40 protein-coding genes and 1 tRNA gene (1 of these 41 running past the window's edge) are annotated in these 43,541 nt (G+C 66.7%); 15 read left to right on the forward strand and 26 right to left on the reverse strand.

The window, feature by feature from the left end; all coding sequences use genetic code 11:
- Window positions 1–548, forward strand: the final stretch of a protein-coding gene (locus ABZ552_RS19065) for an FHA domain-containing protein (protein ID WP_357438646.1). It extends 1,906 nt beyond the left edge of the window; the window shows 548 of its 2,454 coding nt (coding positions 1,907–2,454); its start codon lies off the left edge, out of view; its stop codon occupies window positions 546–548.
- A gap of 62 nt (window positions 549–610) precedes the next feature.
- Here the strand turns inward: ABZ552_RS19065 and ABZ552_RS19070 are convergent, their stop codons facing one another.
- On the reverse strand, window positions 611–3,349 hold the full coding sequence (locus ABZ552_RS19070; RefSeq protein ID WP_281876954.1) for a LuxR family transcriptional regulator: 2,739 nt from the start codon (window positions 3,347–3,349) through the stop codon (window positions 611–613).
- A gap of 121 nt (window positions 3,350–3,470) precedes the next feature.
- On the opposite strand from ABZ552_RS19070, the gene ABZ552_RS19075 reads away from it, so the two are divergent.
- The 3 genes from ABZ552_RS19075 to ABZ552_RS19085 all read left to right on the forward strand — a co-directional run bounded on the left by ABZ552_RS19075 (window position 3,471) and on the right by ABZ552_RS19085 (window position 6,118).
- A complete protein-coding gene (locus tag ABZ552_RS19075) occupies window positions 3,471–4,403 on the forward strand; it encodes an alpha/beta hydrolase (RefSeq protein WP_281876953.1) in 933 nt (310 codons plus the stop codon).
- A gap of 74 nt (window positions 4,404–4,477) precedes the next feature.
- Window positions 4,478–5,254 (forward strand): alpha/beta hydrolase, encoded by a 777-nt coding sequence (locus ABZ552_RS19080; RefSeq protein WP_281876952.1) that lies wholly within the window; start codon window positions 4,478–4,480, stop codon window positions 5,252–5,254.
- Between the two features lie 12 nt (window positions 5,255–5,266).
- The gene (locus ABZ552_RS19085) at window positions 5,267–6,118 is read left to right on the forward strand and encodes an alpha/beta hydrolase (RefSeq protein WP_281876951.1); all 852 of its coding nucleotides are present in this window, start codon (window positions 5,267–5,269) and stop codon (window positions 6,116–6,118) included.
- A gap of 13 nt (window positions 6,119–6,131) precedes the next feature.
- On the opposite strand, the gene ABZ552_RS19090 is transcribed toward ABZ552_RS19085, so the two are convergent.
- Window positions 6,132–6,626 carry a heme-binding protein gene (locus ABZ552_RS19090; RefSeq protein WP_357438651.1) on the reverse strand — a complete coding sequence of 165 codons (495 nt, stop codon included), beginning with the start codon at window positions 6,624–6,626 and terminating at the stop codon, window positions 6,132–6,134.
- 38 nt (window positions 6,627–6,664) lie between these two features.
- On the opposite strand from ABZ552_RS19090, the gene ABZ552_RS19095 reads away from it, so the two are divergent.
- Window positions 6,665–7,096 (forward strand): MarR family transcriptional regulator, encoded by a 432-nt coding sequence (locus tag ABZ552_RS19095; RefSeq protein ID WP_281876949.1) that lies wholly within the window; start codon window positions 6,665–6,667, stop codon window positions 7,094–7,096.
- A gap of 50 nt (window positions 7,097–7,146) precedes the next feature.
- Here ABZ552_RS19095 and ABZ552_RS19100 read toward each other — a convergent pair whose 3' ends face one another.
- Complete coding sequence (locus ABZ552_RS19100) at window positions 7,147–7,719, reverse strand: TetR/AcrR family transcriptional regulator (RefSeq protein ID WP_281876948.1); 573 nt, start codon at window positions 7,717–7,719, stop codon at window positions 7,147–7,149.
- Between the two features lie 250 nt (window positions 7,720–7,969).
- On the opposite strand from ABZ552_RS19100, the gene ABZ552_RS19105 reads away from it, so the two are divergent.
- From ABZ552_RS19105 to ABZ552_RS19115, 3 genes are all read left to right on the forward strand, one after another.
- Window positions 7,970–8,446 (forward strand): DUF1772 domain-containing protein, encoded by a 477-nt coding sequence (locus ABZ552_RS19105; protein ID WP_357438655.1) that lies wholly within the window; start codon window positions 7,970–7,972, stop codon window positions 8,444–8,446.
- A gap of 104 nt (window positions 8,447–8,550) precedes the next feature.
- Window positions 8,551–8,952 carry a PPOX class F420-dependent oxidoreductase gene (locus tag ABZ552_RS19110; RefSeq protein WP_357438658.1) on the forward strand — a complete coding sequence of 134 codons (402 nt, stop codon included), beginning with the start codon at window positions 8,551–8,553 and terminating at the stop codon, window positions 8,950–8,952.
- 1,213 nt (window positions 8,953–10,165) lie between these two features.
- Entirely contained in the window at window positions 10,166–10,960 is a 795-nt protein-coding gene (locus tag ABZ552_RS19115; protein WP_357438661.1) for a hypothetical protein, read from the forward strand.
- 131 nt (window positions 10,961–11,091) lie between these two features.
- On the opposite strand, the gene ABZ552_RS19120 is transcribed toward ABZ552_RS19115, so the two are convergent.
- The 3 genes from ABZ552_RS19120 to ABZ552_RS19130 all read right to left on the reverse strand — a co-directional run bounded on the left by ABZ552_RS19120 (window position 11,092) and on the right by ABZ552_RS19130 (window position 13,064).
- Window positions 11,092–12,189 (reverse strand): hypothetical protein, encoded by a 1,098-nt coding sequence (locus tag ABZ552_RS19120; protein ID WP_357438664.1) that lies wholly within the window; start codon window positions 12,187–12,189, stop codon window positions 11,092–11,094.
- A 66-nt stretch (window positions 12,190–12,255) separates the two neighbouring features.
- A complete protein-coding gene (locus tag ABZ552_RS19125) occupies window positions 12,256–12,783 on the reverse strand; it encodes a hypothetical protein (RefSeq protein ID WP_357438667.1) in 528 nt (175 codons plus the stop codon).
- 71 nt (window positions 12,784–12,854) lie between these two features.
- On the reverse strand, window positions 12,855–13,064 hold the full coding sequence (locus ABZ552_RS19130) for a hypothetical protein (protein ID WP_280294631.1): 210 nt from the start codon (window positions 13,062–13,064) through the stop codon (window positions 12,855–12,857).
- A 922-nt stretch (window positions 13,065–13,986) separates the two neighbouring features.
- On the opposite strand from ABZ552_RS19130, the gene ABZ552_RS19135 reads away from it, so the two are divergent.
- Together ABZ552_RS19135 and ABZ552_RS19140 are read left to right on the forward strand one after the other, a co-directional pair.
- The gene (locus ABZ552_RS19135) at window positions 13,987–15,258 is read left to right on the forward strand and encodes a helix-turn-helix transcriptional regulator (protein ID WP_357438670.1); all 1,272 of its coding nucleotides are present in this window, start codon (window positions 13,987–13,989) and stop codon (window positions 15,256–15,258) included.
- A gap of 11 nt (window positions 15,259–15,269) precedes the next feature.
- A complete protein-coding gene (locus ABZ552_RS19140) occupies window positions 15,270–15,740 on the forward strand; it encodes an SAM-dependent methyltransferase (protein WP_357438672.1) in 471 nt (156 codons plus the stop codon).
- Window positions 15,741–15,892: 152 nt separating this feature from the next.
- Here the strand turns inward: ABZ552_RS19140 and ABZ552_RS19145 are convergent, their stop codons facing one another.
- The 3 genes from ABZ552_RS19145 to ABZ552_RS19155 form a co-directional block, all read right to left on the reverse strand.
- The gene (locus ABZ552_RS19145) at window positions 15,893–17,167 is read right to left on the reverse strand and encodes a hypothetical protein (RefSeq protein WP_357438675.1); all 1,275 of its coding nucleotides are present in this window, start codon (window positions 17,165–17,167) and stop codon (window positions 15,893–15,895) included.
- Window positions 17,164–17,925 (reverse strand): bifunctional DNA primase/polymerase, encoded by a 762-nt coding sequence (locus ABZ552_RS19150; RefSeq protein WP_357438678.1) that lies wholly within the window; start codon window positions 17,923–17,925, stop codon window positions 17,164–17,166. The genes ABZ552_RS19145 and ABZ552_RS19150 overlap by 4 nt, the downstream gene beginning before the upstream one ends.
- Window positions 17,926–18,007: 82 nt before the next feature.
- Window positions 18,008–18,232, reverse strand: coding sequence for a helix-turn-helix domain-containing protein (locus ABZ552_RS19155; protein WP_357438681.1), 225 nt, complete (start codon window positions 18,230–18,232; stop codon window positions 18,008–18,010).
- A 151-nt stretch (window positions 18,233–18,383) separates the two neighbouring features.
- On the opposite strand from ABZ552_RS19155, the gene ABZ552_RS19160 reads away from it, so the two are divergent.
- Together ABZ552_RS19160 and ABZ552_RS19165 are read left to right on the forward strand one after the other, a co-directional pair.
- A complete protein-coding gene (locus ABZ552_RS19160; protein ID WP_357438684.1) occupies window positions 18,384–19,199 on the forward strand; it encodes a helix-turn-helix transcriptional regulator in 816 nt (271 codons plus the stop codon).
- 31 nt (window positions 19,200–19,230) lie between these two features.
- Window positions 19,231–20,457, forward strand: a complete 1,227-nt coding sequence (locus ABZ552_RS19165; RefSeq protein ID WP_357438687.1) for a site-specific integrase — start codon at window positions 19,231–19,233, stop codon at window positions 20,455–20,457.
- Between the two features lie 66 nt (window positions 20,458–20,523).
- Here ABZ552_RS19165 and ABZ552_RS19170 read toward each other — a convergent pair.
- The 5 genes from ABZ552_RS19170 to ABZ552_RS19190 all read right to left on the reverse strand — a co-directional run bounded on the left by ABZ552_RS19170 (window position 20,524) and on the right by ABZ552_RS19190 (window position 26,157).
- Window positions 20,524–20,599: transfer RNA gene (locus ABZ552_RS19170), tRNA-Thr, on the reverse strand.
- Window positions 20,600–20,661: 62 nt separating this feature from the next.
- Window positions 20,662–21,867 carry a DNA polymerase III subunit delta' gene (locus ABZ552_RS19175; protein ID WP_281876922.1) on the reverse strand — a complete coding sequence of 402 codons (1,206 nt, stop codon included), beginning with the start codon at window positions 21,865–21,867 and terminating at the stop codon, window positions 20,662–20,664.
- A gap of 320 nt (window positions 21,868–22,187) precedes the next feature.
- The gene (locus tag ABZ552_RS19180; protein WP_357438689.1) at window positions 22,188–22,694 is read right to left on the reverse strand and encodes a DUF664 domain-containing protein; all 507 of its coding nucleotides are present in this window, start codon (window positions 22,692–22,694) and stop codon (window positions 22,188–22,190) included.
- Between the two features lie 36 nt (window positions 22,695–22,730).
- Window positions 22,731–25,577 carry a type I DNA topoisomerase gene (gene topA, locus ABZ552_RS19185; protein ID WP_357438726.1) on the reverse strand — a complete coding sequence of 949 codons (2,847 nt, stop codon included), beginning with the start codon at window positions 25,575–25,577 and terminating at the stop codon, window positions 22,731–22,733.
- Between the two features lie 373 nt (window positions 25,578–25,950).
- On the reverse strand, window positions 25,951–26,157 hold the full coding sequence (locus ABZ552_RS19190; RefSeq protein WP_011206895.1) for a cold-shock protein: 207 nt from the start codon (window positions 26,155–26,157) through the stop codon (window positions 25,951–25,953).
- 499 nt (window positions 26,158–26,656) lie between these two features.
- On the opposite strand from ABZ552_RS19190, the gene ABZ552_RS19195 reads away from it, so the two are divergent.
- Window positions 26,657–28,978, forward strand: a complete 2,322-nt coding sequence (locus tag ABZ552_RS19195) for a DEAD/DEAH box helicase (protein ID WP_357438692.1) — start codon at window positions 26,657–26,659, stop codon at window positions 28,976–28,978.
- Window positions 28,979–29,267: 289 nt separating this feature from the next.
- On the opposite strand, the gene ABZ552_RS19200 is transcribed toward ABZ552_RS19195, so the two are convergent.
- The 7 genes from ABZ552_RS19200 to ssd all read right to left on the reverse strand — a co-directional run bounded on the left by ABZ552_RS19200 (window position 29,268) and on the right by ssd (window position 34,608).
- Complete coding sequence (locus tag ABZ552_RS19200) at window positions 29,268–29,729, reverse strand: Rv3654c family TadE-like protein (RefSeq protein WP_357438695.1); 462 nt, start codon at window positions 29,727–29,729, stop codon at window positions 29,268–29,270.
- Between the two features lie 125 nt (window positions 29,730–29,854).
- Window positions 29,855–30,169: a TadE family type IV pilus minor pilin gene (locus ABZ552_RS19205; protein ID WP_281876919.1), complete on the reverse strand. Its 315-nt coding sequence runs from the start codon at window positions 30,167–30,169 to the stop codon at window positions 29,855–29,857.
- 59 nt (window positions 30,170–30,228) lie between these two features.
- A complete protein-coding gene (locus tag ABZ552_RS19210; protein ID WP_281876918.1) occupies window positions 30,229–30,429 on the reverse strand; it encodes a DUF4244 domain-containing protein in 201 nt (66 codons plus the stop codon).
- Between the two features lie 294 nt (window positions 30,430–30,723).
- Window positions 30,724–31,347, reverse strand: coding sequence for a type II secretion system F family protein (locus ABZ552_RS19215; RefSeq protein WP_281919410.1), 624 nt, complete (start codon window positions 31,345–31,347; stop codon window positions 30,724–30,726).
- A gap of 165 nt (window positions 31,348–31,512) precedes the next feature.
- Window positions 31,513–32,307 carry a type II secretion system F family protein gene (locus ABZ552_RS19220; protein ID WP_357438698.1) on the reverse strand — a complete coding sequence of 265 codons (795 nt, stop codon included), beginning with the start codon at window positions 32,305–32,307 and terminating at the stop codon, window positions 31,513–31,515.
- The gene (locus ABZ552_RS19225) at window positions 32,304–33,488 is read right to left on the reverse strand and encodes a TadA family conjugal transfer-associated ATPase (protein ID WP_357438701.1); all 1,185 of its coding nucleotides are present in this window, start codon (window positions 33,486–33,488) and stop codon (window positions 32,304–32,306) included. Before ABZ552_RS19225 ends, ABZ552_RS19220 begins: the two co-directional genes overlap by 4 nt.
- 10 nt (window positions 33,489–33,498) lie before the next feature.
- Window positions 33,499–34,608 (reverse strand): septum site-determining protein Ssd, encoded by a 1,110-nt coding sequence (ssd, locus tag ABZ552_RS19230; RefSeq protein WP_281876915.1) that lies wholly within the window; start codon window positions 34,606–34,608, stop codon window positions 33,499–33,501.
- Window positions 34,609–35,044: 436 nt separating this feature from the next.
- On the opposite strand from ssd, the gene ABZ552_RS19235 reads away from it, so the two are divergent.
- Window positions 35,045–35,929, forward strand: a complete 885-nt coding sequence (locus tag ABZ552_RS19235; RefSeq protein WP_281881277.1) for an HAD-IB family hydrolase — start codon at window positions 35,045–35,047, stop codon at window positions 35,927–35,929.
- A 488-nt stretch (window positions 35,930–36,417) separates the two neighbouring features.
- On the opposite strand, the gene ABZ552_RS19240 is transcribed toward ABZ552_RS19235, so the two are convergent.
- The 5 genes from ABZ552_RS19240 to ABZ552_RS19260 are packed head-to-tail and all read right to left on the reverse strand — an operon-like array spanning window position 36,418 to window position 42,407.
- Complete coding sequence (locus ABZ552_RS19240) at window positions 36,418–37,164, reverse strand: oxidoreductase (RefSeq protein ID WP_281876913.1); 747 nt, start codon at window positions 37,162–37,164, stop codon at window positions 36,418–36,420.
- A gap of 39 nt (window positions 37,165–37,203) precedes the next feature.
- Window positions 37,204–38,895 (reverse strand): ABC transporter ATP-binding protein, encoded by a 1,692-nt coding sequence (locus ABZ552_RS19245; RefSeq protein WP_357438705.1) that lies wholly within the window; start codon window positions 38,893–38,895, stop codon window positions 37,204–37,206.
- Complete coding sequence (locus tag ABZ552_RS19250) at window positions 38,892–39,845, reverse strand: ABC transporter permease (protein ID WP_281919186.1); 954 nt, start codon at window positions 39,843–39,845, stop codon at window positions 38,892–38,894. Before ABZ552_RS19250 ends, ABZ552_RS19245 begins: the two co-directional genes overlap by 4 nt.
- Window positions 39,838–40,764: an ABC transporter permease gene (locus tag ABZ552_RS19255; protein WP_357438709.1), complete on the reverse strand. Its 927-nt coding sequence runs from the start codon at window positions 40,762–40,764 to the stop codon at window positions 39,838–39,840. The genes ABZ552_RS19250 and ABZ552_RS19255 overlap by 8 nt, the downstream gene beginning before the upstream one ends.
- 53 nt (window positions 40,765–40,817) lie before the next feature.
- A complete protein-coding gene (locus tag ABZ552_RS19260) occupies window positions 40,818–42,407 on the reverse strand; it encodes an ABC transporter substrate-binding protein (RefSeq protein WP_357438730.1) in 1,590 nt (529 codons plus the stop codon).
- 401 nt (window positions 42,408–42,808) lie between these two features.
- Here ABZ552_RS19260 and ABZ552_RS19265 point away from each other — a divergent pair.
- On the forward strand, window positions 42,809–43,541 hold a 733-nt coding region (locus ABZ552_RS19265; protein WP_357438712.1), incomplete at its 3' end, for an AMP-binding protein.

Below are 43,541 nucleotides of genomic sequence, written 5' to 3' on the forward strand. Positions count from 1 at the left end.
CGAGCGGCGTCTATCTGATGTCGAAATTCCTGGTCCTCGGCGTGATCACCACCTTGCAGGCGGCAGTGTTGTTCGTGATCGGCACCATCGGTGTGAGCATGCCCGCGAAAGGTCTGTTCACCTCGGCCGAACTGGAGCTGATCCTTGCGATGGCGATGCTCGGCATCGCATCGCTGGCGCTGGGCTTGCTGGTGTCGGTGATGGTGAACACGTCGGAGAAGACGCTGCCGTTGCTGATCGTGTTGTCGATGGCGCAACTGGTGCTCACCGGTGGTCTTGTGCGGCTACCCGGCACACCCGTTCTGGAGCAACTGTCCTACCTGTCGCCGTCACGGTGGGGCTTCGGCGCGGGAGCCGCCACCGTCGACCTGGACACCCTCTCCCCGCACGAGGGCGCCCCCGACCCCCTGTGGAAACACACCCTCGGCACGTGGCTATTGGATATGGGAGTAGTCGCCGGGCTGGGCGCCATCTTCCTCGCGCTGGCCTGGTACCGCCTCTACCAGCTGCGTCCCCGGCGCCGCGGCGCCCGCCGTCCAGGACTTTGACGCCCGGCGTGCAGGCGGTGCGGAAGGCATCGACTGGCCGACGGCCTGAGGTGGCGCTCCGTTCAAAGCTGGTGCCGCAGTTCCCGCCGTGAGGTGACGCCGAGCTTGCGGAAGATTTTGCGCAGGTGGTACTCGACGGTGGCGGTGCTGAGGAACAACTCGGCGGCGATCTGCTGGTTGGTGATGCCGGACGCGGCGAGATTGGCTACCTGCAGTTCGCGAGCGGTCAAATCGTAGAGGGTCGAGGGGTTGCGTCGGCGGGGTTCTTCGCCGGTCGCGGACAGTTCGGCTCGGGCGCGTTCGGCGAACGCGGTGGCGCCCATGTCGAGGAATGTCTCGTGGGCGGCGCGGAGTTGGTCGCGGGCGGCGCGGCGGCGGCGCCGACGCCGTAGCCATTCGCCGTAGAGCAAGCGGGTACGCGCCAGTTCAGGGATCAGCGGCGTCGATTCCAGCAGGGACAGCGCCTCGAGGTACAGCGCTTCGGCTGCCGGGCCATCGGCGCACAGGGCCTGGCTGCGCGTCAGAACCGCTCTGGCCCAGGGCGTTCCGCTGGCGGTGGCGCGCTCGGTCAATCGTCGCAGCGCCTGCCCGGCCACGCGCGTATCGTTGGCGCGGCAGGCCGCCTCGATCAGATCAGGCAGCACGATGTTGCCGAAATGCGGTGGGTCTTCGTCGAATATCACTGACGCCGCCTCCTGCGCTTCGGGATACCGGCATTGGCCCAGCCGCAGGATCACCAGTGCGGTGCGCGCGATCTGCACCTGAAGCCCGCCCGGCCGCTCGGCGTCGGGACCGGCCTGCACGCGCACTGCGGCCAGGGTGCGGATCTCGTCACCGCGCCAACCGTGCAGCAGCGCGTCACTGCTCTCGGCATAGCGCAGATCCGCGCGGATCGCGGTGGCGACATCCATGAATTCGGCGTAGTACGCCGCTGCCACGGCCAGTCGTCCGCACAGCACCGCATGGGTCGCGAGGCCGTGTGTCGCGACTTGCAGCGCGCGTAGTGCGCCACGCCCGCGGGCGGCCACGGCGTAGCGCCGGGCGGCTATACCGAGGACATCGACATCCCACAGTTCGATGGCGAGCAGCGCGCCGAGCAGGAACCAGCGTGCGGCCTCTCCGTTCTCCGCGCCTTCGGCGAGCATTGCCGTCTGCGCCTGGCGCAGCCGCGGCACCGCCGAGACGTAGTCGCGGCCGACCAGTTCGGCGTGCGCCTCGAGCAGCAGATCGGCGAGGGTGGGCGTCTCGGAAGCCCGCGGTGTCTCGAGCGCGGTCTCGGCGATGCGTCGTGCGCTCATGCCGGAGCCGATCCGGGCGACGACGATGACCGCGTCGAATGCCTCGAGCAGCGTGTCGCGCGCGGCACGGACATCGAAGTCGCGGAAACCCAACGCGGCTTCGAAGAGGAGGGGGACCGCACCGGTGCGGCCGAGCATCACGTTCAAGAAGCCCCGCAACCGCATGGTGTAGGCGTCGAGGATCGCGACGCCGAGGTCCGGTGTCTGCTTATTGAGCAGTTGTTCGGCCAGGTGGGGAGCACCCGCGGTGAGAGCGGCGCCGGCCGCGGTGAGCAAGCGCGCATTGCGTTCGGGACCCGTGGGTGTCAGTTCGGCGGCGCGGCGCAGGAAGGCCGCCTGCGCCAGGTGTCCGCCGCGTTCCCCGGCGCGCGCGGCCGCGGCTTCCAATTCGGCCGCGACCTCGGCGTCGGCGTTCTCGACGGCTCCGGCCCGGTGCCAGGCGCGGCGATCCGCATCGCGGATCGGGTCCGCGGCCTCGGCCAGTGCGGCGTGGATCTGCCTGCGGCTCATCCCGGGGGCGCCACCGTAGACGGCCGACCGGATCAAGGGGTGGCGGAAGCGTAGTGCACCGGATCCCGTTTCCTGGACCAGCAGTTCGGCTCGGCCGGCTTGCTCCAGCGCGATGTCGAAGGCCGTGGAGCTCAATGTGGTGAACGCACGCCGGATCAGGTCCGGATCGTCCTCGGCGGCCGCGGCCACCACCAGCAACAAAATCTGGGTCGCCGTGTCCAGGGCTCGGGTACTGCGCAGGAAGCGCTCCTCCAGTCGGCGGTCCAAGGGGAGGTGACCGCGCAGGCCGGGCTGGATCGGACTGCCCTCGCCGAGTGCGCGCGCCAGTTCGAGAATCGCCAAGGGATTGCCATCGGTCTCGGAAAGCAATCGCATCGCGATCACATGGTCGACCTCGGCGACGCCCGCGGTCTCCAGCAGTCGCGCGGCCTCCGGGTCGGACAGTCCCGCCAGCGGCATTTCCGGCAGCCCGGCCAATCCCGGATCCGGGTCGTCGTCACGGACACCGAGCAACAGCACGATCGCCTCGGCGTCCAATCGCCGGGCGACGAACGCCAGCACCTGCGAAGATTCGCGGTCCAGCCAATGCGCGTCATCACACACCGCCAGCAAGGGGCGCTCGGCGGCAGCCTCGGCGAGCAGGGTCAAGGCGGCCAGGCCGACCAGGAACTGGTCCGGCGGGGCCGGGGCCGCCAGCATGCCGAATGCCGTCTCCAGCGCGTCGCGCTGCGGTCCGGGCAGGCGACCGCGCTCCCCCAGCAGCGGCAGCAGCAACCGATGCAGCCCCGCGAAACCCAACTCCTGTTCGACCTCGACCCCTGACACGCGCATGACCCGTATCCCGGAGGCGTTCGCGATCACCTGCTCCAATAGCGCCGTTTTGCCGATACCCGCAGGTCCCCGAATCACCCGCACCGCACTGAGCCCGGACTCCGCGTTGTGCACCAGACCCGCGAGTTCGGCGGCCTCCGCTTTCCGGCCATGGAGAAACATGCGAACAAGTTAACTAACGGCAATTCACACCGCTCGGCACTAGGGGGTTCCAAGGATTCGGACCGCGGTGAGAGCAGGCACTGTGCGGGGTGTCCCTACTCGATTTCGTGCAGGAGAGCACATGAGCAAACCCGTCCTGGAGCCGGCGGCGCAGGCCTTCGTGGAGGCCACCGCCAATCCTCCCTTTCTGTTCGATCTGGGCCCGATCGAGGGTCGCAAAGCCGTCGACGAGGTCCAGTCCCCCGAGATCGAGGTACCGGGCACCGACCGCGAGGTGCTGTCCGATCCGGATCTGACCGTATTCCGGCCATCCGCAGTGACCGGCCCCCTGCCGGTGATCCTGTACATCCATGGCGCGGGCTGGGTTTTCGGTAACGACCACACCCATGGCCGGCTGGCCCGTGAATTGGCCGCGGGTGTGGGCGCTGCGGTGGTGTTCGTCAACTACAGCCTCTCGCCGGAGGCGCGCTACCCCACCGCCCTCGAGCAGGCATTCGACGCGCTGCGGTGGATCGCGGACGAAGGGGCCGGCCATGGGCTCGATCCCGCGCGGATCGCGGTGGCCGGGGATTCGGTCGGCGGGAACATGAGCGCGGCGCTGACCCTGCTGACCAAAGAGCGCGGCGGACCGACGTTGGCCGGGCAGGTGCTGTTCTATCCGGTGACCGATGCCTCGTTCGACACCGGCTCCTACCGGCAGTTCGCGACCGGCTACTTCCTGCGGCGCGACGCCATGGAGTGGTTCTGGGACCAATACATCAGCGATCCGGCCCAGCGCAGCGAGATCACGGCCGCGCCGCTGCGCGCGGGCAGCGAACACCTAGCCGGACTGCCGGAGGCATTGGTCATAACCGCCGAGGCCGACGTACTGCGCGACGAGGGCGAAGCCTACGCCGACAAGCTGCGCGAGGCGGGCGTTGCGGTGACCGCGGTCCGCTACCAGGGCATCATCCACGATTTCGTCATGCTCAACGCGCTGCGTGGCACCCATGCCGCCGAAGCCGCCATCACCCAGGCCATCGCATTCCTCCGTCGAGTCCTGGCACAACCATGACCACTTCGCCCGAACCCAACGAAAACCGGCGCGACCATAGACCACGCCGGTCCGCGTACCGGAAGGCCGCACCCATGAGACGTGCAGTGAACAAGACCTTGCTGGCGATGGTGAGCGTGGCGGCGGTGGCCGGTGCGACCGCCCCGGCCGCCGCTTCATCCGCCCCGCCGACCATCGTGCTGGTGCACGGCGCGTTCGCCGATACGACCAGCTGGGACGGGGTCGCCACAAGGCTGCGCGCGGACGGCTACCGCGTTGTGACGCCCGACAATCCGCTGCGTGGACCCGTCGGCGACGCGGCGGCCGTCGAGCGGACTCTGTCGAGTATCGACGGACCCATCGTGCTCGTCGGGCACTCCTACGGCGGTGCGGTCATCACCAACGTCGATGATCCCGACGTGCAGGCGGTGGTCTACATCGCCGCGTTCGCCCCCAGGGAGGGCGAACCGATCGCGATCGCGCTGGACCCGATCCGGTTTCCGGGCAGTCGGCTGCAGCCACCAGCCCTGGCGCTGAAACCGGTGGACACCGGCCTCGACGGCTACGTCGAACCTGCCTACTTCCACGAGGTATTCGCCCAGGACGTCGACGCCGCCACCACCGCCACCATGATCGCCCATCAGCGCTCCATCGCCGCCACCACCAATATCGAGCCGTCGGGTCCAGCGTCCTGGTCCACAACGCCGAGCTGGTACCTGGTCTCCGCCGAGGACCGGGTGATCCCGCCCGCGGCACAACGTTTCATGGCGGAACGAATGGGCGCGCACACCAGCGAGGTCACCGCCTCGCATGCCGTCCTGGTCTCTCAGCCCGCGGCAGTCGCCGCGATCATCGAACAAGCCGCCCGATAAGGGGAAAACCGCATGAGCATCACATCTTCCATCGACCAGACCACCCGCGAACAGATCGAAAAAGCCAACGCCACCGGACATACTCCGGTGGTGTTCATCCACGGCCTGTGGCTGCTGGCCAGTAGCTGGGACCGGTGGACGGAGCTGTTCGCGGCGGCCGGCTACGCGCCGGTCGCCGCCAACTGGCCTGACGACCCGCAAACCGTCGCAGCGGCGCACGAGCATCCGGAGGCATTCGCGGGCAAAACGGTCGGCCAGGTGGCCGATCACGTCGCCACGGTCATCGGCGAATTGCAGCGCAAGCCTGCCGTCGTCGGGCACTCCTTCGGCGGCCTCCTGGCCCAGATCGTCGCGGGCCGTGGGCTGTCGGTGGCGACCGTGGCCATCGATCCGGCCCCGTTCCGCGGTGTACTGCCACTGCCGCTCAGCTCACTCCGGGCGGCCGCGCCGGTTCTCACCAACCCGGCGAACCGGCACCGCGCCGTCCCGCTGACCTTCGAGCAGTTCCGCTACAGCTTCGCCAACGCCGTGAGCGAGGACGAAGCCAAGCAACTGTTCGAGACCTTCGCCGTCGCCGCACCCGGCGCGCCGCTGTTCCAGGCCGCTGCCGCCAATCTGAATCCGTGGTCGCAGACCAAGGTCGACACCGACAATCCCGAGCGCGGACCGCTGCTGATCGTGTCCGGCGAGAAGGACAACACCGTGCCCCGCGCCATCACCGAAGCGGAGTATCGCAAGCAGCAGAAGAACCCCGGCATCACCGAATTCCGCGAGATCCCAGGCCGCGGGCATGCGCTCACCATCGACAGCGGATGGCGAGAAGTGGCCGAGATCGCGCTGGAATTCGTCCAGAGATTCGCTTGAGACATTCCGTCTTCTACTTCGCCTGGGACGACGTCGTCGGTGCGGCTGAAAGCCAAGCTATCCCGGCCTCCGCGCACTGGTCGTCGTGTTCGGGCAAGCTGCCACTGACTGCGAGCGCACCGATGACGGCATCGTCGCGCCGTATCAACCGTGCACCCGCGCCTGCGATGACGGGTGTCCCTGCCACCTGATCCATTTGTGCGAACAGTGCGGGCCACGCTTGTTGCAGACGCGCCAACTCGCTGCCGTCGCGGTGAAACAGCGCCACGCTGGTCGCTTTCGCCGGGGCAACGCGAGCCGACAGCGGTGGGGCACCATCCATGCGATCGACAACCAGCAGGTGCCCACCGCCGTCGGCGATCGCAACCGAGACCCGCACGCCGAGTTCGGCGGCGTGCTCGCGCACACGGGCACTCGCAGCCCGCGCTTCCTCCGAAGTGAGTGACATCGCTACACCTTCCATATTCCTTGGGTCATCCAAGCTTGGGTGTACCAAGGATAATGGCATTCGTGGGACAGTCCAAGGAATTGACTAAGCTTCCGCCCATGGAGCTGGAGGAAGCACCCACCCGCCTGCGCGGCAAACCGAGCTGGCTGATCAGCAAGGCCGCGGCACGCGCGCACCGGCTCATCGCCGAGGCGACGGCCACGGCCGGCGGGCGCGCCTACCATTTCGCGATCCTCGCCGCGCTCGACGAGTTCGGTCCGGACAGTCAGGTACGGATCGGCCAACGGTGCGGAATCGACCAGAGCGACATGCACACGATGCTCGCGGAACTGAAAGAGCAGGGTCACGTCACACGTACCTCGGATCCCCGCGACCGACGCCGCAACCTGATCACCCTGACCCCGGCAGGGCATCAGCGGCTCGAAGAACTGGACTCGGCTCTCTCAGCGGTTCAGGAGGACCTGCTCAACGCCTTGTCACCCACCGAGCGGAATCACCTCGCCGCACTTCTCACCCGGGTGCTCGACTGAACTTCGGTCCGTGTGCGCCGTACGCGAGCCTCGCCTTCGACTTGTGCGATCTACCGGGTCCACTGGTCGACCAGCACCGCCAGGCGGGCGTCCCGTTGAGCCGGCCGCAGACGTCCGCCGCGCTCCAGGGTCGCCAGGCCGTGCAGGGCGCTCCAGCCGACCTCGGTGAAGGTCTCCGGATCGTGGTCGCCCGCGAAGGGTGAGAAGGCGGCGAACATGACGGCGAACGCGTCCCGCAGCGGCTGCGAGGCATTCTCGCCGAACGTGAGGTTCACTTTCATCAGGAACATCGCGTCGTAGAGCGCGGGCCGCGCGGTAGCGAAGTCGAGGTAGGACCGCGCCACCGCCGCCAACGCAGCGCGCGGCTCGCCGCCCGCGGACTCCAGTGCCGCGCGGCTCCACGCGGCCATCTCCGCGATGCCCTCCTCGGCGACCGCCGTGACGATCTCGTCCTTGCCCGCGAAGTGCGAATACAGCACAGGCTGGCTGTATTCGATCCGTTCCGCCAGCCTGCGCACAGTCACCGCGTCCCAGCCCTGCGACTCCGCCAACTCCCGAGCGGTGTCGATGATCAGCCGGTGCCGTTCGGCGCGTTCCCGCTCTCGTCGCGTCTGGATCCCCATAGGCTGACTATAGCACCGCTTGACAATCTAGTGCCACTAGATTGAATGGCGCCCCAAGGGGCAGACACCCTCGTTCGCCGCTCGGGCGGACAGCGTCCGCCCAGCCAGAACGGGCATGTTCCACTGGCCGATCCGAGCGCGATCCGGCAGCGGCGGTCTGGAATCTAGCAAGGCTAGACAAAATAGCGCGAGCAATGTTACCGTTGCTCCAGTTCCTAACGACGATAGAATTTCGAAAGGGAAGCCGAGAATGCTCATCATCGCCGGCCAGACCATCGCCGCCGCCGCCGTTCTCTCCAACGCCATCGTCTATGGCACCGATGTCTCCGTGGCTGTGATCACCCGGTCCGTGTACCGCAAGCTCGATGACGCGACCGTCACCATGAGTGCGGGATGGGGTCACTATTACGGCGACAAGCGCATGCCGGTTGTCGGTGTGGTCGGTATGGTCACCGCGGTGCTCACGCTGCTGATCGCGCTGTGGGCCGGGCAGATCGGCGCCGCTGTCGCGGCGGGGATCACGGTGGCGGCACTGCTCACCTGGCTCGCCTTCTACGTCCGCATCGCCAAGCCGATCAATTCCCAGCAGACCGCCGCTGCGCAGAGCGGCATCATTCCCCCCAATGCCCGTGCGCTGCAGGACAAGTGGGACAGCATTCTGAAGTACCGGGTCACCCTGCAGTTCATTGCCATTGCCGGCCTGTGCGCCGCGCTGATTCTGTTCTGATCTCAGAGCACGCGGCAAGCGACAGCTTGCGCTTCCCACATCGGACAACTTCCGGCTGATCGCCGGGGGCACGCCTGATATCGAATTCACTGAGGAGTACTGACATGACCTTTACCAGCAATGAACAGCAGTTTCTCGCGGAGGCCGGGATCGGTCGGCTGGCCACGGTGTCGCCCGACGGAGTGGTGCAGAACAACCCGACCAGCTATCGGGTGAACGCCGACGGCACCATCGATATCGGCGGTATGCGCATGCGCACCAGCCGCAAGTACCGCAACGTCGAAGCAGGCAGTCGGGTGTCTTTCGTCGTCGATCAGCAGGTCTCGTTGGAGCCGTACGTGATTCGCGGCATCGAGATACGAGGCACGGCAGAGACGCTCGAGGACCAGGAACCGCCGTTCCCTCCCCAGGAACGCTCGATCATTCGGATCCATCCCGACCGGATCATCTCCTGGGGCATCGACGGCGACTCCTTCGACTTCACCAGCCGCCGCGCCGAGCAGTAGTCCCGTCCACCAGACCGGAACCGCCGTTGACCTGGCCGTCCTTGGAGCCGCCTGGGGGAATCGAACCCCCGACCTTTTCTTTACGGATCGTCGCCAGCACACCGTTAGCAACGATTCCCAATCATGCCCACTAGCAGCGGAACTCGGCGGAATGTAGTACCGGTCTCTTCCCATCGAATCCGGTCGGCATTCACTGAAAACGTGTCGTTAGCGTGTCGCAAGTCGAATGATCCGATCCCACCATCCACCTGGTGTTCTGCCAGTGCCGTATAGCGGTCCTCCCTGCGCCACGACTCGACTTCAACGACCGGCCCCAGGGACACCCCTCCCCCACCCGACAACACAGCACCGCACCGCTCTGTTGATCCCGATGTATACGGGTTCCAAGGGGTGTTTGCCGTCGCCTGGTAGATTTCGCGACCACTTCGAGTTGTCCGCTGTGGGCGAGTCACGTGACAGTGCCTCAATCGACCCAACTCACTCCACGGATGTGCCGGCATCCACTCCTCTCGTGTCGCCTGCACTCGGGCGCAACACAAAGAGCGAACGGCCGACAGTCTCCTGCGGGTCTTCCCGTTCGGCCCTCGTCTCGATTTGCTCTGTCCCTCAACGCATGAGACTGCGTACGCTAAGCGAAGCTTGTCACTATCGAAGGAAGAAGGCAAAGTGACGGTTGGGAGCGACCGGCAGGGGCGTCCACTGGCAGTAGGTGACCCCGTAACCTTGGTTGGTGGAATTGCCAATAGGGGCGGCGAAGCTGGGTGGCGGTCCCACGGCGAAGTGGACAGATTCGGACCGGTCAATGTACAAGTCCGGATTACGGACAGCGCTGATGAGTCACTGATCGGAATGGTCGTCCCAGTGCCCGGCCGCCACCTCTTGTACGGACACTCGGGGTACGTCCGGGCATCGGACGGAATTCGAGCCGCGATGGAAGACGGCAAACGAGCAATGGAAGCTGAAGTTAGTAGCCGATCCGACGAAGCGCTCCGGGAGTTGATCAAGGCTGCCCGTGAGCGATCGATCATCACACCAGAGCAGGGCCGACAGCTGTGGGCGCTTCGGAAGGAAATGAACTGAACTCTTGTCGAGATGCCGACCGCCTCGGGGGCTCAAACGAACCATCCAGCCGATCGAGCTGCAAACCGCCGAAACACGCGCCCCGCGTCATATCCGGGTGCACTACCATCCCAACATCCATAAGCTTGGTGGCATGGGAATAACGGGAATCGAGAGCGCACGGCACAAGCTCGGCCGTGCGCGACATCACATTGAAGCTCTCGGGAAGGAGTTGGAAGCATTCGTAAAGTCGGACCCGCTCCAGTACGAACCACGTTGGGACTACGACGAGGAAGCCGACACGTTCGCCTGCACCTTGCATGTCACGAAATCGACCGAAATCCCAGACGAGTTCGCCCTGATCGCAGGCGACGTCCTCACCAATCTTCGAGCCGCCTTGGATCACTCCATCTTCACGCACGTACTGAATAACTGGCCACAAGCGAAGGGCCGCGCACTCTCCAAACGAGAGATCAAGAGCATTCAATTCCCGATCGTTGACGAAGAACTCAAGCCTGAGCACGGGGCGCGCTTCGCGCCTCACGTCCGCAGGGTCATCGAACGTATACAGCCGTACAACGGCGGAGAAGCACTCGAACTGCGAACCCTCCGAGAACTCGTCAATGCCGACAAGCATCATTCCTTGCTGGTCACTAACGGCGCGGAATTCCACATCCAGGTACAGCACGATCTCAGATATGAGCATCACTCAAACGAGACGTACGAGGGGACCGTCCTCGACGTAGGCGCCAGGTTCGCGAGAATTGTGTTCAGACGTCGCCGTGACGTCAGGCAGCAGCCGAGCGAGTTCGTCAAATTTGACATCGGCTTCCCCATCCAAATCGCTATTCCTCCAAACGATGCGCTACAGCCGATTGATATCTGCCTCAAGCGACTTTGGAACATAGTCCACATCACGATAAACAACCTCGAACAGGCTGGCGTCTAGATTTTCAGCCGAAGCGCTACTGCGCTCTCGCCCAATACGTGGCTCTTAACAACCGGAACACCCGACACCGTCATGGGAAGCGTCCACGTTTGTCTGCCCCGACGAAGGCCATTGTTGTGGAATGTACGATTTCACCGGTCTCGGGTGATTCCCCGGCCACGTTCTTGCCCTTGTCCGGTGCCGCCACGCACAACGCCCGGCGCATGACCAGGCGGCTCCCGCACCGCCGCTGACGGTGGTTGTGCCTGCCCGAGCCCGAGAAGCTTCACCACTTCCGCGGGCACTCCCCGCGCTTGCAGTCGCGCCAGTTCTTCCGCGCGTTCCTTGTTGTCGGCTGCCTCACGCTCAATGCTGGCCTGTTCGCGCGCTTTTTCCTCCGCCGTGCGGGCGTCGGCTGCTTGCCGTTCCAGGCTCGCAGCATCGGCCACGTCTCGGGCCGCCTGTTCCCCAGCGTCGACGGCTTCCCGTTTCTGCAACTCATCGGGCGCCGGGAATTCCAGTGCCACTCGTTCGGCAGCCGTGCGTTCAACCCGTGCACGCTCATCGGTTCCGCGTGCTTGCCTGGCTCGCTCGGCTTCTTCTTTGGCCTGCCGATCACGTTCGATCTTTTGCGGGGCATCCGCCCGGCCGCGTGTAGCGGCTTCCCGGAACCGCAGCATCTTCGCGAATTTTTCGGCTCGCGCACGCGCTCGCGCCAGCAACGCGATTTTATCCCGCCGCTTTTGTAGCTCCTGAGCCTTTTCCTGCCCTGCCTTCTCGCGGACACCCGGCAATTCGAGCTGTTTACCCGTTTCCCTTTGCAGTCCTATCGCCCAAATCTCGCGGGCAACGTGTCGGGGGATGATTTGGTGCGTGAACTTTTCCTTGAAGTCGCGGACCAAACCATCTATGAGCTTCTGCACTTCCGGCGACCTGTATTCGCCCTCGACGGTCCGGAGTACGTGTTGCTGTATTTCACCCTTGTCGAGAAGCGCTCGAACAACCTCCAGCTGCTTCTCATCTTTAGGCGAATCCATTCTGCCAGACTTTTCTTCGATCGTGTAGATCAGTCCGCGCACGTCCTTGATTTTGTCGAACCTGATCGACACACCGGCAGCGCGGAATTTCTTCGACTGCTGCACGTAACCGTTCTCGCGGTCGCGAAAGTACCGATATGTGCCGTTCTCGAATATCCTGCCACGCGTATTGTTGTCGTAGTTATGGCGGTCTCTGTCGTATCCATCCGACATAACTGGCCACGCCCCCCGTTTGCGCTACGTCGGGTTGAGTGAGTGTCGAGTCGTTACGCCACGGGGCTAGGTTTCCTGGCCGCGTTTGGCTTCGTGGTCGGCCGCGTACTCACGTAGCGCTGCTGCTGCGTACGAGAACATGCCGTCGTACGCATCGGAAGAATGATTGATCATGTCATTCATTAGCGCCCAGGCGGAAATCTCGTCCTCGTCGTAGGTGTCACATTCGAGCGCCGGATTCAAGCTGTCGTAGAAAGTGCATTCATCGTCGGACGATTCCCATTCAATCCACCGTGCGCCCGCGAATTTGATATAGCATTCGCCGATGAAGCAAATGAATGCGTCGGCCATGTCGGCGTTCTCGGGAGCCATCGCGGTAGCCATGTCCGGGAACAGGTCCGCGACAATTGGGTTGAGCCGTTTCACCTCCGCCGAGTCTTCCGGCCATGGTTCCGAAGGAATCTCACGTATGCCCGCGTAGTCCATGAACTTCTGGGCTTGCGCCTTGCGGCGTTCAGGGTCGACCCATTTCCCCCATTCGGTCTGCTCGACGGGTACGCCGAGATCCATGGTCAACTGCTCGTCATTCCCCACGCCTGGCTCCTTCTCGTGATGGTCCGAACAGGTCAGTGTCGCGCGTGCACAGGTCACCGGGCAAGGAACCATCATCGCTCGACATACAACCGCTCACACGGCAACCTGGGCCAGCCCTCAGCGCTATCAGGGAGCACGTTCACGGCGTCGACATAGTGCCGTTCCCGATGCTCTTGAACGAACATCAGAGCAGCGGTGAGACAGGCAGCGAAGTCGAACCGTGCGCCGTGCAGGAACACCGACAGATGCACATCCGGATCGTCCGGGAGCGGCGAAGTCATCGCGCATTTCTCCGGTCATCAACCACTCGGAAGCCGATCCACGGGCAGACACCACCGATGTTGCGTTCGTGCTCCCCGATCGTGCCGTCGACCAACGGGACCAGGCGCAGGCAATGTCGGCTGTCCGGGCACCGGACGTGCGTTACGAAACCGCGCTGCCCGTTGGGTGCGCCGTCTGCCGTCTTCCACCATCGGCACTGCGAGAGCGGGACCGTGCGGTCAGACATGAGCGACCGCCCAACGCCTACCTGGACCGCCACAGGCACGGATGCAGTCGACCACAACCATTCCGGATGGACGGAACCTGTCTCGGGGTGTCTCGATCCAGTGCCGGACAGCGCCGGACTCAGCCGTGGGCGAGGGCAACGCGACCGTTCCGCCCTCCCGGACAATCGACACGTTGATCCGGAACAGCTCCGCGAATAGCTTTGTGTCTTCAGGCAGATCGGGCCTGATCAGATACGTCCACCTGTTCGAGCGAGGATGCGCCACGATCGGCCCTAACGCGTCTCTCCGCCGCCGCATCACGTCTCTGACAGCGCGACCCAATGGCGCAGGCATGGTCAGTGCCCCCACGTGCGACGAGCGCATGATGATCCGACCCAGCTCGGGCGGGTCGATCACCGCAGGCAGATCGCACACACGCCGGTAGAAGTGGCACCGCGACACCGGGGTGTCCCCAAACGCTATGTGGCCCATGAAGACCTCTACTCGTATCGGAAAGGCTTAGGGTGCGCCCGGTCCTCGACAACCCCCTGATCGGTACCCGAGGACGGGATGTTCTGCGGTATCTGCGGTTCCGCGCTCCCTGCCGGGCGCACATTCAGATGACCATGGAAGATGAGCCGAGAAATACGGATTGGTGTCCACAACGCATCCACAACCAGCTAATACGCGTCCGAAACCAGCTAGATTCGGCGGTATGGACAGTCACGCCGCGATCGTCGGTGCGCAGCTTCGAGCAGCCCGCGAAGCCGCTGGAGTGTCCCTGGCTGCACTGGCTACCCAGATCCACTACAGCAAGTCCGTACTTGCCTACTACGAGACCGGACAGCGCACGCCGACGCCGGATGTCATAGCGTGGTATGAAAAGCGTTTTGGTCGTATCCAAGACCCGCTAGTGACCTTGCTCAACCTCGGAAAGGCTGACGTGGAACGCCGCTCTTTCCTACGTGTTGGATACTCCACAGCACTCACCGCGTCCGTCCTGCTCCCGAGCTGGCTCGACCCGGCGGCGTCTGGCGTGCCACACAACGAAGCCGGCGTTCGACACGTGGGGAAAGCCGACGTAGCCGCCGTGCGAGACGTAATGCTCGTGTTCTCGCAGATTGATCAGCGACTTGGTGGCGGACATGGACGGACCGCCGTCGTTCAATACCTGACCAACGAGGTAACCAGCTACCTGAAAAGCTCTTTTGCCAGCGAGACTGTCCGACGTGACATGTTCGCAGCGGCAGCCGAAATGGCATACCTGGTCGGCTGGATGGCGTTCGACAACGACGAACACGCCGCCGCACAGCGCTACTTCGCCACATCGACCCAGCTTGCAGCCGAAGCAGATGACGACCCATTGGCCGGTCACGTACTGCGCGCCATGGCACACCAAGCCGTCGACCTCGGGCACCCCGAACAAGGGCTACAACTTGCCGAAGCCTCGGTCAACGGCAACCGCTACCGAGCCGCTTGCCCACGTGAGCGGGCGCTGCTGAAGGTTGTCCACGCCAAGGCATTGAGCGCGGCCGGTCGGACCGCCGAGTCAGCGAAAGTCCTTCTCCAGGCCGAACAGGACCTTGCGGCCGCTTCCGACGCGGATCACGAACCCACTCGGGTGTTCTTCTTCTCCGAAGCAAGCCTTGCCCACGAAACCGCTTGCGCGTTGCGGGACGCGGGCGACCTCGCAGGGGCCGCCGACCAGTTCCAGCTCAGTGTCCGCAAACGCCAGGCCACAGCATTCACCCGGACTCACGCGGTAACGCTCGGCTACCTCGGCACCGTGCAGGCCCACAGAGGTGAACTCGAACAGGCTTGCGCTACCTGGACATCGGCACTCGACACCATGGACGGTGTCCAGTCAGGGCGCACCAGGAAAGTTGCTCGTGACATACGCGCAACCGTGGCACCTTATCGGCACATCGCAGCTGCGAGCGAGATCGATGAACGGGCCGCAGACTACCTAGCCGCCAACGGGAAGTAGGACCAGGTCGAATGGCAGACGAAGTGTTTGAAGTAGTGCCGATTGCCCATGTGGTGGGTGGCCGTCGCGAACCTACAGACGATCACTGGGGCGGTACCCAGGCAATCATCCGTATAGATGATCCCCGGTTCACCGAAGAGTCCGTGCAAGGCTTGGACGCGTTCAGCCACCTCGAAATCGTGTTCCGGTTCCACTTGACCGACCAAACCGATTTGCACTTCGGCGCGCGCAGTGCACGCGACAACCCCGCATGGCCGAAGGTCGGCATCTTCGGGCATCGGAACATGCGACGCCTCAACTGGCTCGGGGTATCCCGTACTCGGCTGCTCCGTGTAGAGGGCTTGGACCTGCACGTAACCGAACTGGACGCGGTAGACGGCACTCCCGTGCTGGACATCAAGCCGTGGTTTGCCGAGTTCGGCCCACGTGGAGAGGTCCGGCAAGCTCCATGGTCCACCGAGATGCTCAAAGACTATTTCTAGACCGACGGAAGACCCCGCCCCTTCGTTCGAGGAAGGTGGCAGGGCTCCTTGGTTCATCGGGCGCGCGTACACCGCGTACGGCCGGTACACCCCTCATTCTCGCTGGTAGAGCCTAGTTTTGAGGGGTGTACGTCCCGTACACCGTGTACGGGCTACCCGGCTTCGGTCAACCGGTAGCGGATGCCACCGTGAGCGTCGGTGGCGATGAGGAGGCCCGCGTCCACCAGGTCGTTCAGCGCGTCTTCGAGGACCGGGCGGTGCATGTTGTTCACACGTCTGCGGATCTCCGATCCGGTCAACTCGGGGCCATTCTTCCCGCGCAGGACGGTCAACACTGCGTCACGCGCCTTGCCGCGCCGGTGGTCGTGTTCGGCTTCCTCCCGTTCCACCGACGCGATCCCTTTGGCCCGATTCGCATGCGTAAACCGTTCGTTCAACGCCCGCTGCGTGGCGGTGCGGGTCTGGTCGGAGAACACCATCACATCTCCGGCCAGTGTCCAGTCTTCATCGCTGACGACGCTGCGCCCGTCCAAGATCATCAGCGCCGCCGCAACCTTGAGCCTGCACAGCAGTGCGTGACCGTTGAGCGCATCGACGTTCTCACCACGCAACTGCGCCAGTCGATGACGACGAATCGCGGCGTGCGCCCGCTTCGGGATGGCGAGTTCGCAGGGCAGCCACGCAGGACTACGAACCGTCCAGGGCTCCGGCGCGACCGGGGTGATGTCGGGTGCGCCAGGGTCGCGGACATCCAGCCACACGAACCGCTGTGTGGTGCCGCCATCGGCACCCGCGAACAGCGTCTCGGCCCGCAACGGTTGCACGCCGACCGTGAGCGCGGCCCGATACGAATGCGCTGCCACGACCGACCGGGTTGCCTTCTGCGCGTTGGTGAAGCCGAGCTGTTCTCCGCTGTAGAGCTTGCGGAGTTCGCCTTCCACCGTCGCACCCTGCCGACCGAGAAGCGAGGCAAGAGTGTCGATCTCGGGCACAGCGAACAACACCCGCTCAACCTCGTTGCCCGCGTCGTCCGGTGTGCCTGCGGGCCGGAACGTCCGCGAGATACCCTCGCCCGAACCCAGGGGCAACACCGGGATCTCAATCAGCTTGCCCCCGTGGTCCAGGAACACCACCGCATCACGTGCCGCGGATTCACTCGCCCCCTTGCCCGCACCCGAAGGACCGACCAGGGCCACGAACATGTTCAGCGACGTCGGACCGCCAACCGTCGCGGGCAACAGCACATGCGGCGGCACCGACGCGACAGCACGCGCCAGCACCACACCCAACGTCGACCACGGCCCACACATCCGAGCCCGCGCGAAGTCCCGCACATGGGTCAGCACCGGCCGCGCCTGCCAGAAATCCACTTCCGGCGCGTCGGTCGAATCCACCACCGCGTTCGCGTAGTCCACCAGTACCGTCACGCCGCACCCCGCTGCGCTGACCGCATCGTCTGGTCGACTTCGTGGCGGGGCAACCCGATCTCCTGAGCCGTAGTCGCGAGCGCTCGCAGCACGGCAGGATCGCCGCCTTCGGCGTAGGCGCGGCAGGCGGCCCAGAACAGGACGTTGTTGCGCTGCCCCGGCGCAGCCTGCCGAACGATCCGGACCAGCCCCTCACCCGAGCCACCGCGACGCCGGTACGAGCGGAACGGCAGGACCACGGGCACGCACACCCGACCACGCAGATGCTCCGGCAACGGTGCGATACGCGCCCGATTGGCCCACCAGTACCGGGTGCCGCTCGGGTGCACGCTCGGAGGGGCTACGACATAGCCGGTTTCGGTCTTGATGTCGATACCCCGCCCGCCTTCGAGCTTGCCGCGCACCTTGCCGCCGCAGCGGAACCACAAATGGCAGCCGCCACCGCCCGTGACAGCGGTCCAGGTTTTCGGAATCTCCCCCAACGCTTCAACGCTGCCACCCGAACGCGGGTCCACATCGAGCACGACGACCCCGGCGGGCGGGCGAACCCCGATGTTGTAGGCCGGGTTACGCGACCACCATGCGCGGATCTGTTCAGCGTCGGTAGTCGCGTCGTCCTTGCCGTGCTTGGTCACGGGAACCTTGCCCCGACGAGCCAACGGCAGCACCCCCAGTCCCGCACGCGCATACGCCAACGCGTGATCCACATGCGCCCCGACCTGATCGGGCGCGCTGTCGGTTGCTGTAGACTCGGTCACTGTTGCTGGAACATCCTTCCTGGTAGTCGGGTGTTTCGAGCCCCGGTTCGTGTTGCAGCACTGGCAGGGGCTTCTCTTTTTCCTAGGCAGCATCCGAAACGCTGCCGTCCTCGAACTGCGCGTTTTCCCACGCGACCACATCCGAGAGCCGATAACGGCAGTAGCGTCCGATCTGTGCGTAGCGCGGCCCCTTCTGCGGCGAGCGTGCGGCCCAAGCCGCCAGCGTCTTGACCGGCACCTTCAGCCGCGCCGCCAGTTCCTCGCGCGTGAGCCAGTCATCCCCGTTGATCAGCGCAGACGTTTCCATCCCGCCTCCAATCGCAATTCTCGATGAAGCCCATTTGCATTCATCGCATATCATAGTACAGACTAGATTGGCGGCCAGATTGTCGAAAAACTGCATAATGCCTGGTCGTCCACTGAAGGAGACGAAATAACGTGAGGAAGGACACATTGACATGGATGCTGACCGCGCGGTTGGCAAGCGCCTGGAAGTCCTCCGCGTCAGGCTTGGCCTGAGTCAGGAGCAGATGTCAGAGAGGCTGCGCGCTGCTGGTGTCAACTGGTCGCAGGGCACCCTGTCGCGCGTCGAGACCGGTCAACGAGCGATGCGATTCACCGAAGCGCTGGAAGTCGCCACAGCTCTGAACATCGACGCCACCGAACTTGCCCCCGACGGAGGCGGATTCGTCTACCTGGCGCGCAAGGTCCGTCGCGAACTGGCGGAGCACGAAGCCGCGATCCGGGAAGCCGAAACCAGACTCGAATTAGCCACACGCAGCCGGAACCGTGCCGAACGCCAAGCCGACATCATTCAATTCTGCGTAGAACTTTCGCTAGGACGGCAAGGCCCCTACACCGTGGGCACGTCCCCGGTGGGCTTCCTCAACATCTTGCAAGACACCGTGTGGAGCATCGACCCAGCCAGTGCAGCAGCGGTAAATCAAGGCGGTCGGGACGCACTGCGTCTACTCGTAGACCTCGGCGTACACGAAGCAGCCGTACGCAAAGCCCGCGCCCGCACCGAAGCCGCCTACCGCGAAGCCATCAAACATGACGAGGGAGGCAAGCCCTGGATAGTCCCGCCTTACTACCCCATACCGTCAGGCAGCGCCGTTGCCGACGCCCTAGAAGAGGACTCGCTCACAGACATCTACGACAAGTTGATTGTCGGCGCAGCCGCAGATCTGTTCACCAAGAACTTTCCCTACGTCAAGTTCGGTCACACATCCGGCGACAACTTGATAGACGGCCTCGAACGCCAAACTGATTGACCCACAACAGAATCTAGCAAGGAGAACACCCGTGCCCAGACAGGCACTCGCCATCGGCACCTACGGCAAGATCAGCTGCAAGCAGCAGTCCAACGGAAGTTGGCGCGCGACGACCCGCTACCGCGATGACGACGGCGAAACTCGAACAGTCCAAGCATTCGGGCCGACCAAGGCCAAGGCAGAGGGCAACCTCAAGGACAAGCTCAAGGACCGTAACCCTGGACAGGACAAGGCCATTACCCGCGAGACCAAACTTGCGGAGTTGGCGGACCTGTGGCTGAACGAACTCGAATACGAGAAACGAACCACGCCCCAGACGATCGAGCTGTACCGCGACGAGATCGACATCTCCACCGACAAGCGCGCCAAGAAGGACACCATCAAAATCAAGTCCGCCCTGGGAGGCGTGCGAGTCAGGGAGGCCACTACCTCACGACTGGACCGCCACCTGAAGAAGGTCGCTGAGGTCGGCGCATGGAAGGCGCGCATCCATCGCGTGATCCTGTCCGGCATGATGGGGCTCGCTGTCCGGCACGACGCCATCACCCAGAACCCGGTCCGAGAAGTCGCACGCATCCACCAGAAGCGCGAGAAGCCGCGCGCAGCTGACATCGAGACGTTGACGGCATTGCGGGAACAGCTCAGAGTGTGGCAGTCCGGTGCCGAGATCGACGGCACCCCGGCGTACGTGTCTGGCCCGAAGCGCTCCCGGATGATCCTCGATATTGCAGACGTTCTCCTCGGCACTGGCGTGCGCCCTGGCGAAGTGCTGGCGATTCGTTGGTGTGATTTAGATCTCGCCGCTGAGGTTCCTAGGGTGACGATCTGCGGGACGATCATTCGCCTGAAGGGCACCGGAGAAGGCAAGGGGCTTATCCGTCAGGAGTGGACCAAGACCGACGCCGGATATCGATCCATCGCGCTGCCGAAGTTCGCTGTGGACACCCTCATGCGCCGGAAGCTCGACGCGACGCCGAACAAGCTCGATCTGGTTTTTCCGAACCGGAACGGCGACATCTACGACCCGCACAACTTCCGCCGCACCTGGCGAGAAGCGCGAGGGACCACCTTCGCCTGGGTCACGCCGAAGACGTTCCGCAAGTCGGTTGCGACACTGATTGCGAACGAGCACAGCGCAGAGGGAGCAGCAAGCCAGCTGGGCCACGCCGACGACGGCGCGACGGCCCGTAAGCACTACATCGACAAGCCGCACGAAGCGCCCGACTTCACGGCAATCCTGGACCGCCACGCAAGCTAAACCGTGTCGTTTCCGTGTCATCGGGCCTGATTACGGCCCGCAAATATCTGAGTTTCCGCTGGTAGATGGAGCCGCCTGGGGGAATCGAACCCCCGACCTTTTCATTACGAGTGAAGCGCTCTACCGACTGAGCTAAGGCGGCGTGCCTTTCGGCCAGGGCAGTCTATCGTCTCACGGCCCGATCGCGAAAACGGGTGGTCACGGTCACTGCGCGCGGGCCGCGATGAGGGCGGCGGCCATGGCGGCGAGGGCGAAACGGGGTTTGACGTTCAGGTCGAGCGCCGTGCGGCAGGCGAGAACGGCTTCGATGGACTGCAGCAGGCCCTCGGGTCGCATGCGGTCGGCCAGATCGTGAATCTCGTCGGACAGGTCGGGGTGGGTGAGGGCGACGCCGGAGCCCAGCCTGGTGGCGCCGAAGCGGACGGCCAGTGCGTCCCGGTAGACGCCCGCCACGTCGATCAGGGCGCGGTCGAGGGCATCGCGGCCGGTGCGGGTCGCGCGGGACTTCTGCCGCCGCTCCAGGTCCTTCAGCACGCCGGCGGAGCCGCGGGTCGCGCTCGCCGCGCCTTTGCCGGTGCCGCCCGCGCCCAGCGCGGTCGCGAGTTCCTCGCGCTCGCGTTCGTCGCGGGCCGCGCTCATCTGCTTGGCCTCGTCGTCGGCCGCGCGCACCAGCTCGTCGGCGGCGGCGTAGGCCGCGCCGGGCTTCCCGACCGCGGCGACCAAGGCCAGAGCGCGCTGGCGGCGGGCGCGCGCCTCCGCGTCGGTGGCGAGCCTGCGGGCCCGGCCGACATGGCCGCCGCTGATGGAGGCGGCCCAGGTCGCGGTCTTTTCGTCGAGGTCGTCGCGCTCGCGCAGCACCCGCGCGATGGCGGGCACCGACGGCGTCACCAGGTGCACGTGCCTGCAGCGGGAGCGCAACGTGATCGAGATGTCCTCGGGATCGACCGAGGGCGCGCAGAGCAGGAACACCGTCCGGTCCGGCGGCTCCTCGACGACCTTGAGCAGCACGTTTCCTGCCGCCTCGGTCAACCGATCGGCGTCCTCGATGACCACCACCTGCCAGCGGCCGGTGCTCGGCCTGCGTGAGGCCACCTGCACGATCTCGCGCATCTCCTTCGTACTGATGCTCAGCCCCTCGGGCACCACGCGGCGAACGTCGCCATGTGTGCCCGCCATGGTCGTGGTGCAGGCGTGACACCTGCCGCACCCGGGCGTCCCCGGGTCGGTGCACTGCAACGCCGCCGCGAAACACAGCGCCGCGACGGATCTGCCCGACCCCGGCGGGCCGGTGAACAACCAGGAATGCGTCATCGCGCCCTCGACCGCGCCCCCGCGCGCCGCGACGGCGGCAGCCGTCAGCTCGGACTCGACCGCCTCCTGGCCGACCAACCGATCGAAGACTCCCGCCACGGCGTACACCCTATCGGTACCTCCCGACAGTTCGGGCCGATGCCGGACCACCCTCGCCGCAACTGCGACGTGCGTACTCCGTCGAACACCCCGTACGGCCCGCAGCAGTCCTGCTGGTTCCTGACCAGCGAGCCGACTCCCGGATCGCGTCCACGGACGCGCTGGACCGGCACGTCTTGTCGCCCGGACCAGCCAGGGCGCTCGCGCCTGCTCGAAGAGTTTCCGCGCTCGGCGATGCGCTGGAGAATCCTTCGACCATCGCCGAGATCTCCCGACCGTTCGGCGAGCGCCATTGCGCCCGCTCGACAGCCCTGTTCGAGTCAGGAGGCGCGCTGCTGTGTGCTGTTCGCCCCGTCCAGCGCCTCGCGGATGATGTCGGCGTGCCCGGAGTGATGCGCGATCTCCCGCAGGATGTGCAGCACCGTGTAGCGGACCGACTGCCAGATCCGCTCCGGCACCCACGGCGACGTCGGAGTCGGTATCGAGACGTCGAGACTGTCCACCGTTCGGATCAGCTCCGCTGTCGCCGCGGCCACCTCGTCCCAGGTGGCCAACAGGCCCGCCACGGTCTCCTCGGCCGCCATGACGTACTCGCCGCCGAACTTCGAGACGTCCAGTTCGGCGTTCTCGTCCCGTCGCACGATCACCGACGTCCAGTGCCGTTCGCAGCTGACCAGGTGGTGCAGCAACCCGCCGAGGGTCAACTCACTCACCGTGGTCCGCCGCCGCGCCTGCTCGTCATCGATGCCGCGCAGCGTGATGCGGAACAGCTCACGCTGGTCGGCGAGCATCGCGATCAGATCCTCGCGCTCTTGTTCGGTAGCCATGGCGCTCAGGCTACGGCTGTCGCCACGAGCGAGAACTCACGACTTCCCGACGCCGGTCTTCTTCGCGGCCGTCTTCTGTGCCGCGGTCTTCTTGGCCACCGTCTTCGTCGTGGTCGCCTTCTTGGCGGCGGTCTTCTTGGCCGCGGTCTTCTTCGCGGGCGCCTTCTTCGCCGCGGCCTTCTTCGCGGTCTTCTTCACCGGTCCGCGCGCCCGCCGGTCGGCGAGCAGCTCCATGGCCCGCTCCGGCGTGATCGATTCGATCTCGTCGCCCTTGCGGAGCGTCGCGTTGGTCTCACCGTCGGTGACGTACGGGCCGAAGCGGCCGTCCTTGATCACCATCGGCTTGCCGGAGGCCGAGTCGTTGCCGAGTTCCCGCAGCGGGGCCGCGCTGGAAGCCTGCCGCCCACGACGCTTGGGCTCGGCGTAGATCTTCAGCGCCTCCTCCAGCGTGACGGTGAATATCTGGTCCTCGGTGTTGAGCGAACGGGAGTCGGTGCCCTTCTTCAGGTACGGCCCGTAGCGTCCGTTCTGGGCGGTGATCTCCTCGCCGCTGTCCGGGTCCGCGCCCACCACGCGCGGCAACGACAGCAGCTTCAGCGCGTCGTCGAGCGTGATCGTGGCCAGGTCCATGGACTTGAACAGCGAACCGGTGCGCGGCTTGGGCGCCGCGGCCTTCTTCGCGGTCTTCTTGGCCGGTCCCTGCCCGTCCTCTGCCTGCGGTTCCGGCAGGATCTCGGTGACGTACGGACCGAAACGCCCTTCCTTGGCGACGATCTCGTGCCCCGTCTCGGGATCCACACCGAGCGAACGGCCCTCCTGCGGCGTCGCGAACAGCTTCTCGGCGACCTCGGGGGTGAGCTCGTCCGGCGGCAGGTCGTCCGGGAGGTTGGCCCGCTGGGACACCGAATTGCCTTCGGGGTCATCGGGATCGGCGACCATCCGCTCCAGGTACGGCCCGTACTTGCCCACCCGGACCACGACGTCGCGCCCGGCGTCGTCGTTGAACAGCTTGATGGAGTTGATCTCGCGCGCGTCGATGTCGTCGAGCCGCTCCCCCACCATCTTCTTCAGACCGCCGGAGCGCGCGACCGACCCTTCCACGCCGTGATCGCCACCGAAGTAAAAGCTGGACAACCAGTTTCCACGCTGCTCGCGTCCACCGGCGATGGCGTCGAGGTCGTCCTCCATGGCAGCGGTGAAGTCGAAATCGACCAGCCGGCCGAAATGCTCCTCCAGCAGGCCGATCACGGCGAACGCGACCCACGACGGCACCAGCGCGCTGCCGCGCTTGTAGACGTAACCACGGTCGAGGATCGTCTTGATGATCGACGAATACGTCGACGGACGGCCGATGCCGAGTTCTTCGAGCGTCTTGATCAGCGACGCCTCGGTGTAGCGCGCCGGCGGATTCGTGCTGTGCCCATCGGGGTTCAACTCGACCGCGGTGACGGCCTGGCCTTCCTCCAGCGCGGGAAGCCTGGACTCGGCGTCGTCGGACTGCCCGCCCGCCTCCTCGTCGACGCTCTCCACATAGGCCTTCAGGAAGCCGGGGAACGTGATGGTGCGGCCGGAAGCGGAGAACACGCATTCCTCGCCGGTGCCCGCGACGCCCGTGATGCGCAGCGTCAGCGTGGTGCCCCTGGCGTCGGCCATCTGGGAGGCGACGGTGCGCTGCCAGATCAGCTCGTAGAGACGGAACTCGTCGTTGTCCAACCGCGCGTGCAGTTCGCCGGGCGTGGCGAACGTGTCGCCCGCCGGACGGATCGCCTCGTGCGCCTCCTGCGCGTTCTTCACCTTGCGGTTGTATTGCCGCGCGGTCGGGTGCACGAACTGCGACCCGTAGAGCTGGGTCGCCTGCGCACGCGCCGCCGCGATGGCCGACTCCGACAGGGTCGTCGAGTCGGTACGCATATAGGTGATGTAGCCGTTCTCGTACAGTCGCTGAGCGACCCGCATGGTCCGCTCGGAGGTGAAGCGCAGTTTGCGACCCGCCTCCTGCTGCAGCGTCGAGGTCATGAACGGCGGATAGGGCTTACGGGTGTACGGCTTGGCCTCCGCGGAGGAGACCACCAGGTCGGCGCCGTCCAGCGCCTCGGCCAGCCGCCGCGCGTAGCCTTCGTCCAGCACGACGACGCCGTTGACAGCCTTGAGCTGCCCGTCCGATCCGAAGTCGCGCCCGGTGGCGACCCGCGCGCCGTCGACAGTGACCAAACGCGCGCCGAAGGTCCTCGGATTGGTCGCGTCGCTCGCCTCGCCGTTGCCCGCGTCGAGCTTCGCGGCGATGTCCCAGTACTCGGCCGAACGGAACGACATCCGCTCGCGCTCGCGCTGGACGATCACCCGGGTGGCCACCGACTGCACGCGGCCCGCCGACAGCCGGGGCATGACCTTCTTCCACAGGACGGGGCTGACCTCGTAGCCGTAGAGGCGGTCCAGGATGCGGCGGGTCTCCTGGGCGTCCACCAGATCGTTGTCGAGGTCGCGGGTGTCCGCGGCGGCGGCCTGGATCGCGGGTTCGGTGATCTCGTGGAACACCATCCGCCGGACCGGCACCTTGGGTTTGAGCGTTTCCAGCAGGTGCCAGGCGATCGCCTCGCCCTCGCGGTCGGGGTCGGTGGCCAAATAGAGCTCGTCGGCGTCCTTCAACAGGCTCTTGAGCTCGGTGACCTTGGCCTTCTTGTCCGGGCTCACGACGTAGATGGGTTCGAAGTCGTTGTCCACGTCCACGCCGAGGCGCGCCCAGGACTGGCCCTTGTACTTGGCCGGGACGTCGGCCGCTCCGCGCGGCAGATCCCGGATATGACCGACCGACGCCTCGACCGTGTAGTTGCGACCCAGGTAGGGCGCGATCTTGCGGGCCTTGGTCGGGGACTCGACGATCACGAGACGACGCAGGGGACGGCCCTGGTCGGCTGCACCGCGGTCTCGTGTTGCCACCGGCGAATACACCTTTCCTGATCGACCCGCGCTGCGTATTTCCGCTGTGCGCGGCTTGGGGTGAGCGGCTGCGACGGCTGAATGTCGCACCAGACACGTTTATACCGTGACGCCGCGTGTGGTCGAGTGCTTGCGACTCGAACCACCGAGCGTACGCCCGTCAGTTCGAATCAGTATGCCTTGTCGTTTCGCCACACCTGCGCCGCGGCATGCTCGGCGGTCGGTTCCGCCGGCTCACGCGGGCCGTGACTACCCCAGATATAGCTCGTCCCTCACCCCGTTGCCGGTGGTGAGGGACGAGCTGTGGATCTTGCGCCGCTCAGCTGAGCGCACGCACTCCGGTGGCCTGCGGGCCCTTGGTGCCCTGGCCGACCTCGAACTCGACCTTCTGGTTCTCCTCGAGGGTGCGGAAACCCGAACCCTGGATCTCGGAGTAGTGGACGAAGACGTCAGCGGAGCCGTCCTCCGGCGCGATGAAGCCGAACCCCTTCTCCGCGTTGAACCACTTCACAGTTCCCTGTGCCATTCTGTTCCTTCTCTTTTCTTACCGGAACGGCGGACAACTGGGTTCGTCCACCGGGTCCGTTCCGACCGCTGTACTGTTGGTTCCCCCTGCAGGAAAGCACCAAGCACACCGTTCGCAACATCGATCCTGCTGACGGTTTGGACTTTGGATCCGTCCCTCGAACACAGAAGCTTGCGACCAGGAACTAGTGAACCATGTCTTCGGGCAATTCAACAGTCGAGTTACCGACAATTTGCAAAAAAGTTGATCTTGCGAATGCGCAGGTGAGGGACACAATGGCGGAATCCGGACTCGGGGTTCGTTTGCCTGGTGATAACCGAGTGGACGTTCGGCAAAGAAGCTGTGACCCAGGTCGCTATTTGGTATCGAAATGGCAGGTAGCGGTTCCGGGACGCACACGTTTCACACTTCCCGAGCGTGTTGCGGGGTTCCGGAGGTGAATCCACCCGACTCAGCGCTGCGTGGACGGCCGGGAAGCGAGTTCAGCTACGGGACATCGTTGCTGAATCGTGTCCTAACCGGGGCGCCGGAAGGCGACCACCGCCTGACCCACGTGGCCGAACTCCCCGCGCGAGCCGCTGACCACTCCGTCTGGCCCGCGTGGGCGTCGCCGGAAGTGGTTGCCGCGTTGCGGGACACGGGCATCGAGGCGCCGTGGAGCCATCAAGTCGAGACAGCGGATCGGGCGTTCCACGGGCAGCATGTGGTGCTGAGTACCGGCACCGCGTCCGGCAAGTCGCTTGGGTACCAGCTTCCGGTGCTCACCGCGCTGCAAGCCGATCCGAAGGCGACAGCGCTGTATCTGTCGCCGACGAAAGCGCTCGGCGCTGATCAACTGCGTGCCATCGGTGCGCTCACCCATGAAGGCCCGTTGCGCGATATCCATCCGGCCACCTACGACGGCGATACGCCGGCCGAGATCCGGCAGTGGGTACGCGCCAACGCGCGCTGGATCTTCACCAATCCGGACATGCTCCACCTGGGCATCTTGCGATCGCATCAGCGCTGGGCGCGCGTACTGCGCAGGCTGCGCTACGTGGTGGTGGACGAATGCCACGCCTATCGCGGTGTTTTCGGGTCGCACGTCGCGCTGGTGCTGCGCAGGCTGCGGCGGATCGCCGCCAGATACGGCGCCGATCCCGTGTTCGTGCTCTGCTCGGCGACCTCCGCCGACCCGGCGACCGCCGCGTCGCGCCTGGTCGGTGCACCCTGCACCGCGGTCACCCGGGACGGATCGCCGCAGGGGCCACGGACCGTCGCCTTCTGGGAACCACCGTTGCTCACCGCGATGACCGGCGAGAACGGCGCGCCGGTGCGCAGACCCGCCACCGCGGAGTCGGCGCGGATCATGGCGGATCTGGTGGCCGAAGGCGCGCGGACCTTGACCTTCGTGCGTTCCCGGCGGGCTGCCGAGCTGACCGCGATGGAGGCCAAAAGGTGGTTGGCCGAGGTGGATCCGGATCTGGTAGGGCGCGTGGCGTCCTATCGAGCGGGATATCTCGCGGAGGATCGGCGCGATCTGGAAGCGGCTCTCTCGGACGGATCGCTGCTGGGCGCGGCGACGACCAGCGCGTTGGAACTCGGGGTCGACATCGCGGGCCTGGATGCCGTGGTCATCTCCGGTTTTCCCGGAACCGTGGCGTCGTTCTGGCAGCAGGCAGGACGGGCCGGACGGCGCACTCAGGGTTCACTGGTGCTGCTCGTGGCGCGGGACGACCCATTGGACACCTACCTGGTCCACCACCCCGAAGCACTGCTGGAGCAACCGGTCGAGGCGTCCATCACCGATCCGCGCAATCCCTACGTGCTGGGTCCGCAATTGTTGTGCGCCGCGCTGGAGCTGCCGCTCACCGACGCCGAAGTGGAGGAGTTCGGCGCCCGCTCGGTGCTGGCCGAGTTGTCCGAGAAAGGGCTGATCAGGCGGCGCGGGACCGAAGAACGCGCACGCTGGTACGTGACCGCGGAGACACACCCGCACGACGCGGTGGACGTCCGGGGCGGAATCGGTGCTCCGGTCGCCATCGTGGACGGTGAGACCGGCAGGCTGCTGGGCACCGCCGACGCGGGACGGGCCCGGGCGACGCTGCACCCGGGCGCCGTTCACCTGCACCAGGGCGAGACCTACGTGGTCGACGAGCTGGATATGGAGGACGGTGTGGCTTTCGTGCACGCCGCCGAGCCAGGGTGGACCACCAGCGCGCGTCAGGTGACCTCGATCGCCGTCGACGCGGTGACCGAACACCGCGCGCACGGTCACGTGACGACCGGCCTGGCCCAGGTGCGGGTCACCAGCCGAGTGATCGGCTACCTGCGCACGCTGATCACCGGGGAACTGCTCGACCTGGTCGAACTCGACCTGCCGCCGCAGACGTTGCCCACCAGGGCCGTCATGTACACCGTGACACCGGAGTTGCTGGGGCTGGCCGGTATAGAACCCCAGGACGTTCCCGGAGCGCTGCACGCGGCCGAGCACGCGGCGATCGGGCTGTTGCCCCTGGTGGCGACCTGTGACCGGTGGGACATCGGCGGTGTCTCCACCGCGGAACATCCGGACACCGGGCTGCCCACCGTCTTCGTCTACGACGGCCAAGCCGGCGGAGCCGGGTTCGCCGAACGCGGATTCGCGCAACTGCGACAGTGGCTTTCGGCGACCCTGTCGGCCATCGAGTCGTGCGGCTGCGCGGCCGGCTGCCCGTCCTGCGTCCAATCACCCAAGTGCGGCAACGGGAACCACCCGCTGAACAAGGCCGCAGCGGCACGCCTGCTCACCGCCGTGCTGGCCGAGCTGACCACTGGGAAACACGCGTCGCTCGATTCGTGACGGCACAGAGCCGGACATGTGACCAATTGTCGACCTTGCCAGCGCACATGCTGGACAAGCTGGGAGATCCACTAGTGGAATGGCGCCGCTTCACCCCGTCGGAATAAAAAGGATTGGATTCATGTTAACTAGACTATTGCCACCCCCTCCATTGCGGACATGCGCATTCATCGGTTTTTGATATCCCGGTCGGTGCGGGGAATTCAGTGAGCCTCCTTTTAACCAGCCAGTAGAATTGCCGATTTCCGCTACCAGAAGCGACGCAAGCGCGGCCGTGTATCGAACTCCGTCACTCTTCAACCGGTCCGGCGCGCGCACTCGTCCGAACGACACGATCCCCATACAGACCTATTGGTACATTCCTTTCCACGGTGACCGTGACGTCCCACTCCGCGGCCTCGCAGACGCGGATTCGCGTCCCCATCCGCCGAGCCACGCCGTCCGCCTCCGCGCATGCGGCGTCGACGCCGTCGACCAGCGCACCCGCCGCGGCCAGCGCTGCCATATCAGCGGCCGCCTGCGCCCGATGCCGTGCGACCACCACGATGCCCACCTGCGCGATCAGAAGCGTCACGCCGATCAGCGCGGCCAGCGCTATACACACGAAGACGGTGGCCACCCCCTCCTCGCCGGACACACGGAGCCCGCGCGCAAAGCGCATAAGCCACCCGGCCCGGTCGCTACGGCCCGCTCCGGCGGCATCAGTCACAGCAGCCGACACGATTGCAGCCGATAGGGCCGATTGCGTCACGCCACGTCCGTGGTCGGTACCTCCGCTCGAGATGCCAGGGCGGCCGGTCGGCACCGTACCTGCGGCCGGAGACCCGCAGGCGGTGCGTAATGGTCTTCGCGCGGGGCCGATCATGGGCGCCGGCTTCACTTCGCAGCCCCGGGTTCGAGAGTCGCGACCGCTTCGGCACGGAGGGTCAGCAGGGGAAGCAGTGGGGTTCGCGCGGAAACCACGGCTACGGCACGAGTGCCCTCGGTGCGGAGGACGATGTCGGCCGACGGCGGCGCAATGCGCTCAGCCGCTGGACGGGCGTTCACCTCATCGCCCCGTGCGACGAGGCGGGCCGCCTCGCGGGCGGCGTCGACACAGCGGACCTGGGTCGACGCCGCCAGCAAAGCCCCGAGACAGAGCACCACGGTGGCGACGACCGCGATGAGTGCTAGCGCCGCCTCGATCGTCACCGCCCCGCGATCACAACCCGGTCCCGGCGCACGACGGCACCGCCGGGCTGCGGCGACGGCTACACGGAGGTGTTCAACGCCCGATCGATGATCTTCGTCAACGCGTTCACGATGCTGTCGCCCGTCACCACGCCATAGAGCACGGCGCCGAACGCTGCCGCCGCGATCGTGCCGATCGCGTACTCGGCCGTACTCATGCCCTCCTCCGCGACCGCCGCCCGTAGCACTCGCGCACGCAGGCCCATATATACAGCCTTCATCCGCCGGCCCACGGACCTCGCTACCCCCTGGATACGCACCCGATTCCTCCTTTCCAGCCCATGCGGCCGCTCCGCACGAGCACGCTTCTTCCGATGAACGATGCGTCGCTACCGCACACCGCTGCCCCGCCCCCAGCTCCCCACCGCCGACCCCGACGTCCAGAACTGGCGAGCGCAGGCCCCGCGACACACCGCAAGACAGAACCGTGCCCGAGCGAAGCTGTGCGGATGTTCCGCGCGATGGCGGCATGGCCGACCTCGTATGCGCCGCGGTCGTAGGAGGGTGCGCGTTGTTTACAGCAGCCCGCCCTCCAGCACTCGGCCGGCCAAGCCGATGACCACCGGCACTATGCCCAGGCAGACGAAGGCCGGGAGGAAGCACAGACCCAAGGGGCCGCCGATCAGGACGCCCGCCCGCTCTGCCTTCGCGGCTGCCACGTCTTCGACCGCGGACCTGCGCTGCTCGGCCAGTTCCGTCACCGCGGCCGCCAGTGACGACCCGGACCGCGCCGAACGCCGCGCCATCCGTGCCAGCGACTCGACCTCCTCGGTTCCAGGACGCCCATTCGCATCCCGAGCCACCTGCGCCCAGGCCGTGGATGCGTCCGCCCCCAATGCGAGCAAGTCCGCCGCCCGTCGCAGTGCGTCGCCGAACCCTTCCGGTGCTTGCGGCGCCACGGCCCGAGCCGCTCCTGCCATGGGCAGCCCGGCGCGCAGGCAGGCCGCCAGCAGGTCGAGGACGGAGGCGACAGCCAGCGGATCCATCGCTTGCTTCGCTCGGTGCGACGGCTCGGCCGGTTCGTTCGGCGTTCCGCCGAGGGCGCGCAACCGCCGGTTCACAGCCACCCGTCCCGGCAAGAGTACGAGCGCGGCCGCCACCAGCAGCAATGGCAGGGCCGCTCCCGGGGTGAATCCCATCATCGACATTCCTCCGCGAATGTATTGCGCGAGAAGTACTTGCACGAACCGCCGTCAGGCCACGCGGCCGCATACCCCGCGTCATCGACCCGCAGGCCTTGCCGGTACGGCCTCCGAGGAGCGGAGCCGGGCTCGATGCGGCACGCCCGACCGAGGAAAGTGACCTCATAGCAGCACCTTTCGCGTAATCACATCGGTCCACAGCAAGCCGGCACAGGCCAAGCCTGCGCCGAGTGGGAGCAGTACGGACCCCGCCGACGAGACGAACAGAACGTGCAGCGGCGCGGCGCCCATCATTTGGCCGAGCGCGATCCCGAGAAACGGAAGACAGGCCAGTACCGCGGCAGTGGCACGCGCCCCGGCCAGCGCGGCGGTGGTGCGGCCGTGGAATCGGAGGCGCCCCGCGAGATCCGTCCGGACCGCCGACAGCAATTCGGCCAGTGCGAGGCCGTGCTGCTCGGCCACCTGCCACGCACTCGCTACCCGGGCGAGCTCCGCCGCGATCGGGGAATCCGGCCTGCGCAGACCCTCCGCCGCCGAGCCACCGAGGCGGCTACGGGCCGCGCCGACGGCGAACGCGTGTGCCGATGCGCCGTGCACCTCACGCGCGGCGGACTCGGCGGCGGCACTCGGGTGCGCCCCCACCCGCAATTCGGCGATCACGGCCTCCAAGGCATCGAGCAGGTGCCCCTGCTCGACGTTCCTGCGGCGGTCCCGCGCCACCCGGCGAGCCCGCAGCCCGACCGTTCCGGCGATCATGCAAGCAGCGAGAAAAGGACTCGGTCCGAAGACGACGAGCGCGAAGACCATGCCGATGCCGGCACCGAGGCCCGCCAGCATCTCCGGCCTCGGCATTCGATACTCGGCCCTGGCGATGAACAGCTGCCCGAACCGGCGGCGTGATGGCGGCGCGGGCACCACGACCAACGCCAGCGCGAGACACAACACCGCGCCGCTCATCGGTCGAGCCGCTCGGTGAGCAGTCCGGCGAGGTCTGTGGCGGCGGGGGCCGCGGCGGTGTTGTGCCAGGCGGGCGTGATCCGCACACGCCCGTCGCCCGTTCGGTGCACGAGACCGATCTCGCGCAGGCCGCGCGAGCCGTCGGCTCGGCGGTGCACATGCAGGACGACCTGCACCGCGGCGGCGAGCTGACTGTGCAAGGCCGCTCGCTCCATTCCCCCCAGGGCGGCGAGGGCTTCCAGCCGGGCCGGGACTTCTTGCGGCGAGTTGGCGTGCACTGTGCCGGCCCCTCCGTCGTGCCCGGTGTTCAACGCGGTCAGTAGGTCGACCACCTCCGCTCCCCTGACCTCGCCGACCACGATCCGGTCCGGACGCATGCGCAGCGCTTGGCGGACCAGATCGCGCACGGTGACCTCGCCGACGCCCTCCACGTTCGCGGTCCTGGCGACCAGCCGGACCACATGCGGATGCGGTGGCGCGAGCTCAGCCGCATCCTCGACGCAGACGATCCGCTCCGCCGGGTCCACCGTGGCGAGCAGGCTCGACAGCAGCGTCGTCTTCCCGGCTCCCGTGCCGCCGACCACGAGGAAGGCCAGCCTCGCCCGGATGATGCGCTCCAGCAGGAGCTTCGCGTCGGCGGGCACCGATCCCGCCGCGGCGAGTGCGTCGAGTCCCTGGGTAGCCGGACGAAGTACGCGCAGGGACAGACAGGTGCCGCCGTGCGCGACCGGGGCGAGGACCGCGTGCAACCGGACGCCGAACGAATCCCCCAGTGCCGTACCGGTTCCGGATAGACGGCCGTCCACCCATGGTTGTGCGTCGTCGAGTCGTCGCCCCGCCGAAAGGGCCAAGCGCTGCGCCAGCCGCCGGACCGCGGCCTCGTCGGCGAACGTGATCGAAGTCCGTTCCAGACCGTGCCCGCGATCGATCCACACCGCGTCCGGGCCCGTCACCAAGACGTCCGCGACGTGCGGGTCGTGCAGCAACGGTTCGAGTACGCCAGCACCGGTCAGCTCGGTCTGCAACAGCCGAAGGGCACGCAGCAAGTCGGTGTCCCCGAGCACCCCGCCGGCCTCCGCGCGGATCGCGGCGGCGACCTGTGCCGGATCCGGATCGCCGGTCTCGCCGGCCAGGCGCTCCCGCACCCGATCCAGCAGCTCGCCGGTCAGTAGCGCGCTCATCGTCCCCTCCTCACCGTCGTTGCCCCGGTGGTGCGCTGAGCACACCGAGAACGGCGTCGGCGGCATCGCGCAACGGCCCGCGACGGCGCACCGAAAGCCCTCCGCGCTCCAACCGGTGCGCCAGCCCGGTCTGGGCGCGGACGGCGGCGAGCAGCGGGATATCGAGTACCTCGGCGACCTCGGATCCGTGCAGTCCGCCGGGCGCCGGGCCACGAACGATCAGGCCCTGGTTGGGGTTTCGCCGCGCGATGTGCGCGGACACCGCTTCGGCGGCGGCGATCGCTCGCAACCGCGCCGGGACGACGAGCACGACGAGATCCGCGGAGTCGAGCATCTGGTCGGCATGCGGCCCCCGCTCACCGGAAATGTCGCAAACTACGAAATCGCCTGCGGCCCGGCCCGCTTCGATCACAGCGCGGACTCCGGCCGCGCCGAGTTCGCGTGGCAATCTTCCCGCACCGCAACGCCCGCAGGACAGCACCGCCAACCCGGGCGCCGCGCGGGGCAGGGCGCCGTGCAGCGCGGTCGCGGAGACACGCCCGTCCTCGACCACCAGCTCGGGCCAGCGCAGGCCCGCCGTGTTCTCGATACCGAGCAGCAGGTCGAGGCCGCCCGCGAAGGGTGCGCCGTCGACCAGCAAGGTGTCGTGCCGGAACCCTTCCGCGGCGGCACGCAGCGCGACCGCGACCGCCAGGGTGGACGCCCCCGCCCCGCCGCTCGCGCCCGCGACGGCGACCACCACACCATCGCCCGCACGCCGCTCGCCGTACTCAGCAAACATCTCGATGAGTCCCACCGCAGCGCCGGGCAGGGCGATAGCCCGTTCGGCGCCGATAGCGGCGGCGGCCTGCCAGTCGAGCAAACCTGGCTCACCATCGGTTACCACCACCACGCCGGTCCGGCGCAGGTAGCCCGCCGCGGCCGCCGCTCGCGCCGCGGCAGTATCCAGGATCACCAGCGGAGCGCCCGTCCACGCATGTCGGCCGACCGGTTGCGCTCGCTCGTCGAGCGGCCGTTCCGCTGCCGCCGCGATACGGCGGACTTCGTCGCGCAGGCGGTCGTCATCGATGAGCACGAGGGCGGGTGGCGGCCCGGGCGGCTCCGACGCTTCGAAGTTCATGCAGGTCAGCGTCGCCGAACGCGGGCTGGGAAAGAAGGGGCGATATGCCGGATGGGGATAACTCCCGGGCTGTGGACAACCTCCAGGGCCGTCGGCCTACCGCACTGTCCTGAAAATAGAGGACGGCCCCAGCCGGGGGGGGAGGAGGCTGGGGCCGTCGGGTTCAGCCCCGGGGGGTCGGGCTGAACGCGCCTGGACCATGTCCAGGTGCCAGCAATACTACACCCAAGCCCCGCCCAGAACGCAAGTCTGGCGACGGACATCTTTGTGGCCATCGTGGCGTCGGCGTCTGCGGGGCAAACTTCGCCGACGCGCCGACCGCAGCCACGCCGCCGCTCGGGACACGCGTGCCGACGGGACGCAGGCGCGGTCCATCCGCCGCCCACCTGCGGCCGATCGAAGGCAAGAAAGCCACACGACAGGCGCGGCGCTGCGGATCCGTCCGCCCGCGGAGAGCCCCGCCGGGACGCCGGGACGATGCGGAGGCGGCACCGCCGCCTATCCTGGTCGGGTGGACCACTCAGCCACTACCGGTGCACGCGTCGCGGCCTTCTTCGATCTGGACAAGACCGTGATCGCGAAGTCGAGCACCTACGTGTTCAGCAAGCCCTTCTACGCGCAAGGGCTGTTGAACCGCCGCGCCGTCCTGGAGAGCAGTTACGCCCATTTCCTGTTCCTGCTGTCCGGCGCCGACCACGATCAGATGGAACGGATGCGCGCCCACCTGACCAGCATGTGCGCGGGCTGGGACGTCGAACAGGTGAAATCCATTGTCGCCGAGACCTTGCACGAGCTGGTCGATCCGCTGATCTACGCGGAGGCGGCCGACTTGATCGCCGACCATCGGATCCGGGGCCACGACGTGGTGATCGTCTCGGCCTCCGGCGAGGAGATCGTGGGCCCGATCGCCGAAGCGCTCGGCGCCTCACACACCGCGTCCACCCGGATGGTCGTGGCGGACGGAAAGTACACCGGCGAGGTGGAGTTCTACTGCTACGGCGAGGGCAAGGTCGCGGCCGTGGAAAAGCTCGCCGCGAGCGAGGGTTACGACCTGTCGCGCTGCTACGCCTACTCCGACTCGATCACCGACCTGCCGCTGCTGAGTGCGGTGGGGCACCCCACCGCGGTGAACCCGGATCGCAATCTGCGCCGCGAGGCCGCCGCGCGCGGCTGGCCCATCCTGACCTTCTCCAACCCGGTTTCGCTGTGGGCGCGCTTCCAGGCGCCGTCCTCGACGACGCTCGCGGCCACGGCCGCGGTCGGCTTGAGCGCGGTACTGGCCGGTGCGATCAGCTACCGGATGCTGCGCCGCAGACGTTGAGAACCGGACGCCGGAGCACCTCGCCATGGCCGGTCGCCAGATGCTTGCGGGGCGCTTCGCCGCCTCGGCGGACAGGGCGGCGGACCAGGCATTTAACCACGAAACGCCGGGAAAATCGCCGATTATTCAATGTCTTGCGACCCCTTGATGTGAGTGCAGTCACAGTGTAGAAAGGTAACTACGGAAGGGCGGAAGGCCAAGGCAGCACCGGAAGAGAAGGCGTTGTCTCCCGACCCTCCTTCCCAGCACGGACACCAGGCACCCACGCGGAGCGCGCCGCGACAAGGGCAGAAGCGTTGTGGGCCTGCGAAATACGGATAGTCGACGGCGAAGGCCTCGCACAGGTTGCGGGGATGAACCGGCCGATGTCCGGATTGTCGCCGAGGCCGCAGAACACAACCCACCTAGCACGCTTGGTAACCGGGTAGTCCGTGCTAGCGGGCGGTGAGGTCGACAGACAACGCCGCCCGCTTTGGTGTGTCGGGGGGTTATCCTGCCGCCGAGTCGGCGATCGACGTGGCCTCGCGCGCACCGTCCTCGAAAGCCCCGCAGCAGAAGATCACCCATCCGCCCACGGCCTCCGCATCCCCGGTGCCGAAGCCGGCGGCCGCGTCCAGGTACGCCTGGCGCCTGCGCAACAAGAAGACCTCCGGCACGCCGAGGCTGTGTGGGTCGAGCCCACTGGACACCGCGACCAGCCGGGAAGCCGCCCGAGCGACCACGCCATCGGCCGTTCCGAACGGTCGCAGCGCCAGTAGCTCCCCGTGTACTACGGCGGCGAGCACCGGGGCGGGCGCGCGCGAACCGAGCACTGTCTGCGCGAGCAGATCCAGCCGCTGCGCCACACCCGCGTCGAAGCGCGGCCTGCCGAGCGATTCCTCCTGCGGCACCAGATCGGCCGCGGCGAGCAGATGCAGCCGTGCCAATGCCTGCAGCGGAGCGCGCTGCCAGGTGCCGACCAGATTCCGCAGCGCGTCCCCATCCAATGCCTGACCGACGCGCAGCGCCCCGGCCAGGATCGGGTCCGCCACGCGCCCGTCGGCGGGGATGTCGGTGCTGCCTCCGTCGATGGCCGCCGAGGACCGGGCCGCGCGGACCGCGGCCTCTGCCGCCGTGGTCGGCCACCCGCGCCGGTTGGCTTTGTGCCGATGCACCGCGGCGAGCGCGTCGCGGGCGCGGTCGGCCGCGTCCCGGACACCGGGGAGATCGACGAGGGGCTGGAGCGGATCGGTCACGGCATACGAGGCTACTTGCGCCCGCGTTGGCCGATCCGCCTACCCGGCCAGCAGGTCGCGTCCCGGAATCGCGTCGAGCAGCTTGCGCGTGTACTCCTGCCGGGGATGGTCGAACACCTCATCGGTCGTCGCCGCTTCGACCACCTTGCCGCGCTGCATGACGAGCACGTCGTCGGCGATCTGCCGGACGACGGCCAGATCGTGGGTGATGAACAGATACGCCAGCCCCAGCTCGGCTTGCAGTTCGTTGAGCAGCCGGAGGATCTGCGCCTGCACGAGCACGTCGAGCGCGGACACCGCCTCGTCGCACACCACCACCTCCGGCTGGAGCGCGAGCGCACGCGCGACCGCCACGCGCTGCCGCTGTCCCCCGGACAGCTCGTTCGGGTAGCGCCGCAGCACGCCGGCCGGCAGCGCGACCTTGTCGAGCAGCTCCCGCACGGTCGCCTCCCGTTCCTTGGGAGTACCGATCCGATGGGTGCGCAACGGCTCCTCGATGGTGCGGTAGATCGTGTACATCGGGTCGAGCGAGCCGTACGGGTCCTGGAAGATCGGCTGAACGCGGCGCCGGAAAGCGAAAGCGGCCTTGCGGTCCAGGGTGGTCACGTCCTTGCCGTCGAAGGTGACCGTGCCGGAGGTGGGCGCGAGCAGCCCGAGCACCATCTGCGCCACCGTCGTCTTACCCGAGCCGGATTCGCCGACGATCGCCGTGGTCGACCCGCGCCGCAGCCGGAACGACACGTCGTCCACCGCGACGAACGCGGTCGATCGCCACGGCGCCCGTTCGCGGATGCGGAACGTCTTCGTCAGGTGCTCGGCGACCAGCACCTCGTCGGGAGCGACCGTGAGTTCCGTGTTGGCCGCCGCTACCTCTTCGGCCACCTGCACGGCCTGCGCGCGGATCTCCGCCCGGCGTGCCGGCCGCCGCTGCGCGGCCAGCGACGGCGCCGAGCTCACCAACCGCTTCGTGTACAGGTGCTGGGGATCGCGCAATAACCGCAATGCGGGCCCGGATTCGACGACGCGCCCGCGATACATCACCACCAGGTGTTCGGCACGGTCCGCGGCCAGGCCCAGGTCGTGGGTGATCAGCAGCACCGCGGTGCCGAGTTCGGTGGTCAGCCGTTCGAGATGGACGAGGATCTGCCGCTGCACCGTCACGTCGAGCGCCGAAGTCGGCTCGTCGGCGATGAGCAGCTTCGGCCGGCAGGACAAGCCGATCGCGATCAACGCGCGCTGCCGCATGCCGCCGGAGAACTCGTGCGGATACTGGTTCACCCGGCGTTCGGCGTCGGGCATGCCCGCTTCCTCGAGCAGTTCCACGGCCCGTCTCGCGGCGGCCGAGCCCTTGGCGATGCCGTTGGCCTCCAACGTCTCCCGGATCTGAAAGCCGATCTTCCACACCGGATTCAGATTCGACATCGGGTCTTGCGGGACCAAGCCGATGCCGCTGCCGCGGACCGCGACGATTTCGCGTTTCGAGGCGGCCGTGAGCTCCTTGCCGTCGAACCTGATGGAGCCGGAGGTGATCCGGCCCGTGCCCGGCAGCAAGTCGATGACGGCGTGCGCCGTGGTCGACTTTCCCGATCCGGATTCGCCGACGATGGCCACGGTCTGCCCCGGATAGACCGACAGGCTCACGTCCCGGACCGCGGGCACCGGCCTGCCGTCGGCGGTGAAACTCACGTTCAGATCGGTGATCTCCAGCAGCGGCCGGTCGGCGTCGCTCATCGCTTCCTCGCCTTCGGATCGAGGGCGTCCCGCACGGCGTCGCCCAGCATGATGAAGCTCAGCACGGTCAGCGCCAGCGCCGTCGCCGGATAGAACAGGATGGCCGAGGTGCGGATCTCCTTCTGACCGGTGGCGATGTCCGCGCCCCAGGACACCACCGTGCGCGGCAACCCGACGCCGAGGTAGGACAGCGTCGCCTCGGTGACGATGAAGACGCCCAGCCAGAGCGTCGTCACCACGATCAGCGGGCCCGCCGCGTTGGGCAGCACGTGACGCAGGAGCGTCTGTATCCGGGAGACGCCCAACGCTTTCGCCGCCATGACGTAGTCGCTGTTCTTCGCTTGGATCACGGCGCCGCGGGCGATCCGCGCCGCCTGCGGCCAGGTGAACGCGGCGAGGATGACGATCACGGTCCAGATGGTGCGGGCATCCAGCAGTTGCATGATCACGATTGCGGCCAGCATCAACGGGATCGCGTAGAAGATCTCGGCGACGCGGGAGACGATCGAGTCCAGCGGCCCGCCGTAGAACCCCGCGAGCGCCCCGAGCGTCCCCCCGATCAGCACGAACAGAAGCGTCGCGCCGATCCCGGCGAGGACGGAGGCGCGCGCGCCGTAGACGGTTCGCGCGTAGATGTCGCACCCCTGCTTGTCGAAGCCGAAGGGGTGGCCCGCGCCGCGCGGATCCATGCTGAAGTCGCCGTTGCAGTACCGCGGATCCTGGTCGGTGAACAGTCCCGGCCAGATCACCACGAGCAGGACGAAGACGATCAGCACCACCGCGACCACGAAGATCGGGTTGCGCCGCAGCTGCCGCCACGCGTCGCGCCAGATGCTGGTAGGCGCGCCCGAGTCCAGCACGGCGTCGGTCGCCAGCACCTCGACCTCGTCGGGCGGTGCGACGAAGTGCTCCTGGCCGCGGCGCGCTGCGCCCTGGGTGGGGTCAGGCATAGCGGATCCTCGGGTCGAGTGCGGCGTACAGCAGATCGACGATCAGGTTGGTGAGCAGGAAGATGACGATCAGCACCGTGACGAACGAGACCACGGTGGGCGGTTCCCCCTTGGTGATCGCCTGATACAGCGTGCCGCCCACGCCGGGAATGTTGAAGATGCCCTCCGTGACGATCGCGCCGCCCATCAGCGCGCCCAGGTCGGCACCGAGGAAGGTGACCACCGGGATCATCGAGTTGCGCAGGATGTGCACGGTCACCACGCGCGGCCTGCCGAGCCCTTTGGCGGTCGCGGTGCGCACGTAGTCGGCGGACATGTTCTCCGCCACCGAATTACGGGTCAACCGCAGGACGTAGGCGAACGAGAGCGAGCCGAGGACGATCGCGGGCACCAGCAGTTCGCCGACCGTCGCCTTCCCGGAGACGGTCACCGGAGCGATTCCCCACTTCACCCCGAGCAGATACTGCGCGAGGAAGCCCACCACGAAGACCGGGACCGCGATGACGACCAGGCTCACCACCAGCATCGTCGAATCGAACAGCCTGCCTTTACGCAGCCCGGCGATCAAACCGAACAGCACGCCGAAGACCGACTCGATCAGCACCGCCATGAACGCCAACTTGATCGTGATCGGAAACGCGCGGGCCAGTTCGTCCCGCACCGGCCTGCCGGAGAAGGCGGTGCCGAAGTCCAGCGTCACGATGCCCTTCAGGTACAGCAGGTACTGCACGAGGAACGGCTCGTCGAGGTGGTAGCGCGCCCGCAGCTGCGCTTCCACCGCGGGCGTCATCGGTTTGTCACCGGCCAGGGCGTGGATCGGGTCGCCCGGGACGAGGAATACCAGGGCATAGATGAGCAGCGTCGCACCGAGGAAAACCGGGATCATCTGAAGCAGACGCCGCACGACATACCAGGCCATTTCGCCTCCTGGGTAACGCCGCCAGCCGCCCCTCGGGCCCCGGCGGCTGGCGGCTACTTCTCGATGTTCTCGAAATCGAACAGACCGTTCCAGGCGAGTTCGGCCTTGTGCACCCGGTCGGAGCGGCCCGCGGCGGCCACATAGTCGAACACGGGAATATCGGCCAGGTCCTTGATCAGCAGCGCCTGCGCCTGCGCGACGATCTTGTAGGACTCTTCCTGGGACGGTGCGGCCAAAGCGGCGTCGAGCAGGCGGTCGAATTCGGGGTTCTTGTAGTCGACGTTGTTGGTGTCGGAGTAGCTGTAGTACTGCGAGGTGAGGAACTGCAGCATGGTCGGGTAGTCACCCTGCCAGCCGTAGCGGAACGCCTTGTTGATCGTGCGCGCGTTCACCTCGTCGCGAATGTTCTTGAATGTCGGGTACGGCGCGCCGACGGCATCGATGCCGAGGGTGTTCTTGACGCTGTTGGCCACCGCTTCCACCCAGGCCTGGTGGCCGCCGTCGGAGTTGTAGGCGATCTCGTAGCGGCCCGACCACGGCGATATCGCGTCGGCCTGCGCCCACACCTTCTTGGCCTCGTCGGGGTTGTACTTCAGCACCTCCGAGCCGGGCAGGTTCGGGTCGAAGCCGGGCAACGTGCTGGCGGTGAAGTCGCGCGCCGGGATCCGCGTGCCGTGGAAGATGTTCTGCGCGATCTGTTCCCGGTTGATCGCCATGGAGATCGCGCGGCGGCGCAGCAGCCCTTCTCCACCGGCGAAGTGCGCGACGTTGGACTGGATGCCGATGTGCTGGTTCTGGGCCGTCGGCTTGGTGATCGCGCGGTCGCCGAGATCCTGCTGATAGGAGCTGAGCGCGCTGTCGGGCACGGTGTCGAGCGCGTCCAGATTGCCCGCCTGCAGGTCGGCGTAGGCGGTGTCGAAGGACTGGTACATCACGAACCGCAGTCCTTTGTTCTTCGCGGGGCGGCCGCCGGGGTAGTCCGGGTTGGGCGCCAGGTCGATCTTGACGTTGTGCTCCCACGCCCCGGTCCGGGCGAACTTGTAGGGGCCGTTGCCGATCGGGTGCTCCCCGAACGCTTTCATGTCCTTGAACGCGGCCTCCGGCAACGGATAGAACGGCGCGTACCCGAGTTCGGTCTCGAAGTCGATCGACGGCGCCTTCAATTCGATGGTGAAAGTGCGGTCATCGATCACCTTCAGGCCCGACATCGTCTGTGTCGCCGGCTTTTCCGCGGATACCTCGTCGAAACCGACGATGGGACCGAACACATAGCTCTGCAACTGCGCGTTGGTGCCGAGCGCGCCGTAGTTCCACGCGTCGACGAACGACTTCGCCGTCACCGGGGTGCCGTCGGTGAACTTCCAGCCGGGCTTGATTGTCACCCGGTAGTTCTTCCGATCCGTCGTCTGGATCGACTCCGCCATCTCGTCGTGGGCCCGACCGCTCGAATCGTAGTACTTCAAGCCCGCGAACAGCCGGTCGACCACGCGTCCGCCCATGTTCTCATTGGTGTTGGTGGGCACCAACGGGTTCTGCGGTTCGCCGCCGTTGACGGTGACGAGGTCGGCATCGGCGCCGTCGCCCGAGGAACATGCGGACAGCCCGAGGCTCGTGGCGAGTACGACCGCCGCGGTCAGCGCCATCGCTCTGTGGAATTTCAACGCGTCCTCCCGGTGCGAGAAGGGGGGAGCCGACCGGCACCCGCGCGAGATCCATCAGCGCATGCCGACACGATCCCCCTGTGTGGTTGGCAGAGTAGCCACCGGGGCGGGCACTGTCACCTGATTGATCCGAGTTCGTCGCACTTGTTACCGATCCGGCAACATCGCCGAAACACCCCAACTTTCGTGCGCAAATGCGCGTCCGGCCGGAACATTGCTTCCGCCACGGCGGGGACGACGGCGCCGGTCCGGGCCGGCGCCCGGCGGTGCGCCGCCCGCGGAACCCGCTCGGGACACCGCACGCGGCGTGGGTCACAGTTGATTACTGTCGAGCTTGGCTGCGTCGAATCGTGCGCTCAGGCTACGTGGAAAGAAGAGACGAGATGACTGAAACCAGCGCCGACCACAGGGACTCGTACCCACCGACCGCGGAGTTCGCCGCGCAGGCGAACGCCGACGCCGCGCTCTACGAGCGGGCGGCGGCCGATCGTGACGCGTTCTGGGCCGAACAGGCCGGGCGGTTGCACTGGCACGAACCGTTCACCCAGGTGCTGGACTGGAGTGACGCGCCGGTGGCGAAGTGGTTCGTCGGCGGCAAGCTCAACGTCGCCTACAACTGCGTGGACCGCCACGTCCTGGCCGGACACGGCGACCAGGTCGCCATCCACTGGGAAGGCGAACCCGGCGACTCGCGCGCCATCACCTACCGCGAACTGCTCGACGAGGTCTCCCGCGCCGCGAACTACATCACCGAACTCGGCCTCGAGACCGGGGACCGAGTGGCGATCTACATGCCGATGGTGCCCGAAGCCATCGTCGCCATGCTCGCCTGCGCCCGCTTGGGCCTGACTCACTCCGTCGTCTTCGCCGGATTCTCCCCCACCGCCCTGCGCCAGCGCGTCGACGACGCCCGCGCCCGCCTGATCATCACCACCGACGGGCAGTGGCGGCGCGGCAAGGCCGCTCCCCTGAAGGAGGCCGTCGACGAGGCCCTCTACGCCCACGGCGACACCCCCTCCAGCGTCGAGCACGTGCTGGTCGTGCGCCGCACCGGCATCGAAGTCCCCTGGACCGAGGGCCGCGACCTGTGGTGGCACGACACCGTCGCCCACGCCT

Source organism: Nocardia sp. NPDC019219 (genome assembly GCF_040632645.1).
GTDB classification, from domain to species: Bacteria; Actinomycetota; Actinomycetes; order Mycobacteriales; family Mycobacteriaceae; genus Nocardia; species Nocardia sputorum.

Bases quoted from the DNA above. Each gene is read 5' to 3' on its own strand.
- ABZ552_RS19155 (WP_357438681.1), bottom strand. From the start codon at position 18,232: ATGGAAACGTCTGCGCTGATCAACGGGGATGACTGGCTCACGCGCGAG.
- ABZ552_RS19250 (WP_281919186.1), bottom strand. From the start codon at position 39,845: ATGCCTGACCCCACCCAGGGCGCAGCGCGCCGCGGCCAGGAGCACTTC.
- ABZ552_RS19160 (WP_357438684.1), top strand. From the start codon at position 18,384: ATGGATGCTGACCGCGCGGTTGGCAAGCGCCTGGAAGTCCTCCGCGTC.
- ABZ552_RS19110 (WP_357438658.1), top strand. From the start codon at position 8,551: ATGACCTTTACCAGCAATGAACAGCAGTTTCTCGCGGAGGCCGGGATC.
- ABZ552_RS19070 (WP_281876954.1), bottom strand. From the start codon at position 3,349: ATGTTTCTCCATGGCCGGAAAGCGGAGGCCGCCGAACTCGCGGGTCTG.
- ABZ552_RS19095 (WP_281876949.1), top strand. From the start codon at position 6,665: ATGGAGCTGGAGGAAGCACCCACCCGCCTGCGCGGCAAACCGAGCTGG.
- ABZ552_RS19255 (WP_357438709.1), bottom strand. From the start codon at position 40,764: ATGGCCTGGTATGTCGTGCGGCGTCTGCTTCAGATGATCCCGGTTTTC.
- ABZ552_RS19190 (WP_011206895.1), bottom strand. From the start codon at position 26,157: ATGGCACAGGGAACTGTGAAGTGGTTCAACGCGGAGAAGGGGTTCGGC.
- ABZ552_RS19100 (WP_281876948.1), bottom strand. From the start codon at position 7,719: ATGGGGATCCAGACGCGACGAGAGCGGGAACGCGCCGAACGGCACCGG.
- ABZ552_RS19090 (WP_357438651.1), bottom strand. From the start codon at position 6,626: ATGCCATTATCCTTGGTACACCCAAGCTTGGATGACCCAAGGAATATG.
- ABZ552_RS19245 (WP_357438705.1), bottom strand. From the start codon at position 38,895: ATGAGCGACGCCGACCGGCCGCTGCTGGAGATCACCGATCTGAACGTG.
- ABZ552_RS19105 (WP_357438655.1), top strand. From the start codon at position 7,970: ATGCTCATCATCGCCGGCCAGACCATCGCCGCCGCCGCCGTTCTCTCC.
- ABZ552_RS19080 (WP_281876952.1), top strand. From the start codon at position 4,478: ATGAGACGTGCAGTGAACAAGACCTTGCTGGCGATGGTGAGCGTGGCG.
- ABZ552_RS19210 (WP_281876918.1), bottom strand. From the start codon at position 30,429: ATGAAGGCTGTATATATGGGCCTGCGTGCGCGAGTGCTACGGGCGGCG.
- ABZ552_RS19120 (WP_357438664.1), bottom strand. From the start codon at position 12,189: ATGTCGGATGGATACGACAGAGACCGCCATAACTACGACAACAATACG.
- ABZ552_RS19140 (WP_357438672.1), top strand. From the start codon at position 15,270: ATGGCAGACGAAGTGTTTGAAGTAGTGCCGATTGCCCATGTGGTGGGT.
- ABZ552_RS19225 (WP_357438701.1), bottom strand. From the start codon at position 33,488: ATGAGCGCGCTACTGACCGGCGAGCTGCTGGATCGGGTGCGGGAGCGC.
- ABZ552_RS19215 (WP_281919410.1), bottom strand. From the start codon at position 31,347: ATGGGATTCACCCCGGGAGCGGCCCTGCCATTGCTGCTGGTGGCGGCC.
- ABZ552_RS19085 (WP_281876951.1), top strand. From the start codon at position 5,267: ATGAGCATCACATCTTCCATCGACCAGACCACCCGCGAACAGATCGAA.
- ABZ552_RS19220 (WP_357438698.1), bottom strand. From the start codon at position 32,307: ATGAGCGGCGCGGTGTTGTGTCTCGCGCTGGCGTTGGTCGTGGTGCCC.
- ABZ552_RS19180 (WP_357438689.1), bottom strand. From the start codon at position 22,694: ATGGCTACCGAACAAGAGCGCGAGGATCTGATCGCGATGCTCGCCGAC.
- ABZ552_RS19135 (WP_357438670.1), top strand. From the start codon at position 13,987: ATGGACAGTCACGCCGCGATCGTCGGTGCGCAGCTTCGAGCAGCCCGC.
- ssd (WP_281876915.1), bottom strand. From the start codon at position 34,608: ATGAACTTCGAAGCGTCGGAGCCGCCCGGGCCGCCACCCGCCCTCGTG.
- ABZ552_RS19260 (WP_357438730.1), bottom strand. From the start codon at position 42,407: ATGGCGCTGACCGCGGCGGTCGTACTCGCCACGAGCCTCGGGCTGTCC.
- ABZ552_RS19115 (WP_357438661.1), top strand. From the start codon at position 10,166: ATGGGAATAACGGGAATCGAGAGCGCACGGCACAAGCTCGGCCGTGCG.
- ABZ552_RS19130 (WP_280294631.1), bottom strand. From the start codon at position 13,064: ATGACTTCGCCGCTCCCGGACGATCCGGATGTGCATCTGTCGGTGTTC.
- ABZ552_RS19075 (WP_281876953.1), top strand. From the start codon at position 3,471: ATGAGCAAACCCGTCCTGGAGCCGGCGGCGCAGGCCTTCGTGGAGGCC.